This window comes from Corynebacterium sp. KPL4035 (genome assembly GCF_037908325.1).
Lineage (GTDB): Bacteria > Actinomycetota > Actinomycetes > Mycobacteriales > Mycobacteriaceae > Corynebacterium > Corynebacterium kefirresidentii.
Genome location: NZ_JBBMGF010000014.1, coordinates 1 through 51538, shown reverse-complemented (window position 1 = coordinate 51538; position 51538 = coordinate 1). Strand labels below are relative to the sequence as shown.

General features: G+C 59.6%; 52 protein-coding genes, 1 tRNA gene and 1 pseudogene. 28 read left to right on the top strand and 26 right to left on the bottom strand.

Annotated elements, in window-relative coordinates; genetic code table 11:
• Positions 1-147: 147 nt before the first annotated feature.
• Positions 148-321 (bottom strand): 50S ribosomal protein L32, encoded by a 174-nt coding sequence (gene rpmF, locus WMP96_RS10770; RefSeq protein ID WP_005279913.1) that lies wholly within the window; start codon positions 319-321, stop codon positions 148-150.
• A 15-nt stretch (positions 322-336) separates the two neighbouring features.
• Entirely contained in the window at positions 337-606 is a 270-nt protein-coding gene (locus WMP96_RS10765) for a type B 50S ribosomal protein L31 (protein WP_005323793.1), read from the bottom strand.
• A gap of 476 nt (positions 607-1082) precedes the next feature.
• Between WMP96_RS10765 and rpmB the strand changes: the two genes are divergently transcribed.
• The 6 genes from rpmB to WMP96_RS10735 all read left to right on the top strand — a co-directional run bounded on the left by rpmB (position 1083) and on the right by WMP96_RS10735 (position 3904).
• Complete coding sequence (gene rpmB / locus WMP96_RS10760; RefSeq protein ID WP_005279911.1) at positions 1083-1319, top strand: 50S ribosomal protein L28; 237 nt, start codon at positions 1083-1085, stop codon at positions 1317-1319.
• A 2-nt stretch (positions 1320-1321) separates the two neighbouring features.
• Positions 1322-1486 (top strand): 50S ribosomal protein L33, encoded by a 165-nt coding sequence (gene rpmG, locus WMP96_RS10755; protein ID WP_005279910.1) that lies wholly within the window; start codon positions 1322-1324, stop codon positions 1484-1486.
• Positions 1487-1489: 3 nt separating this feature from the next.
• Positions 1490-1795, top strand: coding sequence for a 30S ribosomal protein S14 (gene rpsN / locus WMP96_RS10750; RefSeq protein ID WP_005279906.1), 306 nt, complete (start codon positions 1490-1492; stop codon positions 1793-1795).
• A gap of 15 nt (positions 1796-1810) precedes the next feature.
• Positions 1811-2065 carry a 30S ribosomal protein S18 gene (gene rpsR, locus WMP96_RS10745; RefSeq protein ID WP_005279904.1) on the top strand — a complete coding sequence of 85 codons (255 nt, stop codon included), beginning with the start codon at positions 1811-1813 and terminating at the stop codon, positions 2063-2065.
• A 241-nt stretch (positions 2066-2306) separates the two neighbouring features.
• Complete coding sequence (locus tag WMP96_RS10740) at positions 2307-3086, top strand: putative nucleotidyltransferase substrate binding domain-containing protein (RefSeq protein ID WP_340433403.1); 780 nt, start codon at positions 2307-2309, stop codon at positions 3084-3086.
• Positions 3087-3187: 101 nt separating this feature from the next.
• Positions 3188-3904 carry a TetR/AcrR family transcriptional regulator gene (locus WMP96_RS10735; protein ID WP_301716281.1) on the top strand — a complete coding sequence of 239 codons (717 nt, stop codon included), beginning with the start codon at positions 3188-3190 and terminating at the stop codon, positions 3902-3904.
• A 7-nt stretch (positions 3905-3911) separates the two neighbouring features.
• Here the strand turns inward: WMP96_RS10735 and WMP96_RS10730 are convergent, their stop codons facing one another.
• The 5 genes from WMP96_RS10730 to WMP96_RS10710 are packed head-to-tail and all read right to left on the bottom strand — an operon-like array spanning position 3912 to position 9201.
• On the bottom strand, positions 3912-4544 hold the full coding sequence (locus WMP96_RS10730; RefSeq protein ID WP_340433400.1) for a hypothetical protein: 633 nt from the start codon (positions 4542-4544) through the stop codon (positions 3912-3914).
• Between the two features lie 24 nt (positions 4545-4568).
• Entirely contained in the window at positions 4569-5516 is a 948-nt protein-coding gene (locus tag WMP96_RS10725; protein ID WP_340433397.1) for a hypothetical protein, read from the bottom strand.
• Between the two features lie 15 nt (positions 5517-5531).
• Complete coding sequence (purH, locus tag WMP96_RS10720) at positions 5532-7064, bottom strand: bifunctional phosphoribosylaminoimidazolecarboxamide formyltransferase/IMP cyclohydrolase (protein ID WP_239205219.1); 1533 nt, start codon at positions 7062-7064, stop codon at positions 5532-5534.
• 27 nt (positions 7065-7091) lie between these two features.
• A complete protein-coding gene (gene purN / locus WMP96_RS10715; protein WP_301716749.1) occupies positions 7092-7700 on the bottom strand; it encodes a phosphoribosylglycinamide formyltransferase in 609 nt (202 codons plus the stop codon).
• A gap of 22 nt (positions 7701-7722) precedes the next feature.
• Positions 7723-9201 carry a cell division protein PerM gene (locus tag WMP96_RS10710; RefSeq protein WP_340433394.1) on the bottom strand — a complete coding sequence of 493 codons (1479 nt, stop codon included), beginning with the start codon at positions 9199-9201 and terminating at the stop codon, positions 7723-7725.
• A 646-nt stretch (positions 9202-9847) separates the two neighbouring features.
• Between WMP96_RS10710 and WMP96_RS10705 the strand changes: the two genes are divergently transcribed.
• Both WMP96_RS10705 and WMP96_RS10700 read left to right on the top strand, forming a co-directional pair.
• Positions 9848-10597: a M23 family metallopeptidase gene (locus WMP96_RS10705; RefSeq protein ID WP_301716733.1), complete on the top strand. Its 750-nt coding sequence runs from the start codon at positions 9848-9850 to the stop codon at positions 10595-10597.
• A 634-nt stretch (positions 10598-11231) separates the two neighbouring features.
• On the top strand, positions 11232-11990 hold the full coding sequence (locus WMP96_RS10700) for a M23 family metallopeptidase (RefSeq protein ID WP_239205213.1): 759 nt from the start codon (positions 11232-11234) through the stop codon (positions 11988-11990).
• Here the strand turns inward: WMP96_RS10700 and pcrA are convergent.
• A complete protein-coding gene (gene pcrA, locus WMP96_RS10695; RefSeq protein ID WP_301716734.1) occupies positions 11987-14500 on the bottom strand; it encodes a DNA helicase PcrA in 2514 nt (837 codons plus the stop codon). The genes WMP96_RS10700 and pcrA overlap by 4 nt on opposite strands.
• A gap of 97 nt (positions 14501-14597) precedes the next feature.
• On the opposite strand from pcrA, the gene WMP96_RS10690 reads away from it, so the two are divergent.
• The 3 genes from WMP96_RS10690 (at position 14598) to pgi (ending at position 18039) form a co-directional block, all read left to right on the top strand.
• Positions 14598-14921 carry a chorismate mutase gene (locus tag WMP96_RS10690; RefSeq protein ID WP_086588683.1) on the top strand — a complete coding sequence of 108 codons (324 nt, stop codon included), beginning with the start codon at positions 14598-14600 and terminating at the stop codon, positions 14919-14921.
• A 47-nt stretch (positions 14922-14968) separates the two neighbouring features.
• The gene (locus WMP96_RS10685) at positions 14969-16315 is read left to right on the top strand and encodes a Na+/H+ antiporter family protein (RefSeq protein WP_239205209.1); all 1347 of its coding nucleotides are present in this window, start codon (positions 14969-14971) and stop codon (positions 16313-16315) included.
• 86 nt (positions 16316-16401) lie between these two features.
• Positions 16402-18039, top strand: coding sequence for a glucose-6-phosphate isomerase (pgi, locus tag WMP96_RS10680; protein WP_239205207.1), 1638 nt, complete (start codon positions 16402-16404; stop codon positions 18037-18039).
• Between the two features lie 163 nt (positions 18040-18202).
• Here the strand turns inward: pgi and WMP96_RS10675 are convergent, their stop codons facing one another.
• The 3 genes from WMP96_RS10675 to WMP96_RS10665 are packed head-to-tail and all read right to left on the bottom strand — an operon-like array spanning position 18203 to position 24277.
• Positions 18203-18616 carry a YccF domain-containing protein gene (locus WMP96_RS10675; protein ID WP_023021991.1) on the bottom strand — a complete coding sequence of 138 codons (414 nt, stop codon included), beginning with the start codon at positions 18614-18616 and terminating at the stop codon, positions 18203-18205.
• A 24-nt stretch (positions 18617-18640) separates the two neighbouring features.
• Positions 18641-19459 carry a DNA-formamidopyrimidine glycosylase family protein gene (locus WMP96_RS10670; RefSeq protein WP_301716735.1) on the bottom strand — a complete coding sequence of 273 codons (819 nt, stop codon included), beginning with the start codon at positions 19457-19459 and terminating at the stop codon, positions 18641-18643.
• An 18-nt stretch (positions 19460-19477) separates the two neighbouring features.
• Positions 19478-24277 (bottom strand): ATP-dependent helicase, encoded by a 4800-nt coding sequence (locus WMP96_RS10665; RefSeq protein WP_301716736.1) that lies wholly within the window; start codon positions 24275-24277, stop codon positions 19478-19480.
• Between the two features lie 35 nt (positions 24278-24312).
• On the opposite strand from WMP96_RS10665, the gene WMP96_RS10660 reads away from it, so the two are divergent.
• From WMP96_RS10660 to WMP96_RS10635, 6 genes are all read left to right on the top strand, one after another.
• Positions 24313-25071: a 3'(2'),5'-bisphosphate nucleotidase CysQ gene (locus tag WMP96_RS10660; protein ID WP_239205201.1), complete on the top strand. Its 759-nt coding sequence runs from the start codon at positions 24313-24315 to the stop codon at positions 25069-25071.
• A 4-nt stretch (positions 25072-25075) separates the two neighbouring features.
• Positions 25076-25879: a thymidylate synthase gene (locus WMP96_RS10655; protein ID WP_239205199.1), complete on the top strand. Its 804-nt coding sequence runs from the start codon at positions 25076-25078 to the stop codon at positions 25877-25879.
• Entirely contained in the window at positions 25879-26409 is a 531-nt protein-coding gene (locus WMP96_RS10650; RefSeq protein ID WP_239205197.1) for a dihydrofolate reductase, read from the top strand. Before WMP96_RS10655 ends, WMP96_RS10650 begins: the two co-directional genes overlap by 1 nt.
• The gene (locus WMP96_RS10645; RefSeq protein WP_086588986.1) at positions 26409-26690 is read left to right on the top strand and encodes a glutaredoxin domain-containing protein; all 282 of its coding nucleotides are present in this window, start codon (positions 26409-26411) and stop codon (positions 26688-26690) included. Before WMP96_RS10650 ends, WMP96_RS10645 begins: the two co-directional genes overlap by 1 nt.
• Before the next feature lie 70 nt (positions 26691-26760).
• Positions 26761-26836: transfer RNA gene (locus WMP96_RS10640), tRNA-Arg, on the top strand.
• 109 nt (positions 26837-26945) lie between these two features.
• The gene (locus WMP96_RS10635; protein WP_239205195.1) at positions 26946-27539 is read left to right on the top strand and encodes a Type 1 glutamine amidotransferase-like domain-containing protein; all 594 of its coding nucleotides are present in this window, start codon (positions 26946-26948) and stop codon (positions 27537-27539) included.
• 165 nt (positions 27540-27704) lie between these two features.
• Here the strand turns inward: WMP96_RS10635 and WMP96_RS10630 are convergent, their stop codons facing one another.
• From WMP96_RS10630 to WMP96_RS10620, 3 genes and pseudogenes are all read right to left on the bottom strand, one after another.
• The gene (locus WMP96_RS10630; protein WP_239205193.1) at positions 27705-28061 is read right to left on the bottom strand and encodes a hypothetical protein; all 357 of its coding nucleotides are present in this window, start codon (positions 28059-28061) and stop codon (positions 27705-27707) included.
• A 211-nt stretch (positions 28062-28272) separates the two neighbouring features.
• A pseudogene (locus WMP96_RS10625) lies at positions 28273-28662 on the bottom strand (DUF2871 domain-containing protein); the annotation flags it as partial.
• Positions 28663-28948: 286 nt separating this feature from the next.
• Positions 28949-29578: a DJ-1/PfpI family protein gene (locus WMP96_RS10620; RefSeq protein WP_239205189.1), complete on the bottom strand. Its 630-nt coding sequence runs from the start codon at positions 29576-29578 to the stop codon at positions 28949-28951.
• 110 nt (positions 29579-29688) lie between these two features.
• Here WMP96_RS10620 and WMP96_RS10615 point away from each other — a divergent pair, with 110 nt between their 5' ends.
• Together WMP96_RS10615 and WMP96_RS10610 are read left to right on the top strand one after the other, a co-directional pair.
• The gene (locus WMP96_RS10615) at positions 29689-30117 is read left to right on the top strand and encodes an OsmC family protein (RefSeq protein WP_301716737.1); all 429 of its coding nucleotides are present in this window, start codon (positions 29689-29691) and stop codon (positions 30115-30117) included.
• A gap of 113 nt (positions 30118-30230) precedes the next feature.
• Positions 30231-31223, top strand: a complete 993-nt coding sequence (locus WMP96_RS10610) for a DUF1906 domain-containing protein (RefSeq protein ID WP_239205185.1) — start codon at positions 30231-30233, stop codon at positions 31221-31223.
• Positions 31224-31225: 2 nt separating this feature from the next.
• Here the strand turns inward: WMP96_RS10610 and WMP96_RS10605 are convergent, their stop codons facing one another.
• From WMP96_RS10605 to WMP96_RS10580, 6 genes are all read right to left on the bottom strand, one after another.
• A complete protein-coding gene (locus WMP96_RS10605; RefSeq protein ID WP_275436420.1) occupies positions 31226-32218 on the bottom strand; it encodes a hypothetical protein in 993 nt (330 codons plus the stop codon).
• A gap of 93 nt (positions 32219-32311) precedes the next feature.
• Positions 32312-33955, bottom strand: coding sequence for a solute symporter family protein (locus WMP96_RS10600; protein ID WP_301716738.1), 1644 nt, complete (start codon positions 33953-33955; stop codon positions 32312-32314).
• On the bottom strand, positions 33955-34302 hold the full coding sequence (locus WMP96_RS10595; RefSeq protein WP_340433372.1) for a DUF485 domain-containing protein: 348 nt from the start codon (positions 34300-34302) through the stop codon (positions 33955-33957). The genes WMP96_RS10600 and WMP96_RS10595 overlap by 1 nt, the downstream gene beginning before the upstream one ends.
• A 291-nt stretch (positions 34303-34593) precedes the next feature.
• Entirely contained in the window at positions 34594-35457 is an 864-nt protein-coding gene (locus tag WMP96_RS10590; protein ID WP_340433369.1) for an aldo/keto reductase, read from the bottom strand.
• 68 nt (positions 35458-35525) lie between these two features.
• Positions 35526-35885, bottom strand: a complete 360-nt coding sequence (locus WMP96_RS10585; RefSeq protein ID WP_005323855.1) for an FKBP-type peptidyl-prolyl cis-trans isomerase — start codon at positions 35883-35885, stop codon at positions 35526-35528.
• A gap of 123 nt (positions 35886-36008) precedes the next feature.
• Positions 36009-37301, bottom strand: coding sequence for a citrate synthase (locus tag WMP96_RS10580; RefSeq protein ID WP_023022010.1), 1293 nt, complete (start codon positions 37299-37301; stop codon positions 36009-36011).
• Between the two features lie 159 nt (positions 37302-37460).
• On the opposite strand from WMP96_RS10580, the gene serC reads away from it, so the two are divergent.
• The 3 genes from serC (at position 37461) to WMP96_RS10565 (ending at position 40401) form a co-directional block, all read left to right on the top strand.
• On the top strand, positions 37461-38579 hold the full coding sequence (gene serC / locus WMP96_RS10575) for a phosphoserine transaminase (protein ID WP_301716740.1): 1119 nt from the start codon (positions 37461-37463) through the stop codon (positions 38577-38579).
• A gap of 113 nt (positions 38580-38692) precedes the next feature.
• A complete protein-coding gene (gene sepH, locus WMP96_RS10570; RefSeq protein ID WP_023022012.1) occupies positions 38693-39568 on the top strand; it encodes a septation protein SepH in 876 nt (291 codons plus the stop codon).
• A gap of 2 nt (positions 39569-39570) precedes the next feature.
• Entirely contained in the window at positions 39571-40401 is an 831-nt protein-coding gene (locus tag WMP96_RS10565; protein ID WP_301716741.1) for a DUF6928 family protein, read from the top strand.
• Here WMP96_RS10565 and WMP96_RS10560 read toward each other — a convergent pair.
• The 3 genes from WMP96_RS10560 to WMP96_RS10550 are packed head-to-tail and all read right to left on the bottom strand — an operon-like array spanning position 40362 to position 43299.
• Complete coding sequence (locus WMP96_RS10560; RefSeq protein WP_301716742.1) at positions 40362-41168, bottom strand: TrmH family RNA methyltransferase; 807 nt, start codon at positions 41166-41168, stop codon at positions 40362-40364. The two genes, WMP96_RS10565 and WMP96_RS10560, sit on opposite strands and share 40 nt — an antisense overlap.
• Before the next feature lie 9 nt (positions 41169-41177).
• The gene (locus tag WMP96_RS10555) at positions 41178-42581 is read right to left on the bottom strand and encodes an NCS2 family permease (RefSeq protein ID WP_301716743.1); all 1404 of its coding nucleotides are present in this window, start codon (positions 42579-42581) and stop codon (positions 41178-41180) included.
• A 49-nt stretch (positions 42582-42630) separates the two neighbouring features.
• The gene (locus WMP96_RS10550) at positions 42631-43299 is read right to left on the bottom strand and encodes a DUF3027 domain-containing protein (protein WP_086588971.1); all 669 of its coding nucleotides are present in this window, start codon (positions 43297-43299) and stop codon (positions 42631-42633) included.
• A 38-nt stretch (positions 43300-43337) separates the two neighbouring features.
• On the opposite strand from WMP96_RS10550, the gene WMP96_RS10545 reads away from it, so the two are divergent.
• Both WMP96_RS10545 and WMP96_RS10540 read left to right on the top strand, forming a co-directional pair.
• Positions 43338-44102, top strand: a complete 765-nt coding sequence (locus WMP96_RS10545) for a glutaminyl-peptide cyclotransferase (protein ID WP_340433362.1) — start codon at positions 43338-43340, stop codon at positions 44100-44102.
• A 6-nt stretch (positions 44103-44108) separates the two neighbouring features.
• A complete protein-coding gene (locus WMP96_RS10540; RefSeq protein WP_301716745.1) occupies positions 44109-44687 on the top strand; it encodes a DUF2771 domain-containing protein in 579 nt (192 codons plus the stop codon).
• Here the strand turns inward: WMP96_RS10540 and WMP96_RS10535 are convergent.
• Positions 44684-45064, bottom strand: coding sequence for a cold-shock protein (locus tag WMP96_RS10535; protein ID WP_005323875.1), 381 nt, complete (start codon positions 45062-45064; stop codon positions 44684-44686). The genes WMP96_RS10540 and WMP96_RS10535 overlap by 4 nt on opposite strands.
• Before the next feature lie 321 nt (positions 45065-45385).
• On the opposite strand from WMP96_RS10535, the gene WMP96_RS10530 reads away from it, so the two are divergent.
• The gene (locus WMP96_RS10530) at positions 45386-46015 is read left to right on the top strand and encodes a resuscitation-promoting factor Rpf1 domain-containing protein (protein WP_340433359.1); all 630 of its coding nucleotides are present in this window, start codon (positions 45386-45388) and stop codon (positions 46013-46015) included.
• A gap of 99 nt (positions 46016-46114) precedes the next feature.
• Here the strand turns inward: WMP96_RS10530 and WMP96_RS10525 are convergent, their stop codons facing one another.
• Positions 46115-46300, bottom strand: a complete 186-nt coding sequence (locus tag WMP96_RS10525) for a hypothetical protein (protein ID WP_023022020.1) — start codon at positions 46298-46300, stop codon at positions 46115-46117.
• Between the two features lie 66 nt (positions 46301-46366).
• Between WMP96_RS10525 and WMP96_RS10520 the strand changes: the two genes are divergently transcribed.
• From WMP96_RS10520 to WMP96_RS10510, 3 genes are read left to right on the top strand one after another with little or no spacing between them, the layout of a single operon-like run.
• Positions 46367-48382 carry a helicase-associated domain-containing protein gene (locus tag WMP96_RS10520; RefSeq protein ID WP_301716746.1) on the top strand — a complete coding sequence of 672 codons (2016 nt, stop codon included), beginning with the start codon at positions 46367-46369 and terminating at the stop codon, positions 48380-48382.
• The gene (locus WMP96_RS10515; RefSeq protein WP_301716747.1) at positions 48379-50004 is read left to right on the top strand and encodes a DNA repair helicase XPB; all 1626 of its coding nucleotides are present in this window, start codon (positions 48379-48381) and stop codon (positions 50002-50004) included. The genes WMP96_RS10520 and WMP96_RS10515 overlap by 4 nt, the downstream gene beginning before the upstream one ends.
• Positions 50001-50624 (top strand): DUF3239 domain-containing protein, encoded by a 624-nt coding sequence (locus WMP96_RS10510; RefSeq protein ID WP_023022023.1) that lies wholly within the window; start codon positions 50001-50003, stop codon positions 50622-50624. The genes WMP96_RS10515 and WMP96_RS10510 overlap by 4 nt, the downstream gene beginning before the upstream one ends.
• Here the strand turns inward: WMP96_RS10510 and WMP96_RS10505 are convergent.
• Positions 50621-51304 (bottom strand): hypothetical protein, encoded by a 684-nt coding sequence (locus WMP96_RS10505; RefSeq protein WP_340433353.1) that lies wholly within the window; start codon positions 51302-51304, stop codon positions 50621-50623. The genes WMP96_RS10510 and WMP96_RS10505 overlap by 4 nt on opposite strands.
• Positions 51305-51538: the final 234 nt, after the last annotated feature.

Below are 51538 nucleotides of genomic sequence, written 5' to 3'. Positions count from 1 at the left end.
ACCAGCCGAGAAAATGGCCGCACTGATAAACTCAACCGAAACATAGGAAGTGTTTCCACGACCACTAGAATCTGCCCATGCTTAAGATAGCAAAAATCCCCGCTCAACCCTCCTACAGAGAGCGAACGGGGAAAGTGCGAAACGAGCTTAGAACTGCTCTACGTCAACCAGGCCCAGCTTGGCAGCCTTGACCAAGCGGCGCGGGATGCGGACGGTCTGTCCGTCGATGGTGACTTCTTGGAGGGCCACGTTGTCAGCCTTCCACTGGGAACGACGTGCGTGAGTGTTCGCACGGGACTTCTTAAACTTAGGAGTTGCCATTTTCTATTCTCCTCCTTACGCGTTCTTCTTCTTGCGGCGAGCCATGCCACCGAAGCGCTGGTTGAAGCGCTCGACGCGGCCGGCGGTATCCATAACGCGCTGTGCACCAGTCCAGAACGGGTGGGACTCAGCGGTAACGTCAACAACGATCAGTGGGTACTCGTTGCCATCTTCCCACTCCACGGTGCGGTCGGAGGAAGCGGTGGACTTAGTCAAAAAGGAGTGACCGGTACCAGCATCACGGAAGACTACCGGGTGGTAATCCGGGTGAATATCTTTCTTCATATATATTCCCTCAGGGTTGGACTACGGGTCGGTTCCACCCACTTATGGAGCGGATCGTGCCCGAGTTGGGACGTACAAATTTCACTCTGCTAACCGCGTGCCGTGCGGCACGGGTCAACAACCTGAATTATCCTACAGTCAACTACCCCAGATGCGAAATCCCCTCCCCGCTCCGACCACTCACTTCACACCAGTTTCTTGTATTACGCATGGCGGCACACCACAGCCAAATGCCACCCCACAACCACTAACAGCCCCACTAACCACAGCAAGGTAGCGATTAGGTAATTCGCGCCCAAGGCTGTAAGATTTTCCCTTGCTGTTGTCAAAATATACGTTTTACGCCCCGTCTACTGGCGTTCGACGATGGCGCCGCACCCGCTCACACCTCACTTTTGAGCACTGCCACCCTCACTCGGCAGTCGGCGTTTCATTGTCCATAGCCATGATGTGGGCGGCTAGGAGAAAGAAGACCCATGTCGGCTATTTGCCAGGTAACGGGCCGCAAGCCGGAATTCGGCAAGCAGGTCTCGCACTCGCACCGCCGCACTTCGCGCCGTTGGAACCCCAACGTGCAGCGTCGTCGCTACTACCTGCCCTCTGAGGGCCGTACCATCACCCTGAATGTTTCCACCAAGGGCATGAAGATCATCGACCGCGATGGCATCGAGTCCGTTGTGGCTAAGATTCGCGCACGTGGGGAGAAGATTTAAGTATGGCACGTAACGATATCCGCCCAATCATTAAGCTGAAGTCCACTGCGGGCACCGGTTACACCTACGTGACCCGTAAGAACAAGCGCAACAACCCGGATCGCATCACCCTGAAGAAGTTCGATCCGATTGCCCGCAAGCACGTCGAATTCCGCGAGGAGCGATAATCAATGGCTAAAAAGTCCAAGATCGCTAAGAACGAGCAGCGCAAGGAAATCGTCGCCCGCTATGCGGAGCGTCGCGCTGAGCTCAAGAAGATCATCAAGAACCCGAACACCCCGGATGAGGAGCGCTTGGAGGCTCAGTTCGAGCTGAACCGCCAGCCTCGTGACGCTTCCCCAGCCCGCGTACGTAACCGTGACGCTGCCGATGGCCGCCCACGCGGTTACCTCCGCAAGTTCGGCCTGTCCCGTGTCCGTATGCGCGGCATGGCTCACCGTGGTGAGCTGCCGGGCGTTCGTAAGTCCAGCTGGTAAAGGGGTAATTGCACAATGGCTAATAAGCGCAATAACCAAAAGAAGTTCCGTATGGAGCAGAGCCGTCGCCCGAAGAAGAACCCTTTGAAGGCTGAGGGCATCGAGAAGGTGGACTACAAGGACACCAAGACTCTGCGTCTGTTCATCTCGGATCGTCACAAGATCCGTTCCCGTCGCGTCACCGGTCTGACCCCGCAGCAGCAGCGTCAGGTTGCTACCGCAGTAAAGAACGCACGCGAAATGGCTCTCCTGCCGTTCACCACCCGCTAAACAGTAGCTGGGTATCAACAGCGCACTTTTGCCGCTGGCAAGTGTGACACGGTAAAAGATCCATAAGCTTTCGCCGCCTCCCTCCTCGAGGGCAGGCGGCGAAAGTCGTTTTCTCCCTCTTACTCCGCCTTTAGACCCACATATTCAGCCCACGCGGCCAAGGTGTTAGATTTATAGCATTCGTGCGCCCCGCAACCGCTGGGGGAAGCACCGGCTTCGCACTAGTGAAAGGCAGTGAGCAATGGCCCTACACCAATCCCTACTCGATCTCTCCGAGCTTGCCCCGCACTGCCAGTCCCGCGCTACAGCCCGCGGGCTGCTCGCAGAGGCCCAAGATATCTTGCGCAATGCGGTCGCTCACCAAGACAATGAGATTGAATTGGCTCACTGGTATTCCCACTTGTTGGTAGATATCGTTCGCTCCCCTGGGGTCAACTCACCGGTACGCCTTACCGGTGCTGCCGCTCGGGGCGACCAGCTGCCATCTATGCCCGTGGAGTGGATTGGCCAGGATTCCGATCTCCAGGAAGTCTTTTCTGATGTCGGCCTCCAGGCTCACGAGGCCGCCGATTCTTTTGCCGCGCGCGTCGATGCCGGCCTTCCCTTGGGAAACGGCGGAGAACAAGCACTCCTGGAAGAAGCTTTGACCAAGCGCCCGCCTACTCTGAAAATGGTGGACGGCCTGCCGGACCGAGATACTGCTGTGGACATCAAGGCGACACCGCTCTCCCCCATTGCAGCTATCGCTCGCTGGGCGGCGCCGGGGCCTCGCCCGACGGTAGATCGCCTGGCGATTGGCGTTGAGCGCGCTGTCCTCACCGCCACCGACGCAGAGTCTTTGGATCTAGCGTGGCGTACCGGCTATGCATTAGAGTTGCGCCGTTGGTACGAGCGCGTCAGCGACCGTCCAGCCACGCTGCGAGATCTTCCGCCGTTGGACCGCACTGCTTATGGCTCGGCATGCCGTATTGTCTCGGCCGTATTTGAGTCCATTACCCAGCAGACAGAAGAATATAAATAGTCCCTAAGGTGCGGATTCGGAAGCAGTACCTAGTCGGGCATAAGATTGTACAGTTGGTAATTAAAAGCAATTTCTTCTTGTGAAAGGAGGCGTCCCACCGCATGGCAGGCACTGTCGGTAGGCCGCGTAAACACAGCCCGCGGCGCAGGGGAAACAGCGCCCGAGAGGAGATCTTGGACGCCTCCTCCGAGCTTTTCACTACTCAAGGGTTTGCTACTACATCCACGCACCAGATTGCAGATGCGGTTGGCATCCGCCAGGCCTCGCTGTATTACCATTTCCCGTCCAAGACGGAGATTTTCCTTACGCTGCTCAATTCCACCATCGAACCATCCTTGGAGTTGGCCGATGAGTTGGCCGGCACTGATGCCGATCCGGCTCAACGCCTGTGGTCTTTGGTCGCCGCGGAATCACGTCTACTGCTCACCAGCGGCTGGAACGTGGGACGCCTATATCAGCTGCCGGTGGCTAATTCTCCGGAGTTTTCCGAATACCACGAATCGCGCGACCGCCTGCAGAATCATTTCCGCTCTACCGCCGCCGCCATTGTGGGCGAGGAGGATCCCCGCGTGGAGCTTCCCTTCCACATTGCGCTATCCGTCATCGAAATGCGGCCCAATAACGGCACCCCGCCGTTCGACGCTTCCCAATCGGTGCCGAAGACGGCCGCTATGCTTGCCGACGCCGCCTTAGCCGTCCTCGGCGCCTCCGTTCCCGATAACGCCGAGGAAACTACCCTCGAGCTATTAAAGAATCGCAACGACTCCATCTCCGCAGCCGCCGCCGCAGCGGCCGACCGCAAGAAGAAGTCGCGCTAACCCCTCATCAGCGCTGCCACGACTCCGTGAACTCTCCCGTGGCGGCCAATCCGCCTCCTTCGCGCACGCTGACGCCACTCGGGGTCACCACGATAATCGAGGGATCCGCATTGACGTAGTAGTTATTCCCGTCTTGGGTAACGTCGCTCGTTTGGAACTGTCCGTCAAACATCGACGAGCGATAGAATTTGACTCCACCGCCGGTTTCACAAAGGATGACCCTGCCGTCGGGACCAGAGCCGGCGAATAAGGCACGCTCAAAGCGCTCACAGTCGGCGTAGCCGCCATCCAGCCATCCGTACTCGTTGAAGTTGGAAATGTAGTTACCCACACCACTCTTCTGACCCCCGCCGGAAGAGGAAGGTAACTCCTGCTTTTCTGTCTGCGTGACCGTAACTACCGGTGGCTCCTCGGGGGTTTCCTCATCTTTCGTTGCGGTCTCTTGCGCAGCCGTGGTTTCCTCGCCACTCTTCTCTTCTTTATCGGCGTTGTCGACCGTGGTCATTCCACTACCCTGGCCTTTAAAGCTAGGGGCAGCTTCATCCTTGGCGTTGCTGCAGCCGCTGAGCGCGAGGCTGGCGGCCACGAGTGGGACGAACCCCGCGGCGATAAGCGGGCGGAGGCGAGAGCGAGAATTCATGAGTTTTCCTTCCTTATGACAGGCCTAGCAGGCGGGGCTGGGCCACTGCGTATCGGCTTGAGCAAGGTCTTCGGCAACGGATGTAAGAACCGCCTGAGCGGAGGCGTACTGCCCATCAGGGGACGAGGCAATTAATGCTACGGCGACGTCATGCCCGCCCAACCGGACGATACCCATCTGACGCACATCGTAGGAACCGGCAGGGTTCGGTCCCCAGCCGCCCTTCATCAAGGCGCCCGGCTGGGTGCGTAGGCCATAGTTTTGTGCGGGATCGGCGACTCCCATGGCGTCGATTGTCGGCTGAGCTCCGTCCACGCAGCGCAACCCAGCCATAAACTTAGCCTGGTTGCCCACGCTCCACATGGTTTGACCAACGGCAGTAAATTCCGGGCGGGTGACCTGGGCTTGGACTTGGGTGGCGGTATCGCCTGCCTCCGCAATAACGCTTTGGGCGGCGTGTGCGGCCACGGTCGGCTCCCCTAATGCTGCCCACGCGGCCTTGGCGGCCTCGTTATCGGAGTAAGTAATTGCAGAGGACACCAGCTGGCTATCGGCAACACCCGTACGATGCGCCGCAATAAGCACGGGCACCTTGGAGGTTGACCACGCGGCTTCGGGAGCGGTGCGCCCAGCCTCGACGGTAGAGGTGCCATCGGAGACCGCAATGCCCACATTTCCATGCTGCGCCACAATGCGATCAAGTACGGCTTGAACGTCATCGGCAGGGGCTGCGGCCGGAGGTTCCGCGGAGTCGGACGGGGCGCGCTCGGCAGCAGGGGCTGTGGATGAGGCCGCAGATGTTGCAGCCGTGGTCTCCCCGTAGAGGGGATCGGCTGTGCCGCGTGCCTCGGTATTGACAAAAGTAGGGGAATTATCCGCCGCATCCTCAGCGCCTGCGCACGCGCCCAAGGAGAGTGCGCAGGCGATGAGGGCAGCTGCCGGGCCCCAGGCCCGGCGGATAGGGAACGTCATGAAAACTAGCTTAGGCTAGTGCGCGAAGTGGCGGGTGCCAGTCAGGTACAGCGTAACGCCTGCTTCCTTGGCCGCTGCAATGACTTCCTCGTCACGGATGGAGCCGCCAGGCTGGACTACGGCCTTCACGCCGGCGTCGAGAAGCACCTGCAAGCCATCGGCGAATGGGAAGAAGGCATCGGAAGCAGCGAAAGAGCCCTCGGTGCGGTTGGCGCCATCCGCCAGGGTATTGGCGCGCTCGACGGCGAGCTTGGCAGAGTCAACGCGGTTGACCTGGCCCATGCCCACGCCCACGGTGGCATTGTCCTTAGCCAGCAAGATCGCATTGGATTTCACCGCGCGCACGGCGCGCCATGCGAACTCGAGCTCGGCCATATCGGACTCGTTGAGAGCATCACCTGCGGCCAGGGTCCAGTTTGCTGGGTCATCGCCCTCGGCCTGGTAGGTGTCTGGTTCCTGGGTGAGCACACCGCCAGAGATGTACTTGCGCTCTTCGTGCTGGTTCTCGTGTTCTGCTTGCAGCACGCGCAGGTTCTTCTTGGCCTTGAGGACCTCGATAGCCCCGTCCTCATAGGAAGGAGCGACGATGACCTCGGTAAAGATTTCCTTGACCTGCTCGGCCATCTCTACGGTGACCTCGCGGTTGACGGCGATGACGCCGCCGAAGGCGGACATCGGGTCACAGGCATGCGCCGCGCGGTGGGCGGCGGCGATGGACTCTTCAGAAACGGCAATGCCACAAGGATTGGTGTGCTTAATAATTGCAACGCAGGGGCGCTCGTGGTCCCACGCGGCGCGCCAGGCGGCATCCGCATCCTGGTAGTTGTTGTAGCTCATCTCCTTGCCATTGAACTGAGTGGCATTAGCAAGGCCTTTGGAGCCGATGCGGGTAACGGTGGCCGCCTGGTGAGAGTTCTCGCCGTAGCGCAGCGGGGTGGTTTGCCCCTCCTCGCTGAGCTGATCTACGAACCACGCGGAGACGGCCGCATCATAATCCGCGGTGTGCAGGAAAGCATCGCGGGCAAGGCCGCGGCGCTGCTCCAAGGTGAAGCCACCGTTCTTGACGGCCTCCACGGCCTCACCGTAGCGGGAAGGATCTACCACAACGGCAACAGACGGGTGGTTCTTGGCGGCCGCGCGCACCATGGATGGGCCGCCGATATCAATCTGTTCCACACAGCCATCGAAGTCCGTGCCCGAAGCCACGGTCTCGCGGAAGGGGTACAGGTTGACCACGACGAGCTGGAAAGGTTCTACCTTGAGCTCGGAGAGCTGGTTGAGGTGGTCGTCCTTGCGGGTATCGGCCAGGATGCCGGCGTGTACGCGCGGGTGCAGCGTCTTGACGCGGCCTTCCAAGCACTCTGGGAAGCCGGTGAGCTTTTCTACCGGAGTGACCTCGATACCTAGGTCCGCGATCTTCTTCGCGGTGGAGCCGGTGGAGACGATTTCCACGCCTGCCTTATCGAGGGCGCGGGCCAGATCCTCCAGCCCGGTCTTGTCGTACACGCTGATAAGAGCGCGCTTTACCTGCTTGCGGTCTTCGCTCATGAGGAGGATTAAGCCTTTCGAAAAGTCTTAGTCTGCGAGTTGAATAGTAAGTTCCTCATTGTGGACGTCTGCTGCGCGCAGCACCTCCACGATGAGATCGCGCTCTACTTGTTTGATGCGCTCGTGGAGAGTGGACTCATCATCGTCCGCTATGATGGCTACGGATCGCTGCGCGATGATGGGTCCGGTATCCACTCCCGAATCCACAAAATGGACGGTCGAGCCGGTGATCTTCACGCCATAGTCTAGGGCGTCGCGCACGGCGTGCGCTCCCTTGAAAGCTGGCAGCAGCGCCGGGTGGGTATTGATGGTGCGGCCTTCGAAGCGGTCAAGAAATTCCTTTCCCAGGATCTTCATAAAGCCCGCAGAAACAACAACGTCTGGCTGCGCAGCATCTACTGCGTCAACCAGACGTTGATTCCATTCGGCGCGATCGGCACCTAGCGCCACGACCTCGGTATCGATCCCGTGGTCCTGTGCGCGCGAAATACCGTGGCATTCCTTATCCGCCACCACCTTTACCACTTGGTAGTGCCCTGCTTGGGCATCCACGATGGCTTTAAGCAGTGATCCCGTTCCAGAAACGAGCACCACCACTCGGAGGCGTTCAGGGTCAGCGGTATAGCGCGGAGGCATCGGTGAAGTCACGCGCTATAGCCTAGTCTCTCTCCCCTTCCGCGGAGGAATTTTCGCTCGAGGAAGCCTGCTCGCTCTCCCCCGTTTGGTCCTTGAGCTGTTGGCTAACCGGCTTGGCGACGCCCCTTTTCTCCTCCTCAGCGTCCTCAGGTTCGTCCGATTCCTCGTGTTTCTCAGATTCCTCCGGTTCCTCCTGCTGCTTCGCCGCATCCTCAGCTGGGGTGCCTTCTTCCCCATCCGCGGCTGCGTCAGGGGCGGAGTCATCGGGCTCGTCCTCAACTACTTCGGCGTCAACGATCTCCGGATCGGTGATGGGCTCGCGCTCCGGTTCAACTGGGGTCTCGTCGGTTTCAGCGGCGGCCTCAGGGGCGTCGTCTTCAGCGGCATCCGAATCGGGAGTATCAGGGGCCGTGACACGTGCCGTGCGCGCCGCGCGCCATGCCACAAAGGCAAAACCTGCGGCAACGGCGCTGCCGAAAACGGCCATCCACAGGGCGGTTAGGCCTGCGGCGGTCCATAGATTCGGGCCGGCGGCGCCGTAGTAGCCAAGGTCGCCGCTGACAAGGTAGCAGGCAATAAACATGACTACCGCGGAGGCCACCGTGGCTACTAGTACGTCCTGGAAGCTTGGCCTCTTTTTATATAGGGCGTAGATTGCGGCGCCGAGCGGGACAAGTAGAAGCACTACGGCCCAGCTAGGCGCGGAGGCCGGGATTCCACCGGTAATCGGCAACGGTGGCAGCGGCACGAGGTGGGCACTAAAGAGGCTGACCGAACCTTCGCCGATGGAAAACTCTGAGCCCACCACCACCGCAGCGGTGCTGACGATGGCATTGGGAATGTATAGCAGGCTCACTAGCACTAGTCCGGCCACACCTAGACCGGAGACCGTGGGATATTCATCCATCATCTCGCCCTGGCGAGAAACATTGAGGAAGAAAACCACCGCAAAGACTACGGCGGCACCAATGGCTAGGTAGCCGAGGTAGCGAAGGGCGATCTGAGTGGCGTCGATAATCTGGCGCGGCACCCCATAACGCTTGGCCAATGCCCGCCACAAGCGCGAGCCCATGCCGGCTGCCATGGCCGCAAGATGTAGGACGATAACCCGCAGCAACGCCTGTGCCAGGTTTGGCGGGGAGACATCATAGACCTTGCCCGCGTCCCACAGCATCAGCCAGGCGATGATGGTAAATACCACTGGCACGCCAAGGACGCAGCAGAGAAGAATAAGCAAGTCTTTGACGCTGACCTTGTGCTTAACCGCGTTGCGCACGCGGACTGCCACCACCGCAGCCAAGATGAGCGCGGGTAACGCGGGCAAGAAAGACATGTGCACTTCGGCCGCCGAGACTGGCGCGAGGTTAAAGACCATCCATGACTCCGCCACGATGGTGTACCACCACGCCATGGGTGAGCCGGCCAGCATAAGACCACCGAGGGCAATGGCCATAATGATAAGGACAATGACCACGTTGGGCACTGCCGCCGTGATAAGCATGCGTCGGATGCGGCCGGCCCTAGTCAGCGGCGCGGGAGTACGGCGCGCTTTGGCTTTAGATCCGGCCTTTCGGGCGACACGTTGCGCCGATCCAGAGGGCTGGCGGGCCCCGCTGGGATGGGGCGCGCGTGGGGTACGCTCCGTGCGCACCGTCCTGCCCCGCGCCTGGCTACGCGGGCGGGGCGTTGACCGAGAATGGGGGCTGGTGTTTTTGTTCATCGGCGTCCACTTTGCCACTTTCCGGCAGCAGATCTGGGGTGGCGCGACGAGGTAGCCATAAAATCACCGGCGACACCCCGCACCTTGACCACACATATATATTAGGAGTATAAAATCTACCCTGGTTTCACACCTTTAACTCTGGCTGCAGTAACATGAATGAAAAGTCATCGGTTTTATATGACCCGCACGCAGCCCGAGTGGGATCTTGGTCGCAATAATAATATGCCATTCGGATTATGTTGCCTGCTCGTGGGCAATTCCCTCGAGCAACGTCTAAAAATTTCTTAATTTGGGTTGCTGTTATCTTTTCGAGACGCTACTGTTACATCTCGTTGGTAACAAGAAGGTCACAATCTCGTAACTAACTCGGTGGGGACGTAACACTCAGATTGCGCAGATTGTGAAAATGACGAAAGAAGACCTAATGCGAAGCAAAGTTCAGCGTGGCGCCGGTCGCCATCGCAAGATTGTCACCTCGCAGACCGCGAAGGGCCGCATCGCCGTCATGACGGTCGCGGCAGGTGCCGTATCCACCGCCGGCGTAGGTGGCGCAGCCGCTGCAAACATCCAGTCTGATGACACGGCCACTACCAAGACGCAGTCCGTTGACTTCGAGCTCGCTTCTGATTCCACCCAGGTTGAGGACGCTGCTGAGGCCCCCGTTGATACCACTCCGCAGATCCTCAATGTAGCTGAAGCAAAGCCGGTTTCAGATCTATCCGATCAGCTCAACAAGGCCATCCAGGCTTCCGAGGAGCGCGCCGCCGCTGACGAAGCCGCTCGCGCACCGTCCGTAGCCCGCCCAGCCGAGGGCGCATTCACATCCCCATTCGCTATGCGCTGGGGCACCTTCCACAAGGGCGTCGACATCGCCAACTCTCCCGGCACCCCAATCCTTGCCGTCATGGATGGTACGGTCATCGACTCCGGTCCAGCTTCCGGCTTTGGCCAGTGGATCCGCATCATGCACGACGACGGCACCATGACCGTTTATGGTCACATGCAAACTCTTGACGTGGCCGTTGGCGAGCACGTGCATGCCGGCCAGAAGATCGCCGGCATGGGCTCGATGGGCTTTTCCACCGGCTCCCACCTCCACTTCGAAGTTCACCCGAACGGTGGCGAGGCAATCGATCCGCAGCCTTGGCTGGCTGAGCGAGGCATCGACCTCTAAGGCCCCCACCCCAACACCTTCTTGTTAAGCGCCGCAGTGGCTTTCCTGCGGCGCTTTTTCATGTCCACAATTGCCCCTAAAGACACCAGCGCCGGCTCCCGACCACCGCGGCTGCAGCCAACCTTCCCCAAGACGACTCAAATGCGTCCCAGCCTTCCCATTGCGCCTCCAGCAAAAGGCAAGCCCCGTCAAGACAAGCGCTCCACCACCGGACCCTAGACACAAATTGCGCCGCACAGCCAAGTCCAGTACGCAGCCTTGTCGCAGGCAAATACACATTTACGCTAATCACTGGGCTTGAACGCAACACGCCATTTCCAGAGCGGCACACCCACCCCCAAAGTCTACCCCCAGACCCTAAACCAACACTTTACACACGCCACTCTAGCCACATTCGTAACACGCGCAACAAGCTGGCATGTTCGAATAATTTCGAACTATTTCCGCCGCTACCAGCGATTTTTAAGATTGCGCGGGCCGTTCGGGCGGGTTAACTTTTAACTCGTTGCCACGAGCGATTTCGGACGCAAGCATTTCAGCTTTCGGCGTGTCGCGGTTGGCAGTTGCAAGACGCCGCCTCCTCCAGGGTGCGGGCGTCCTAAGACCATGCACAGCCATGAAAAGGACTTTAACTATGAAGCGCATGAACCGCGCACGCAAGAACGTGGCGCTGAGCATCGTTACGCTCGGCACCGTACTTGCTACCGGCACCACCGCTTTTGCTGCAGAGCCAGTGGCTAGCGTGGACGTATCGGACGGCTCTTCCGAGCCCACCGCTACGAACGTAGATAACGCCGGTGTGGTCGACGCCCTCGTTGGCTTGGCCACCACTACCGTAGGCGTTCTCAACGGCGAGGCTACCCCGCAGGTAGATGGAAACGAATCCGGCGGAGTAAATATAGTCTTGGATCCGGGTTCTGTACCGGGATTGAAAGAAGCATTCGCTCCCCAGGGAAATCACTCCGGACTCACCACGAAGCGCGGCAAGGACTCCGCGGGCAATACAGTGGTCTTTCCTACCTCCGGCACCCTTACTTCTGGCTTCGGCCAGCGTTGGGGCACGATGCACAACGGCATCGATGTGGCCAACTCCGTGGGTACCCCGATTCACGCGGTCATGGATGGCACCGTCATCAACTCCGGGCCAGCACAGGGTTTTGGCAACTGGATCCGCATCCAGCACGATGACGGCACCATCTCCGTCTACGGCCACATGTCTGCAGACCAGCTCAAGGTAAATGTGGGCGACCACGTGACCGCAGGCCAAGAAATCGCCGGCATTGGCAACGACGGACACTCCACCGGCCCACACCTCCACTTTGAGATTCACCCAGGTGGAGGAGCACCCGTTGACCCAGTCTCCTGGTTCAACGAGCGCGGCATTTCGGTCTAGAGCTTTTCCATCGGCACTCCGCCGATGAGCATCAGCCGGACCTTACCGGAAGAGCCAAAGTCCACGGTGACCGTGGCACGCTTACCGGAGCCGGACGTCTCAATGACGGTACCGAGCCCGTACTTAGCGTGGTTGACACGGTCACCCACGGCCAGGTTGAGGTTATTGTTCTTAGGCATTGAGGTTGCCGCCGACTTGCTAGTGCGTTGCGATGGGGAAGACGCAGCGCGCTGGCTACCGCGGGATCCACCTCTGCCCCACCCAGACCAGTCGCGGCCGTAGGAACGACCATATTGGTAATCGTCCTCACCCCACGCACCGGTTAAGGAACTATCGGAGTCTTCGCGCTGCCAGTTGATGAGGTCTGCAGGGACCTCGCCGAGGAAGCGGCTGGCAGGATTAGTCACCGGGTTGCCCCAAGCCGAGCGCAAGATGGCACGGGTGAGATACAACTGTTCACGGGCACGAGTAATACCCACATAGGCTAAGCGGCGCTCCTCGCTCAACTCCTTCGGGTCACCGAGAGAGCGCATATGCGGGAATTGGCCATCCTCCCAGCCGGTCAAAAAGACCACGGGGAACTCGAGGCCCTTTGCGGTGTGCAGAGTCATCATAGTGACCACGCCGGTCTCAGAATCCGGAATTTGATCAGCATCAGCCACCAGCGACACCTTTTCCAAAAAGGCCTGCAGCGAGCCCGGCGCGGCCTCACCCTCCTCCACTAACTCGGAAGGATCCACTGCATCCGCGCCCGAAGCAGCCAGCTGGTTCGCGGCCTCTGAGGTAAATTCGCGTGCCACCGATACCAGCTCGTTTAAGTTGTCGAGGCGAGCGCCATCTTGCGGGTCGTTGGAGTTTTCCAATTCCGCCTTGTATCCCGTGGCATCCAAAATGGCGGTGAGCAGCTCACCCAAATCCGGCTGGCCAGTAACCTCATCGCGCATGGACGGGATCTGATTGCGGATGCCCTCCATCATCTCGTTGAATTTGGTGACCGCGTTAATGGCCCGGGTGGCTAGGCCAGGAACTTCGCCACGAGGGACATCGGCAAGCGCCTTGCCAAAGCTAAGGCCGTGGTTTTCTGCATGGAGGGCAATGTGCCCTTGTGCTTTATCCCCAATGGCGCGCTTGGGCACATTGATAATGCGGCGCAGGCTCACTGTATCGTCCGGGTTATCCAGGATGCGCAGGTAGGCCACCATATCGCGGATTTCGCGCCGCTCATAAAAGCGCGTTCCACCGACCACCTTGTAGGGAATTCCGGAGCGGATGAAGATATCTTCCAGCGCGCGGGAGGCGTTATTGGTGCGGTACATGACCGCAATATCGGAATAGCTGCGCCCCTTATCCGCCAAGGAATCAATCTCGGAGGCGATGAACCGTGCCTCATCGTGCTCATTATCGGCAACGTAGCCCACGATCTGCTCGCCCTCACCATGGGCGGTCCACAGGTTCTTCTCGCGTCGGTTCTCATTTTTAGCAATAACGGCGTTGGCCGCATTGAGAATGGTCTGGGTGGAGCGATAGTTCTGCTCCAGCAAGATGGTATGTGCTTGCGGGTAGTCGCGCTCGAATTCCTGGATATTGCGGATGGTCGCACCACGGAAGGCATAAATGGACTGGTCGGAATCGCCCACCACACACAGCTCGGGCGCGTCAGGGCCGAGCTCTCCCCTGCCCACGAGCGCAGCAACCAGCGCATACTGGGCGTGGTTGGTGTCCTGGTACTCGTCGATAAGCACGTGCTTGAAGCGCCGCCGATAAAACTCCACCACCTGCTGGTGCTGGGTGAAGATCCGCACCACCTCACCGATGAGGTCATCAAAGTCCACCGCATTGGCTGCGCGCAAGCGACGCTGATATTCGGCATAGACCTGGGCCACGGTGGTCTCAAACGGGTTCTTAGTCTGCTGCGCCTTCTCCAGCGCAGATTCAGGACCGATGAGTTCGTTTTTGTGGTTAGAAATCTGATTGGCCAGCACGCGCGGGGTGTATTTTTTCAGATCTAGCTGCATGTCCTTGGCAATCATGGACAAAAGCCGGCGCGCGTCATCGCCATCGTAGATGGTGAAGTTGGTATTAAGGCCTGGCACAAGCTGCGCGTTTTGGCGCAGGATGCGCACACAGATGGAGTGGAAGGTAGATACCCACATGCGCTCGGCCACAGGGCCCACTAGCCCGCCCACGCGCTCCTTCATTTCCGCGGCGGCCTTATTGGTAAAGGTAATGGCGAGGATCTCCCACGGATTCACCCCGCGGTGGCGCATGAGATAAGCAATACGCCGGGTAAGCACGGCGGTTTTTCCGGAACCGGCGCCGGCCACAATGAGCAGTGGGCTGCCAGAGTGGGTTACGGCCTCAAGCTGCTGTGGGTTAAGGCCCTCGGTCAAAGCATCAGAGGATTCGGGTTGCGGGCTCGCCCCGCGCGGTGCGCCGAAGCCACCGAAGGGGCTGGGGGCGGGTGCACCGCCGGTAGACGGGGATGGACTAAAAGGAGAGTTTTCGTTCATAATGCCTACCAACCTACTAGCCCCATCGGACACGCCCCGTATCCGCCGTGCGAGCTGCTATTTCCTTTTGCACGAGCGGGTGGCACAATATGGTTTTATGACCGCAGAAGATAAAAAGGACATCGTCAATAATGGCTTGGATATCCGCACGCCTTCAGGCACGGATGATCCCCTTTCTGATGCGGAGATCCAACAATATCGCGAAGAAATCAACCGCATGGACCGCATCATTTTGGACGCCGCCAAGCGCCGCACGGAAGTCTCCCAGGCCATCGGCCGCACCCGCATGAGCTCCGGCGGCACCCGCCTCGTCCACACGCGCGAGATCGCAATTTTGAATCAGTTCCGCGATGAACTCGGCGAGGAAGGCCCCACTATTGCCTCGGCGCTGCTGCGCATGGGCCGCGGGCGGTTGGGCTAGCCGAATAATTACTGGCCAGCCGATACTATGCAGTATCCTGGCTAAGCATGAATGCAGTTCTCATCGCCGTCATAGTCATGCTCGTGCTCGCCCTTTTGCGCGTGCACGTGGTGGTGGCTCTCTTCTTGGGTGCCATCGTCGGCGGGCTCATGTCCGGCATGGGACTCGATGCCACCATGGTTGCCTTCCAAGATGGCTTGGGCGGCGGCGCCAAGATTGCGCTGAGCTATGCCCTCTTGGGCGCTTTTGCGATGGGCGTGGCCTCAGCCGGGCTGCCGCAAATCCTGGCGAACTTCCTCATTCGCAAGCTCGGCGGCAGCGGCGAAGCGGATCCCAAGGCGGCCCTAGCCACAAAGTGGATGCTCATCCTCGGCCTCATCGCCATGTCCGTGATGAGCCAAAACCTCATCCCGGTTCACATTGCTTTCATTCCACTTATCGTTCCGCCGCTGCTTAAGGTGATGAATAAGCTGCGCCTAGACCGCCGGCTCATTACCACCTGCCTGACCTTTGGTCTTATTACCACCTACATGTTCATCCCGGTGGGCTTTGGCTCCATCTACTTAAACGACATCCTGTTATTTAATATCCAGCAGGCAGGGTTGGATACCTCGGATATCAATATCATGCAGGTTATGGGTGTGCCGGCGCTCGGTATGCTCGCAGGCCTGCTCATCGCTATTTTCTTTAGCTACCGCAAGCCGCGTAACTATAAGGACCTACCCATCGCCGCTGCGGAGCACCAAGAGACCCCTTCTACCTATAAGGTCTGGGTTTCCGTCGTGGCCATCATTGCCACCTTTGCGGTGCAGATTGTCATGCAGGCGCTCGACTTCGAATCCGATGGCCTCATGGTCGGCGCACTGACCGGCCTGGGTATTTTGCTGCTGACCGGCGCGGTGGATTGGAAGCATGCCGATGACGTTTTCACCAATGGCATGAAGATGATGGCGCTCATCGGCTTCATCATGATCACCGCCCAGGGCTTTGCCTCGGTCATGACGGCCACCAATGAGGTCGGCCCACTGGTGGATGCCACCGCTAACCTCTTTGGCACCAATAAGGTCCTTTCCGCCGGTGCCATGCTGGTGGTGGGCTTGGTAGTCACCATGGGCATCGGCTCGTCGTTTTCCACGCTGCCCATTATTTCCGTTATCTACGTGCCGCTGTGCATGTCGCTGGGTTTTAGTCCCGCGGCCACCGTTGCGCTCATTGGCACTGCAGGCGCGCTTGGCGACGCCGGCTCTCCCGCCTCCGATTCCACCCTCGGCCCCACCGCGGGCCTCGGCGCGGACGGCCAGCACGACCACATCCGCGACTCGGTCATTCCCACCTTTATCCACTTCAATATTCCGCTGCTCATCGCCGGCTGGGCAGGCGCGCTCATCCTCTAGAAGGGCCCGACGCGGCTGCCCTTTCTGGACTACGGTGGGAGAGGTAAATGTTGCCAATGCGCTAGTTGCCAGAAAGGCCAAACATCATGGATATCACCGCATCTGCCCAGTGGAGCGAGCTCGCGAAAGTATATGAGGATAAAAAGGACCTCAACCTCCGCGAGCTTTTCTCCGCCGATGCAGACCGCGCCCGCAACTTCACCTTCGACGCCGCCGGCCTGCACGTCGATCTATCGAAGAATCTGATCGACGGGGACGTCGTCAAGCAGCTGGTGGAAGTAGCCAAGGCCGCCGACCTAGAGTCCCGCCGCGATGCCATGTTCGCCGGCGAGCACATCAATAACACCGAGGATCGCGCTGTATTGCACACCGCGCTGCGCATCCCGGTCGAAGATGACTTAAGTGTCGATGGCCAAGACGTCGCCGCCGATGTCCACGAGGTCCTAGGCCGCATGCGCGACTTCGCCACTGCACTGCGCTCCGGCTCGTGGCTGGGGCACACCGGTCACACCATCAAAAAGGTGGTCAACATCGGCATCGGTGGCTCCGACCTTGGTCCGGCCATGGCAGCTAAGGCATTGCGCTCCTACGAGGTCGCTGGCATCTCCGCAGAGTTCGTTTCCAACGTGGACCCCGCCGATATGGCCGCCACCCTCGATGGCCTGGATGCAGAATCCACCCTATTTATCATCGCCTCCAAGACCTTCACTACCCAAGAGACGCTGACCAACGCACACGCCGCGCGCCGCTGGCTCATCGAGCAATTCGATGGCGATGAATCCGCCGTAGCAAAGCACTTTGTCGCCGTATCCACCAATGCGGAAAAGGTAGCCGAATTCGGCATCGATACCGAGAATATGTTCCCGTTTTGGAATTGGGTTGGCGGCCGCTACTCCGTGGATTGCGCCATTGGCCTATCCCTTATGTGCACCATTGGTCCGATGGACTTCATGCGCTTCCTCGAGGGCTTCCACGCCATGGACGAGCACTTCCGCACCGCTCCGCTGGAAGAAAACGTCCCCGCGCTCATGGGGCTCCTTGGTGTCTGGTACACCAACTTCTTCGGCGCCCAGACTCACGCCGTGCTGCCCTATTCGCAGGACCTCGGCCGTTTCCCGGCCTACCTGCAGCAGCTGACCATGGAATCCAACGGTAAGTCCGTGCGCCGCGACGGCACCGCGGTCACCGTCCCGTCCACCGGAGAAATCTACTGGGGAGAGCCAGGAACCAATGGCCAGCACGCCTTCTTCCAGCTCATGCACCAAGGCACCCGCCTCATCCCAGCGGACTTTATTGGGTTTGCCCGCCCGAAGCAGGACTTCCCCACCGCCGATGGCTCCGGCTCCATGCATGATCTGCTCATGGGCAATTTCTTTGCCCAGACCAAGGTACTAGCCTTTGGCAAGACCGCGGAAGAAATCGCGGCAGAGGGCGTCGATGAGGCCGTCGTGCCGCACAAGGTCATGCCAGGCAACCGCCCAACCACCACCATCCTGGCTGAGGAGCTCACCCCGCAAACCCTCGGCGCGCTCATCGCACTCTACGAGCACATCGTGTTCACCCAGGGCGTTATCTGGGATATCAACTCCTTCGACCAGTGGGGCGTGGAGCTGGGCAAGCAGCAAGCTAATGACCTGGCACTGGCAGTCTCCGGCAAGGAAGAAGCCGCATCCGGCGACCAATCCACCGATGAGCTCATCGGTTGGTACCGCTCCAACCGCTAAACGCCCACTTTTAGCCGCGTTAACCCGCTTTCGAACCTTCCGCGGGCGGATAGCGCGGCTGCTTTATGGTCTTTCTCCCCAAGGCGTTATAAAACAAGCACGTTCTGCCCATAATCAGCACGAAATTAGGCAGAACGTGCTTGTTTTGTCTGCGGTCCGGCGCTTAAAGTTTGACCATCGGCTCCCAGCCGAAGGGGATCTCCTCCGAGTTCACAATTCGGCGGCCAAATGGGAAGCAGGTCACCGGGATCATCTTCAGGTTGGCCAGCGCGGCCGGAATGCCCACGATGGTCACTACCTGTGCCGCCGCGGTGGTTACGTGACCAATGGCCAGCCACAGGCCGGCGACGACGAACCAGACGACATTGGAGAAGGTGGACATGGAGCCGCTGCCCTTGACTGGCTGCACTACCGAACGGCCAAATGGCCACAGGGCGAAATTAGCCATGCGGAACGACGCCACGCCCGCGGGGATGGTGACGATGAAGATGCAGGCAATGATGCCAAAGAGGAAATAGGCAAGGGCTAGGAGGAACCCGCCGGTGATAAACCAAACGATGTTAAGAAAGGTACGCATGTCCCCCACACTAGCGCGGGAGTCTTAGTGCGCGGGGTGAAGTGGCTGACAATGTGGGCACCACCAGATGATGCGCTCGAGTTCGCCTTCATCGCCGCCGGCATCCACACCGCCGAGTGCGCCCTTGGTAATGAAGGTGCCGCAGCGGCGGCAGCGCTTGCGATTGCGCCCGAAGACATAGGTCGTCTCCCCGGCGCGGCGCACGCCGGTGGTCACGCGCACCGGGGAGGTGCGATTAGCCCACATGATGCGCCGAGAGATGTCGAGGATGCGGGCGGTATCCACCTCGGATACTGGTGTGGCCGGGTGCACCCCTGCTAGGAAACAGGCCTCGGCGCGGTATTCATTGCCGATGCCAGCGACGACCTTTTGGTCGAGCAGCGCCGCGCCAATGGCGCGTTGGGGACGGTTATTTAGCCGCCGCAGGGCTTCTTCGCGGTCCCAGTCGGGGTCGAGAATATCCGGTCCGAGGTGGGCGATGCGTTGGTGGTATTGGTCGGCGGGATAGATATCCACGAGGCCTAGCTGGTGACCAACGACCTCAATATCGCGCGGGGCGTTGGCTAGATGCAGGACGATGCGCGCGGTATGTCCGGGCTTGCGCCAGCGGTCGCCTGCGTAATGGATGGCCCAGGTACCTTCCATCTTGAGGTGAGTGTGCACGATAGTCTGGTCGAATTGCATGAAGAGGTGCTTGCCATAGGGCCAGACGCGCTCGCACACCATGCCGTCTAGGTGCACGGTGGCATAGCGCGGCACGCGCACGGAACAGCCAGTGACCTCGCGTCCGGCCATGAACTGCAGGCGGTTGGATAGCTGCAGGACGGAATCGCCTTCGGGCATAACACCTCCAGTGGATCTTTAGCGACGGTACCCGCCGCGCGGGCGGAAGCCACCATTATTGCGCGGTGCAGGTGGCGGATCATCAAAGCTGAGTTCTTCGATGGCCTCGCTCGCGCGGCGTCCGGCGCGTGGGGTGCGCGGAGCGGCGGCACGAGCGGAGATGCGCACGCCCTTGGGAGTAATTCCGGCACCAGCTTCGCGCAGGTGGGCGGCGGCATCGGTCTTATGAATGGGATTGCCATTGCACTTTTCGATAACCAACGGCGACAGCGCTCCCCTTGCCACCATGTCTGTAAGCGCGCTTACCAGGCGGGGATATACCTCCGCCGGGTCGATGCCACCCGGCAGCGATTCCAGGAAGGTGGTGAGGGTTTTCCCGCCGCGCGTGAGGTGGGCGATGGGTAGGCCGTCGATAAGCACTACCAAAGCGCCGGCCGAGCGGGGGGGCCCGCCGGTGGCTTTGCCGTCAGCGTCGTCGCGCTGCGGCCAGGGCAGGGCCGCACCGTAGGGATTGGCCGGGTCGCAGGCGGCGAGGACAAAGGTCTCGGGCTCGGTGGTACCAGACGGCCATCCGGTGACATCCGGGGAATCGGCCAGGCCGCGCAGGCGGTCGATGATGGCAGGCGTAGAAAACTGGGCAGCACCCAGCCCGTCGATCACGTAGCCGCGCATGGCCTCGCCGGATTCCTCAAAACCGGAGAGCACCTTATAGGCCAGCGCAAAACCACCGAGCACGTCTTCGGCCACGACGGAACCGCGGGTGAGCACGCCATAACGGTCGAGCCAGGCCTCGCCGTGTGCCACGGAGCGGGAGGTGGCATCGGTGGCGGCGGGCACGGCAAGGGACCACCTGCCCATCACATCGGGTGGGGTCTGCGCGGCCGCGGCGTTCTGAGCTTGGGCGAAGGAGGTGCGCCCCATTCGCAGGCGAGAGCGGGTGGGTCGCCGCTTCGAACGATGCGCGGTGCGACCTGAGCGCGAGCCGCCGGAAGAAAGCCGGGTGCGGATCGGTGCGAAGGAATCGGGGCTTACCAGGCCCATCTCCACCAGTCCCCACAGGGCCTCGCGGGTTTCCTCGGTGGTGCCGGGGACCTCGGCGGCGATATCGGCAAAGAGGAAACCGCCGCCGCGGCCCAGGACTTCGAGGATGGCACGTTGCAGCATGCTCACGCCCTCGGCACCGGTTTCCGGGGCTAGCTGGGCCGCGTAATCCGAGGGCAGCAGCATGATCCAGGGGTCTGCCGCGCCGGCCTTGCCGGCGCCGAGGATGAGCACCTCGCCATTAGAGGTAAGTTCATCGAGCATGGTGGGCGAATAATCTCCCACCCGCGCGGGCAGGATGAGCGATTCCCACGCGGAGGCCGGCAGGCGCACCCCGGCTAGCTGCTCGATGACGGAAAAGACACCATCGGCCCCGCGCAGGGCCGGACGCTTTCCAGCTGGTGCGATGCTATGCCACTCCGGCAAAAAGCGGGCAAAAGTGGCACCCGAAACCGGCTCGGTAGCGGCACGCGCAGCGGCGAGCGAACGCGAGCGGATGGTCTTGAGCACCGCTGCGGCGCAGTATTCCTGCTCGTCGACGCCCTGGCGGTAGCGGCCTTCTACTACCCCATCAAGCGCGCCGAGGACGGTATGCGCGGCAGAGACGGAAATGCCGAAAGCCGCGGTGAGATCGCGCAACACGAAGGGGCCGCGGGTGCGCGCCCAGCGCGAGACCAGCTGCGGCAAGGCATCAGAAATGGTGGCCACTTGGGCGGGGATGCCGGGAGGAATGGGGATGCCGAGGGCGTCGCGAAGCAGGGGTGCATCCGGGGCCTGGGCTAGGTGCTCGCGCCCGCCAATGCGCACGCGCATAATCCGCGTGCCCAGCTGGTCCAGGGCGGAAAGCGGCACGTCGGTGTGCTCGCCCAGCTCGTCTACGGGAATCGGCCCGAGCACGCGCAGCAGATCCGCTACCTCTTCGGTGGTGCGGGCCCGGCGCGAGGGCTCGGTGCGTTGGAGCTGTGCGTGGACCTCAGCGATAATCTCTGGATCGAGCAGCTCGCGCAGCTCCACCGTGCCGAGCAATTTGGCTAAAAGCGCGGGGTCAAGGGCCAGGGCAGCCGCGCGCTTTTCTGCCAACGGGGAATCTCCCTCGTACATAAACGCGCCGGTGTAGTTAAACAGCAGCGAAGAGGCAAAAGGCGAGGGCTGTTCGGTGGTGACCTCCGCAATGCGAATGCGGCGGTGGCCTAACTCTCGCATGACCTCCGTAAGCGCGGGAACATCGTAGACGTCCTGCACGCACTCGCGCACCGTCTCCAAGATGATGGGAAAGGACGGGTACTTGCGAGCGACGTCCAAAAGCTGCTCGGCGCGCTGGCGCTGTTGCCACAGCGGCGCGCGCTTGCCTGGGTTGCGCCGAGGCAAGAGCAGCGCACGCGCCGCGCACTCGCGGAAGCGGGAGGCAAAGAGCGCGGAATTGCCCACTTGCTCGGCCACGATATCGGCAATCTCATCGGCGTCGAAGGCGAAGATGGACCCATCAGGTTCGGATTCTGCTTCCGGCAGGCGCAGCACGATGCCGTCATCGCCGGCTACTGCCTGCGGATCCATGCCGGTGCGCTCGCCTACCCTGGCCCCCACCGCCAACGCCCATGCGGAGTTGACCGGCCGGCCAAACGGGGTATGCAGCACCACCCGCCAATCGCCTAGCTCATCGCGGAAGCGTTCCAGCACCAACGTCTTTTCATCCGGGATGACACCCGTGGCCTCGTTCTGTTCCTGCAGGTAAGCCACGATATTGGAGCGCGCATTATCGTCGGCGTCCGCGATTGTCTCCGGCGAGGAAAAGACCTCGCGGCGATACTCACCTAGCGCCTTGCCCAACTCATAGGGGCGGCCCGCGCCATCGCCATTCCAAAACGGCAGGCGGCCGGTATGCCCCGGCGCGGGTGTGACCAACACCTGGTCGCGCGTGATGTCCTCGATGCGCCAACTGGTAGCGCCCAAGGTGAATACATCGCCCACCCGGGACTCATAAACCATCTCCTCATCCAGCTCGCCCACCCGGCGCGGAGGGCCACCGGAGCCCTCGCCCGAGCCGGTATAAAGGAATACTCCAAACATGCCCCGATCCGGAATCGTGCCACCGCTGGTGACAGCTACCCGCTGGGCACCAGGCCGCGCGGTCATCACTCCCGCCACACGGTCATAGACCACGCGGGGTTTAAGCTCTGCAAAGTCCGTGGACGGGTAGACGCCGCTTACCAGGTCCAGCACGGAGTCATAGACCTCGCGCGCCAGATCGCGGTAGGGCCAGGCCCGGCGGACCATCTCGTACCACTCATCGGCATCAAGCCCGTCCTCACCAGCCGCGGACACCGCCGCCACCGTCTGCTGCGCCAGCACATCCAACGGGTTGCGCGGGGTATGCATCTCTTCAATGAGCCCGGCGCGCATGCGCGATACCGTCAGCGTGGACTGCACTAGATCCGCGCGGTGCTTGGGGTAAAAGGAGCCATGCGAGACCGCGCCCACAAAGTGGCCGGCGCGGCCCACGCGCTGCAGGCCGGAGGCCACGGAGGGCGGCGATTCCACCTGTACGACTAGCTCCACTGCACCCATGTCGATGCCCAGCTCCAACGAGCTTGTGGCCACCACGGCCTTGAGCGTTCCTTCTTTCAGCATGGTTTCAGTCATCGCGCGCTCATCCTTAGACACCGAGCCGTGGTGGGCGCGGGCGATAACCGCCGGGGCCTTGCCGGCGACGTCGACCTGCTTCATCAGCTGGGCTGGGTCCCGGCGGGTTTCGGGCGACAGCGAATCCGGATCATGCTCTTGCGCATAGAGCTCATTGAGCCGGCTGGTCAGCCGCTCGGCCGTGCGCCGAGAGTTGACAAATACCAGTGTGGAGCGATGCGCCATGATTTCCGCATAGAGGTCATCTTCAATAAACGGCCAGATGGACTTGGCCGTGGGCAGCGCGGACTCATCCACGGAAGGAGAGCTGATGCCAATCGCATCATCCACCGTCATCTCCCCGATGGTGGAGCCTTGCTCCGGTGTGGGCAAATCGGACATATCCTCTACCGGCACATGCACGTCCAGCTGCCACTTCTTCTCCGCGGCCGGCGCGACAATTTCTACTGGGCGGTTGCCGCCTAAGAAATTCGATACCGCAGACAGCGGACGCACGGTGGCGGAAAGTCCAATGCGCTGGAAGTCCCCTGCCACCTGCTGTAGGCGCTCCAAGGTCAGCGCCAGGTGCACGCCGCGCTTGGTGCCAGCCAGGGCATGAATCTCATCGATAATGACGGTATCCACCGTCTTTAAAATCCCCGCCGCCTTAGAGGTAAGCATCAAATAGGCTGACTCCGGGGTGGTAATCAAGATATCCGGCGGCTTGCGCACCTGCCGCGCACGCTCCGCCGAGGGCGTATCTCCCGAGCGCACGCCTACCGAGATATCCGGTACATCCAGCCCAAGGTTCTCCGCGGTGCGCGCGATACCGGTCAGCGGGGCGCGCAGGTTATTTTCCACGTCCACGCCGAGTGCCTTCAGCGGGGAGATATACAGCACCTTCACCCCAGCAGCGGAACCCGAGGCGCCAGAGCCTACCGGCAGCGCCAGCTGGCCTTCGCGTTCAACCAAATTATTCAGCGCCCACAAGAACGCGGCGAGGGTCTTACCGGAGCCGGTAGGAGCCACTACAAGGGCATGCTCACCGCGGGAAATCTTCTCCCAGGCCTGCGCCTGCACTGCGGTGGGGGCGGCAAATACATCCCGAAACCACTGCGCTACTTGGGGCCGGAAGCGGTCGAGGATGTTTTCTGGCATGCCCACACTCTAGTCCGCGTTGTAATGTGGGCACCATGACCGTCGAAATTTCTGATTCCCGCCTGACCAATTCCCTCGCCCAGGGCTGCGGCGAGATCCTGAAAGGCGTGCGCAACGGGGGCCTGCTACGGGGCCTTTCGCTTGGCGACGCCGGCGATGAAGCCGCCCAAGAATGGATCGCTCGCGTGCTTGAACAGCACCGCCCCCAGGACGGCATGCTCTCTGAGGAAGCCTCCGATGACCTGGCCCGTTTGAAGAAGGACCGCGTGTGGATCGTGGATCCGCTCGACGGCACCAAGGAATTTGCCACCGGCCGCCAAGACTGGGCCGTACACATCGCCCTGGTAGAAAACGGTATCCCCATCCACGCGGCGGTGGGCCTGCCGGATCTCGGCGTTACCTTCAAGTCCTCGGACGTTCGGGCGGTCACCGGCCCGCTGTCTAAGAAGTTCGTCGTCTCCCGCAATCGCCCGCCCAAGGTAGCCGACTATATTGCGGAGAAAATGGGCTATGAAATCGTGGGCGTCGGCTCCGCGGGTGCCAAGGCCATGCACGTGCTGCTCGGCGATTATGACGGTTATATCCACGCCGGTGGCCAGTACGAGTGGGATCAGGCCGCCCCGGTGGGCGTCGCACAAGCTTCCGGTCTGCACTGCTGCCGCCTCGACGGCTCCGAAATCCGGTTCAATAATGAGGACACCTTCATCCCGGATATCCTCATCTGCCGCCCCGAGCTCAAAGATGAAATCTTGGAGCACGCCCAGGCCTTTGCCGAGGAGAACGGCGGCTTCTAAACTAATGCCCATGATTGAGACCCCGTACGAGGATCTGCTGAAAAAGGTCCTAGAGACCGGCACGCCCAAAGGCGACCGCACCGGCACCGGCACGCGCTCCATTTTTGGTGCGCAGCTGCGCTATAACCTGGCCGAGTCCTTCCCGCTGCTGACCACCAAGAAGGTCTATTTCCACGCGGTATTGGGCGAGCTTTTGTGGTTCCTCAAAGGCGAGTCCAATATCAAGTTCCTGCAGGACAACAAGGTCCGCATCTGGAATGAGTGGGCGGATGACAATGGCGAGCTAGGGCCGGTCTACGGCGTGCAGTGGCGCTCCTGGCCTACCCCGGATGGCCAGCACATTGACCAGATCCAGCAGGCGCTCGACACCCTGAAGAAGAACCCGGACTCTCGCCGCAATCTGGTCTCCGCATGGAACGTCGCGGAGCTAGACCAAATGGCGCTGATGCCCTGCCACCTGCTCTTCCAGCTCTACGTGGCCGATGGCACCCTGTCCATGCAGGTCTATCAACGCTCGGCCGATATGTTCCTGGGCGTGCCCTTCAATATCGCCTCTTACGCGGCGCTGACCCACATGTTTGCCCAGCAAGCCGGGCTCAAGGTGGGCGAGCTTATCTGGACCGGCGGCGATTGCCATATCTATAACGACCACGTAGAGCAGGTCAAAGAGCAGCTCTCCCGCGAGCCACGCCCGTACCCGCAGCTCAACCTGCACAAGGCGAAAGACATGTTCTCCTATGACTTCGCCGACTTTGAGATTGAGGGCTACGACCCCCACCCCACCATCAAGGCGCAGGTATCCGTCTAATGTTGGGCGCAATCTGGGCACAGTCCCTCGATGGAATCATTGGCGATGGCGAGCAAATGCCCTGGCACGTGCCGGAAGACCTCAAGCACTTTAAGGACGTGACCATGGGCGCGCCGGTCATCATGGGCCGAAAAACCTGGGAGTCACTCAATCCTAAATTCCGTCCACTTCCCGGCCGGGAGAATTACGTGCTCTCCTCCCGCACACCCGGCCAGTGGTCCGCCGGCGCCCAGGTCATCACCGCTATGCCCCCGCTTTCCGACGCCTGGGTCATCGGCGGCGGCCAAATCTACTCCGCCACCTTGGATCAGGTTGACCGCATTGAGGTCACCCTCATGGGCGTCAATATCGGGGATACATACGGCGATAAATCCATCTATGCCCCCGAAATCCCCGAGGAATTCGGCCTCGCCCACAGCACCGACTGGCTCACCTCCGCCAAGGGCCATCTCGCTCTGCCAGACCAAGAGGCCAGCGATCTTCCCATCAAGTACCGCTTTTTAACCTACGACCGAAAGGATGCAGCCTAATGTCTGTTGCTACCCCAGAAACCAACTCCGACGTCACCATCTTCTACGCCGACTGGTGCCCCTTCTGCGCCAAGCTCATCAAAAACCTAGACCGCACCGAAACCCCGTACGAGCTTGTCGACGTCGAGGCCGACAACACCGAGGACATCAACGCCTGGATTGAATCCGTCAACGACGGCAACCGCATCATTCCCACCGTCCTTTACTCCGACGGCACCCACGAAACCAACCCACCAGCTTCCTCCGTGCGCAATAAGCAGAAGGAATTGGCCGAGAGCTAAGCCAAGCCCCAGCCATTTCGGGGCACCCCTGCCCCACTGCTATGATTAGCCAAGTTGCACACGCAACCCCGCCCCAGTAGCTCAGGGGATAGAGCACGGCTCTCCTAAAGCCGGTGTCGGTGGTTCGAATCCACTCTGGGGCACCATGTGAAGTCTCGAGACATCGTTCCGATCGGCGTCTCGAGACTTTTCCGATTATTCAATACTCCGATATTGCTGCCCCAAGCATATAAGGCGCTCACGTAGACTAAACCTATGCACTTACTCCTCGCCTCATACCTACACCCAGAAATCAGCAAATACATTTCGGGTCGAGTGCTGTACATCGATGATGCTGCCGCGGGAATGAGCCAAGCCCCGTTCGCCCAAACAGAGTTGACAACCATTCGCAATGCGGCAGAGGAACTAATCCCCTTAACCGTGGCGCAGGCGCAACCGAGCGACATACGCAATGAAATCAACTTAGCCGACTGCATCTATGTTGCGAGCGGCGAGGCATTCCGTCTCCTTGATGCGCTGAGACTCACTGGTACCGACCACCTGCTAGTTGAAGCGGTCCAGAACGGCACGCTTTACGCTGGAAGTTCTGCCGGCGCAATGGTTGCAGGACCTTCAATCGAACCGGCATCAATCATGGACGATCCGCGGACGGCACCGCAGCTCACCGACCACACAGGACTAAATCTCACTCCGTATGTCATTATTCCCCACGCCCAAGGAACAACTGGTCCTTATTCTATAAACGTCATCAGTGAAACTGTTGCGCAGTACGGACAAGATTGGAATCTCCTACTGCTGAGGGATGGGCAAGCCCTCGTAGTTGAAGGTGGAAAAACTATGCTCATCTAATCCGCCCAGGAAAACAACAGACTTACACTAACTTTCTGGCAATAAATCAGTTCGATTGCTCCATGGAACTGCTTTCGTTCGCAGCACGGCGAACCCGCATCGCACTAATAAAGCCCAGCACCAGGAATGCCGTTGCAGCAAGAATCGAGTATCGAACGGCTTCGGTCATGCCATCGCTAAGCGCCTGCACCACAACGCTGGTCTGCTCGCCAAAGGGGGACTATGCCCACCTTGAGCGCGCAGTACTGCAATAGCGAAACCGGCTGATTGGCGCGTTGCTTCTGCTATGCCATCGGCCCCCAGCCCCATGATGCCGGCCGCCTCCAGCGTCTTGGGCAGCGTTAGCCGAAGTGCCATGGAAAATACCGACCCAGAAACCGCGGTGCCCAGCGCGGAACCGACCTGGCGGACCGTACTCTGGGTGGTCGAAGCCTGACCGGAGCTATTCACCGGAATCTCGCTGAGCAGTATGCCTACCAACCGCACAGGCACAAAGCCCAAGCCGTAGAGCGTCAATGGCAAGGCAATGATCCGACCGCAGCCACGCCAGAAATGAACGCTTGCGACCCCAACTATCAGCAATCATTCCTGCGGCCTACAACTGCGCTGCAGGCAGGACGATAAACGAACTCCTGCCCCATCGCGCCTTAGCTAGATCCAGTCTCGCCGTGGAGACACTGCGCCTATTTAGTAACCATCTCGCTCATCATTAGTCACCTGCTACGGGTTGGGCCTAAGCCTCTTGAGCCTCGCTGATGGCGTTGCCTAGTGCTGCAATGAATGCAATCAGGCCAATAGTAGTGAGGATATGACCAAGACCAGCGATCCCGGAGATCATTGCAGTGGACTCCTCCCCCAATACGGTCAAGCACCCGTGCCAGATCATGACGCCGACGGTGACGACCACGCCGACGTTATACAGCCAAAAGAACGCATTGAACTGACCACGATTTCGTGACAGACCAAAGACCTTCTCCAATACCAAGAAGATAAGGCTCATCATGAAACCGAGCGCCAGCAAGTGAGTATGCGCCACGCTTAGCTGAGTGAACTCCCCCGCGGGGAAATCATTGGCACGCGTGAATTCTCGGTAGAACACACCAGCGCCCAATCCCAATACGAGGTAGAAATTGGATGCTCAATACAGAGCTTTCATGGTCATTCTCCTTCCCAACCGCTGCCACGGCCGGATTAGCGATGAATCAAATACTCTAAGGACTTATACTTCTACATTCGTCATCGTTTTGAATCACAGGGCTGGTTGAAGTTGCGGTCAACTAGTTGGTTGACTATTAGGTCCGGTAGCTTAATATTCAAAGGCCTGCGCCGAGAAATACAAGCGCTGAATGCCAGGCCGCTTTTGTTTCAACAAGAACCCGAATCGTTGAAGTGGTCTTCGGTAACTCCAGCTAGTTTGAACAGGCCCACGCCTGAACCATATTCATATGTTCAACGAAGGCCGCTTCTGTTCTTTGCTCATGCAATTGAATCCAAGCGTCCACGACATCATCTGGGTAAACGCCCGCCGCGCGCAATACCGCCGCGGTGAAAGACGCTGGAGCCAAGCCTGATGCTGTTATCACTCCACCATCAAAAACTGCATCTTCTTCTTTATAGCCATCGATATTGGCGTAGTTCACTGAGGCAAGAAAGCCTTGCGCATTTGAAGTGTGTTCGCAGTGGTCCAGCACCCCAGCACGAGCAAAAGCCAAAGTTCCACCACAGATTGCTGCCAAGAGCACATGGTTCTCATTTAAGACCTTAATCGTCTCCAACAGCTGTTCGTGCCCGTCAAAGTATGTATCTGCTCCTGGCACCACGAACGCCGCAATATCAGTCCTATTCTGGATGTCCTGCAAGGTCAGGACTGGAACTATCTCGATTCCGCCCTTGGAGCGAACGGCTTCTAGCGATTCGCCAACAAACAAGACCTTGAAGCGATCCGGTACTTGGGCCTCAGCTTCAGCTACCTGCGTTGTGAGGTAGGCATACTCCCAATCAGACATGGTTTCCGTCGCGTAAATAGCAATGACCTTCATGGAATTCACAATACGCAGACTTTCTAAATCACTACTAAACACGCGGATATTCCGATAAGTGTGTCCTTGGACCACTCGAATGACCTAATCCCTCGCCTTAAACTGGCCACATGTCTGAAGTAGTAAAGCAGTACACCGTAGACCTCACCCGCCTCGACACCGCCGTATACCGCGCTACCAATTCCGCCGGAGCCAGCATTGAGTTTGGCAGTGGTGAGGGACTCCTCTCCCCCGTTGAACTTTTGCTTGCAGCCGTTGCGGGGTGCTCCGCGGTAGACGTGGATGTGGTGACGTCCCGGCGCGCGGAGCCGGAATCTTTTGATGTGCATGTGGAAGGCGACCGCGTAAATGAGGACGGGGCATCGCGCCTGTCAGAGGTTCGTGTGGGGTTCGATCTATCGTTCCCGGATACGCCAGAGGGTAACCAAGCTCGCAGGCTCGTGGACAACCTGATTCGCATCTCCTATGAGAAGGACTGCACGGTATCGCGCACGGTTGAGAATCCCACACGAGTGTTGTTTAGCAACGACTCAAAATAGTTTCCCAAAGTAAAAGCGCGACATGCGATTTCGTTCCGGCTGGGACCCTAGACCTCCTGCTATGGTGCAATTGTTAACTACTGTGACAAATGTGATTACTGCAGGAGCTCAACATGTCACCATCTTTCTCCCGTCGCGGCCTCTTTAAGGTCGGCGCTCTCGCACTGACTGCAGGCGCCATCGGTGCTGCCGCTCCCCATGCGGCGGCGCTCGGACCGGTGCGCGGCACCATCATCGATTACTCTGCCGGTGTCCCTTCCCCGCAGGCGATTAAAAAGGCCGGCCATATGGGTGCGATTCGGTACGTCTCCGACAAACGCCCAGACGCAGCGTGGATGGCCGGCAAGCCGGTAACCCTGAAAGAGACCAAGGCCAATGCGGCAGCAGGCCTGCCTACCGCTTCCGTTTACCAGTTTGGCCGCGCGGAGACCGCGGATTGGAAACAGGGCGCAGCAGGTGCAGCAGTCCATGCACCGAAGGCGATTGCGCTGCACAAGAAGGCAGGCGGCCCAACCAACCGCCCTATCTACATTGCTATCGACGATAACCCCACCCGCGAGCAGTACACCCGCCAAATCCGCCCATACCTGCAGGCGTTTTCCAAGACGCTGGAGCTGGCCGGCTACCAGACAGGTGTCTACGGCAATTACAACACCATCGAGTGGGCAATCCAGGATGGCATCGGCAAGTATTTCTGGATGCATGACTGGGGCTCTAACGGCAAGATTCACCCGCGCACCACTATTCACCAGCTGCCGCACGGCAAACAGCAGACCATTGGTGGCGTCATCGTAGACGTTAACGAGGTCTACGCCGATGACTGGGGCCAGTGGACACCGGGCAAGTCCGCAGCACCTGCACCGGCGAAGAAGCCAACCACTAAGAAAACACAGCCAAAGACTCAGCCGCAGGCCACGGCGCCGAGCAATGGCTCGTCCGACCTGGTAAATCAGCTGAGCTCGCAGCTACAGAGCAAACATCCAGAGCTGCCAGACCTACCGCAGGTAACTGCGGATGGCGTCACTTTCAATGGTAAAACGTTGAGCAACGATCAAATTCGCCAGCTAGCGAAGATCGTCGCAGAAACGGTTGCTAAGGCGCGGTAGTACTACTTTTTAGAGGGCTCGGAGGTTTTCTCTGAGCCTTTCTTTTTATCTGTGGACTTCTTATCGGAGCTGCCTTTATCCTTCTTTTCGGACGTAGTGGATTCGCTGGTAGGTTCCTTCGACGCGGATTTATCCTTCTTCCCTGTGCCGGGTTTTTCGTCCTTATCCTTCTTGCTAGACGACGTCGTGGAGGTCTCCGAGGTAGTGGTTTCAATCGGCGGCACGTCCTCGCCGTCTTTGTACTTGAGGAAACGCTCGGTAGCCTTGCCCAAGCTCTTTCCGGTGACCTCATCTTTTACGTAATCAGTAAGCTCATCGGATGAGCCATTGATGGAGGCAGCGGCTACGAAGTTCTCACCAAAGGAGACGGAAGAGTTGATGGACTTATCATTGGACCAGCCCCACTTGCTGCCCACCACGTTAGAGAGCTTGGCGGTGCCATAGTCCTGGCGGTAGCCATCCTCAGAGATGGGATCGGCATGTGCCATAGCTACGAGCACTGGGTGGGTTTCATCGCGCTCGATGAGCTGCGAAATGAAGCTGGCGACGTCATACGTAGAGGTCTGCGAGTAACCCCATTTCTCGCCGGCTTTGGTGGATTCCAACTTGAATTCATCGGCAATGGTGTCGATGGATTCTGGGTATTTTTCAAAGAGGTCTTCGGCGGACTTATCGGAGGAGCTAGCGATCATATCCAGCGCCTCATACTTATCTTCGTACTCGCCCTTTTCCATGACGTAGGTGGCGATATAGAGTTTGATGAGGCTGAGCGCCGGGCGAGCCTCGTGCTCCGAGGCAGAACCCATATGCATGCCATCATGCAGCCGAATATAGGTAACAGAGCGCCCCTCATCGCCTTCTAGAAACTCATTGACTTCTGGTGGGACGTCGCGGTTGGTGTCTGTTGCGCCCGAGGGGGCATCGGCAAGCGCGCCGCTTTCGCGTTCATCGTTGCTGCATGCAGTAGTGGTCAGGGCGAGCATGCATACGGCCAAAGCGGCACCAGCCTTGGCTGATGCCGCCTTGCGAGTCAACGACGTTTTAAACACGTCGATACATGTTACCGGTTGAGTGCACTATCTAGGCAATTAATGCTGGACGGGTGCCTCCACGCCCACGCCGGTAAGCGAGCGGACTTCCATTTCTGCAGAAAGCTCCTCCAAGTCGTCTGGCTTGGTCATGATGGAGACCAACCAGCCGACGAAGAAGGACAGCGGAATGGATACCAGCCCCGGCGAGGAGAGCGGGAAGACAGCCCAGTCCGCACCGGGGAACATGGAGGTCTCAGAACCGGAGACTGCTGGGGAGAAGAAGATGAGCACCAGGCAGGACACCACACCGGTGTACATGGAGGCCACCGCGCCTGCGGTATTGAAGCGGCGCCAGTACAGGGAGTACAGGATCGTCGGCAGGTTGGCAGAAGCCGCAACCGCGAAGGCCAAGGAGACCAAAAATGCCACGTTCTGGGTCATGGCCAGGATGCCCAGGATGATGGAGACGATGCCGAGGACCACCACGGTGGCCTGGGAAATGCGAACCTGCTCGGCCTCGGTGGACTTACCGTTGCGGATGACCGCATGGTAAATATCGTGGGCGATGGATGCCGAGGCGGTAATGGCCAGGCCAGCAACCACGGCAAGCACGGTGGCGAAGGCCACTGCGGAAATAACCGCCATGAAGATAGAGCCGCCAATCTCCAGCGCAAGCAGTGGTGCCGCGGCATTAGCCCCGCCCGGCGCGGCGACGATGCGGTCCGGACCGACCAAGGCGGCGGCGCCGTACCCCAGGACCAAGGTCATGAGATAGAAGGCGCCGATGATAACGATCGCCCAGGTAACAGAACGGCGGGCTTCAGTAGCGGTAGGCACGGTGTAGAAGCGCATCAACACGTGCGGCAGACCGCCCACACCAAGCACCAGCGAAATGCCTAGGGAGATGAAATCCAGCTTGGTGGCGGTGGTGGCGCCGTATTTCAGGCCAGGGGCCATGATGTCTTTAGCTTCATAGCCCTTCTCCTTAATCTGTTCAGAGGCGGCGTGCATATCAATGGCGTTATTGAACAGGGTGCTAAAACCGCCGCGCAGTGCAATGAATACCAAGAAGCACATGATGACCACACCGGCTACCAGCAGTACGGCCTTGATCATCTGCACGTAGGTGGTGCCCTTCATGCCGCCGACCAGAACATAGACAATCATGAGCACACCAACGACGCCCACGACGACCGCCTGCCACTTAAAATCGTGGATATCCAGCAGCACGGCCACTAGAGATCCTGCGCCTGCCATCTGTGCGATGAGGTAGAAGAGCGTGACAAAGAGGGTGGCGATGGACGCTGCTACGCGCACGGGCTTCTGCTTCAAACGGAAAGACAAGACATCCGCCATGGTGAAGCGTCCAACGTTACGCATAGGCTCGGCAACGAGCATGAGTGCTACCAGCCAGGCAACAAAGAAGCCGACTGAGTACAAAAAGCCGTCGTAGCCATTGAGCGCCACAGCGCCAACGATGCCCAGGAACGATGCAGCGGAGAGGTAGTCACCAGAGATGGCGAGGCCGTTTTGTCGGCCGGAGAAGGTGCCGCCACCGGTATAAAAGTCCGAGGCTTTCTTCGTGGTCTTTCCGGCGCGCAGCACCACCGCCATGGTGATGAAAAGGAAGATGCCGAAAATGGAGATGTTCAAGATGGGATTGCCAGCGGAAGATTCGGCGGCGAGGGTGGTGGTAATCATTACATGCCCTCCAACTTTTCACGGATGACGGCCGACTTAGGCTCGATATTCTTATTGGCGTACTTCACATAGATCCACGTGATAATGAAGGTGGTGAGGAACTGGGCTAGGCCGAAAACCAGTCCGATATTCCAGCCGCCACCAAGCTCGATTGCCATAAAGCTAGGGGCAAACACGGCAGCTAAAACGTAGACCACGTACCACACAAAGAAGGCCACGGTCATGGGAAAAGTAAAACTCCGGTAAGTACGGCGCAGCTCGCCGAATTCGGCGGAGTCGCGCATCGCGATGAACTCGCTACCGGTGGGTTCGCGGCGCGAGACAGGAGTTGCAGCTACGTCACTCATAGAGCTTCGTCTCCTTGGGTGAGAGGAACTTAGGTCACACGAGATAATGTGTCATTAATCACTATCCGCGTTGACATGTAAGTTACCGAACATTTTCTGCAAGGTTGTGAACTCTGCCAAGAAAACACCTCACCTCTCCACCCTTTCAAGCTCATAGGTTCCGCCGAGCTGGATCAACGTCTTTAGCCAACTACCCCCATCGGTGGAAACAACCCCCTTTTTGCGAAGATTGTTAACAGTCGCTTGACAAAAGAAAAGCCCCCGGTGAGGGGGCTTAAACTGCGGGTGAGACTATTCCTCGTCGCCAGGGAACTCGCGCGGGTCGTTAAACATGCGACCAAAGCCCTCCTGGCCTTCCAGGGCATCGATGGCGGATACTTCCTCCGCCGTAAGCTCCAGCTCGGTGGCGGCGAGGTTTTCCTTTAGCCGCTCGGTGCGCGCGGACTTCGGAATCACGGACATACCCTTGGACATGAGGTAGGACAGAACTACCTGGCCCTCGGTGGCCTCGTGGTCAGCGGCAGCTTGCTCAATCACTGGGTTATTGAGCACTACCCCGCGTGCCAACGGGGCCCATGCCTCGGTGACGATGTCGTTATCGTGATGGAAGGCGCGCAAGCCGGACTGAGTAAAACCCGGGTGAATCTCCACCTGGTTAAGCACCGGAGAAATACCGGTGGTGGAAATCAAGTCCTTGAGCACGTCCTCGTAGAAGCTGGCCACGCCGATAGACGCAATCTGGCCCATACCTTGCAAGCGAGCGATAGCCTCAAAGGTCTCGTTGTATAGGCCACCCTGCGGCCACGGCCAGTGGATGAGATACAGGTCAAGATAGTCCAGCTGCAGATCCTTCAGCGACTGCTGGAAAGCTTCTTCTACCTTGTGCGCGCCCTGGTGAGAATGCCAGACCTTGGAAGTAACAAAGAGCTCATCGCGGGTGACATCGCCGGCATCCATTGCCTGCTTGAGGGCGGTGCCTACCGCCTCTTCGTTCTTGTACAGCGTAGCGGTATCGAAGTGGCGGTAGCCCAAGTCGATGGCCTCACGAATAATGCGGATACATTCCTCGTCATAGAGCTTGTACGTACCTAGGCCCAGTTGGGGCATTTCGCGGTCATCATTAAAAGTTACGGTTGGCACAGTCATGCCCTCCATTGTGCCGCAGTTTTTAAAGCCGCGCCGAAAACGACGAAACCCCAGGGCGAACCTGGGGTTAAGCGCTTCTAGTCGGCGCGGATGAGGTCAATGATAAAGACCAAGGTGCGGCCGGATAGCGGGTGCGCACCGCCGGCAGGACCATAGGCCTTTTCCGGCGGAATGATGAGCTTGCGACGGCCGCCCACCTTCATTCCCGGAATGCCCTCCTGCCAGCCGGCAATGAGACCGGTCAGTGGGAACTCGATGGACTGGCCACGGTCCCACGAGGAATCGAACTCTTGGTTGGTCTCGTATTCAGCGCCGACGTAGTGGACCTCCACTACGGCACCAGGCTGTGCCTCAGCACCGTCGCCGACGACGATGTCTTCTACGACAAGGTCCGTCGGCGCTGGGCCAGACTGGGCTTCAATAACAGGCTTATCCATGGGGATTATTCTCCTTGGGAAATCTAGTTTGTTCGTGCGGTCGCATTAAAAACCGAACCGAGCTGCACCTATTATAGGTGCTACCACCCGATTCGGCTTAATTCGGCGAACCCGCGGGGCGCTTTAGCGCTCGTTACGTGGGGTAACCTTACGCAGGGACTCGCCGGTGTAGATCTGGCGCGGACGGTTGATCTTGGTGTTGATCTCCAGCTGCTCGCGGTACTGAGCAATCCAGCCCGGCAGGCGGCCGATAGCAAAGAGGACGGTGAAGAAGTCCGTCGGGAAGCCCATGGCGCGGTAGATCAGGCCGGTGTAGAAGTCCACGTTCGGGTAGAGCTTGCGGGAGACAAAGTAGTCATCGTTCAGCGCAATCTCTTCCAGCTTCATGGCCAGATCCAGCATCGGGTCGCCACCCAAGTGATCGATGATCTCGTGTGCGGTCTCCTTGACGATGGCAGCGCGTGGGTCGTAGTTCTTGTACACGCGGTGGCCGAAGCCCATGAGGCGAACGCCCTTTTCCTTATTCTTCACGCGGTTCATGAAGTCGGTAGCGTCACCATCGTGGTTGTTCTGGATATCTTCCAACATCTCCAGAACGGCTTGGTTTGCACCACCGTGCAGTGGGCCGGACAGAGCGTTAATGCCGCCAGCAATAGAGACGAACATGTTCGCCTGCGCGGAACCAATCATGCGCACGGTGGAAGTAGAGCAGTTCTGCTCGTGGTCAGCGTGCAGAATGAGTAGCTTATCCAGGGCCTTAGCTACGACCGGGTCAACCTCGTATTCCTCGGTTGGGTAGCCAAACATCATGCGCAAGAAGTTCTCGCGGGCGTTCAGGCTATTATCCGGGTACATATAAGGCTTACCCTGGGAAGCTCGGTAGGCATAGGCGGCCAGCATTGGCACCTTAGCCAGCAGGCGAACGGTTGCCTTATCCAGCTGCTCTGGGTCCAGCGGGTTGAGCTGGTCCTGGTAGTAAGCGGAGAGAATGTTAAGGGAGGAAGCTAGCACCGCCATCGGGTGTGCGTTGCGCGGGAAGATGTTGAACGCGGCCTTGAAATCCTCATCCAGCAGGGTGTGGTGGCGAATTTCCTTATTAAAGTGGCTGAGCTCTTCCTCGTTGGGCAGGTGACCCTTGATCAGGAGGTAAGAAACTTCGTTGAAGGAAGCATTTTCTGCAAGGTCTGCAATGTCGTAGCCACGGTGGCGCAGGATGCCCTCTTCACCATTAATGAAGGTGATCTTGGACTCGGTGGAACCGGTGGAGGTGTAACCAGGGTCGAAGGTAACAAGTCCGGTTTCGTTACGGAGCTTGGAGATGTCAAAGCCGGAGTCACCCTCGGTGGACTGCTTGATGTCCATCTCGTACTCGCCGCCTGGGTACTGGAGCACTACTTTGTTGTCTTCAGAAGCCACGGAAGTTCCTTTCTCTTTGTGAGAGTCATTATTAGGCACTAACTTAAAGAAGCTAGTTGGATAGCTCTTCACAGTCTAGCAAACTTTGTGACGCCGCCTACAAGTTTCGGTCGACTAAAATAACTGCCGTTCGACCGGAACTGTCCTACACTGACACTCATGAGCACTCCAGAACTTTCGCTGCCCGCCCATCTCCTGCCTGCCGACGGCCGCTTTGGTTGCGGCCCCTCCAAGATTCGTCCCGACCAACTTGCGGCCATAGACCCCGAGGTTATGGGCACCTCCCATCGCAAGCCTGCGGTCAAAAACCTCGTAGGTTCGGTACGGGAAGGATTAAGCACTCTCTTCTCGTTGCCAGAAGGCTACGAAATTGTCCTCTCTGTGGGCGGCGCCACCGCTTTCTGGGATGCCGCCACTTTCGGACTCATTGAACGCCACTCCGCGCACCTTACCTTTGGCGAGTTTTCCACTAAGTTTGCAAAGTCTGCCGCGGGTGCCCCTTGGCTTGATGCCCCGTCCATCGTGGAGGCTCCCGCGGGCACCGTGCCCGACGTAGGCGATCTCTCCGCGGAGGCGGACGTGGTTGCTTGGGCGCATAATGAAACCTCCACCGGTGCGATGGCAGAGGTCACCCGCCCACACCCGCGCAACGACCAACAATTAGTGGTTGTAGACGCCACCTCTGGTGCAGGCGGCCTGCCCGTAAATATCGCCGACACGGACGTCTACTACTTCTCGCCGCAGAAATGCTTTGCCTCTGACGGCGGCCTGTGGCTAGCCGCCATGTCCCCCGCCGCCCTAGAGCGGATTGAAAGGATCAACGCCTCTGAGCGCTATATCCCTAACTTCCTCAACCTTCAAACAGCAGTGGATAACTCGCGCAAGAACCAGACTTATAACACCCCGGCGATTGCCACCCTGCTCATGCTGGATAACCAAATCCAGTGGATGAATGAGAACGGAGGCTTGGACGACATGGTAAAGCGCACCACGCAATCCTCTACCACCCTGTATCGCTGGGCCGAATCTCGCCCGGAGGCCACTCCATTCGTCGCACATCCTGCTTCTCGTTCGCTCGTGGTGGGCACTATCGACTTTGCAGCCTCCGTCGATGCCGCAGCGCTCGCCGCCACCCTGCGCGCCAACGGCATCGTGGACGTGGAACCGTACCGCAAGCTGGGCCGCAACCAACTGCGCATCGGCATGTTCCCCGCCATTGATCCGGAGGATATCGCTAAGCTCACCCAGTGCATTGACTACGTCTTGGATGCAAAGTAACGCATCACTCACTCAACATGCCCCGCCGCCTCGCAGGCCGTGGGGCTTTTCACGTTATAGTTGAATGCATCACAGAATTGTCCGCCGTCGATAGGCAAAAGGAGCGCCCTATTATGCGCGAGCTGTTCCCAGTTGACAGCGAATCGACTGAAACCTCTTTGGTGCTGCGCACCGAAGACGGCGAAGAGTTTTTCCTCTCCATCACCGATGAACTGCGCGAGGTCCTGCAGGGTGAGCAGCAGGAAACCCCGGAAGAAGAGCCGGCGGCTCCCGCCATCAGCCTTGCCAAGCCCGCCAAACCGGAGCCGGTTGAAGAGGCAAAGATTCGCCCGGCGGAGATTCAAAACCGTATCCGCGCCGGTGCCTCCGCGGCGGAAGTGGCGGAAGAAATGGGCGTGCCCGAGTCCCGCATTGAACCCTTCGCCTACCCGGTCATGCTGGAGCGCAACCGCATCGCGGAGATTGCCAAGCAGGCTCACCCGGTACGCGAGGACGGCCCAGCCAAGCTCACCCTGTGGGAGGTTCTTGCTACCGCCTTTGCCGCTCGCGGACACTCACTGTCCGAGTCCACCTGGGACGCCTACCGCCACCAGGGCGAGGCCTGGATCGTGCGCGTGACGTGGAAGGCCGGCCTGTCCGAGAACGAAGCCGAGTGGTACTTCAAGCAGTCCATGTCCTCGCCCGCCACGGTGGAGGCCCGCAACTCGGTGGCCGCAGACCTAACGGACCCGGACTTCGTACAGCCGGTGCGCTCGCTGACCTCGTTGGGCAGTGGCCGCTACGACGAAGCTATCGACGGCGATCAGCCCAGCAACGTCACTGACCTCACTGCGCCAACCACCCCGCCGGAAGAGCCCGAGGAAGAGGAGTTCCTACAGAACCCCTCCCCGGAAGAAAAGCCCGCCAAGCGCCGCCGCAAGGCCGTCACTCCGCATTGGGAGGACGTACTCCTCGGCGTTCGCTCCAATACCAAGCGCCCTAGGGACTAATCGTGGACATCTCTCACGCAGTACTCACTCTCTGGTACATCTCTAAGCCCAACGCAGAAGAGGTGCTAAAGACCGAGCCCAAGGCGGATCGCGGCTTTGGGCGAAAATTCCTCGCCCAATTAGACCCAACCTTCCCGGTCACCCCGATTGGGCAATTCCCGCTTAACCGCTCCGCGCAGACGGATCCACATGAGTACTACATCGGCGGCTACCCCGGCATCACCGTGGTACAGACGGTGTGCCAAGGTGACTCCGTCCTCCTCTCTCAGCTGCCGGAAACCCTACTCAATGCGGTCCCCGCCCAGCGCGTCATTGCGCTGGCGAGTAATGAAAAGGAAGGCTATGCCGGCTTCGCCCTGTGGGAAGGCGGCCAGCTCAAGCGCTGCCTGTGCGCTACGCGCGAGCACCTTTATGAAGACACCGGCCTGCCAGAGCCTTTCGAGGCGCCCTACTGGGCAGGAGAAAAGTACGAACCGATCGGTGGCATTTCCCTGCCCTTCGAGCCGCAGGGCATCATGGAGGCGGCCCAGGAGTACTGGCTCGGCATCGAGGTAGGACACGATGGCCCGGATCTGGACGTCGTAGGCTACGCGGTTGACGGCCGCCCAGAGCCGAAGATCGACCCGCCGAAGCCGAAGCGGACCGTGGGCGAGCTAGCTGCGCAGTCGGCCAATAAGCTGGGTCTGAACGATTATGACGATTACGAGGACCACAGCGCCGAGCCGGAATCCACTGGCGAGGAGATCATCTCCACTGCGAAGCATCTGGGCTCCCTCATCGGCAATTGGGGCGCTCAGACGTTTAGGTCGCTCAAGGAGCGCTGGCGTTCATAAAAGGAAATGGCGGCGGCCGTCGCCACATTGAGGGAATCCGTACCAGGGGCCATCGGTATGCGTGCGCGCACGTCGGTGGCCTTCATTGCGTGTTCGGTAAGGCCAGGGCCTTCCGCACCGACGAGCATGGCCACCTTATCCAAGCCATGCATGGCCTCGGCCAAATGCACCGCGTGGGGGTTGGGGGTTAAGGAAATGAGGGTGAAGGAGGCGTCGGCAAGCGCCTGCAAGGAACGCTGCCACGTGGTGAACCCGCCTTCCAAATGGGCAAAGGGCAAGCGCAGCACGTGCCCCATGGATACGCGCACCGAGCGTCGATAGAGCGGATCTGCGGCCCCTGAGCCGAGCAGCACCGCTTCCACCCCCATGCCGGCGGCGTGGCGGAAGATTGCGCCAATATTCTCGTGATCGCCCACGCCCTCCAGCACTGCGATGGTTTTCGCGGTCTTCAAAATCTCTCCCAGATCCGGCTCTGGGGCGCGGTCCGCGGCGGCGACAAGCCCGCGGTGCATATCAAAGCCCGCTACCTCTGCGAGGGTCTCGCGGGAGACCTCGTAGATGGGGCACTCAGGCTCGCCATACTCGGAAACGTATGCTTCCAGCTTCTTAGGAAAGCCCACCAAGCAACGCATGGGGAACCGGGATTCGGCCAGCCGGGAGACCACCAGCGGGCCCTCTGCAATGACGAGACCCTCGCCGGATTTATCGGATTTGTTGAGGTTCCGAATATCGTCCAGGCGAGGGTCTGCGGGGTCAGTAATCAGCATGCCTTTAGGCTAGCCGATAGCATTGGAAATCGGATCCATGCCAAAGAAAATCACGAAGAGGCCGGCCAAGAGCCACATGATCCAGTGCACCTCCTTGGCTTTACCGGCAAAGGTGGACATGAGCGCGAAGGAGATAAAGCCCACGCCAATACCGTTGGCAATGGAATAGGTAAAGGGCATGGTCACGATGGTCAGGAAGGCCGGAATGGCGATTTCCATCTTGGTCCAGCGGATCTCGGTCAGCTGCGCGGCCATCATCACGCCGACGATGACCAGCACTGGGGAGGCGGCCTCGATAGGCACGATCTCATAAAGCGGGGTCAAAAACATCGCGGCGAGGAACAACAGGCCGGTCATCAGGTTGGCCAGGCCGGTGCGGGCACCATCGGCAATGCCGGCGGAGGAATCCGCGAAGACGGTATTGGAAGAAGCAGAGCCTAAGCCACCGGCCACTGCGCCAAAGCCCTCTACGACGAGGGCCTTTTTCATATCGGGGAGGTTGCCGTCGGCGTCGACAAGCTTGCCTTGCTTGCCTAGGCCGGTCATGGTGCCCATCGCATCAAAGAAGTTGGTAAGCAGCAGGGTAAAAATGAGCAAGACGGTGGAAACCACGCCGATCTTGGTAAAGGCGCCTACCAGGTTCACATCGCCCACAATGGATAGGTCCGGAATCCCACCGAGCGCTTCTGGTTTGACGGGCGCGGCCATGCCCCAATCCTCGGAGCCGGTAAATGCCTGCACGATAAAAGCGATGATGGTGGTGAGCACGATGGCGATAAAAAGCCCGCCCGGCACGTTCCGGATGACCATGAAGGAACAGATAATAAGGCCGATGACAAAGACCAGCGCCGGCCAAGTGGAAATCGATCCATTAATGCCCAAGCCCACCGGCACGGTGGTATGCGCAGCGTCCGGCACGCGGGTAACAAAACCACCGTCCACAAGGCCGATCATGGCGATGAACATGCCGATGCCTACGCCCATCGCCGCCTTCATGGACTGCGGGATGGCGTCGAAGACGGCGGTGCGGAAACCGGAATTGGCCAGCAGAACGATGATGATGCCCTCGATAACCACCAGGCCCATCGATTCTTGCCAGGTCAGCCCGCTGGTGGCGACCATGCTCACGCCCACGAAGGTATTCATGCCCAGGCCGGCGGCCATGGCGAAGGGGTATTTGGCAATCGCGCCGAAGAGGATAGACATTACGCCCGCGACCAGCGCGGTGGCGGCAGCAACCTGCGGCACGCCCAGCGCGTAGCCATCTGCGTCCTCGGTGGTGCCGAGGATCAGCGGATTCAAGAGAATGATATAGGCCATGGCGAAGAACGAGACCGTTCCCGCGCGTAGCTCGGTTCCAATGGAGGAACCACGTTCAGAGATATGGAAGTAGCGATCGAGAGTGGCTTTCAACGCCTGCGCCTTTCACGTACAGCGAGTCTTACGCCATAAGTGTGCTGCCTTAATCCTCGAAATCAAAATCCTGGAAGATGGGTTTTTCATCATCGAAGGCAACTTCGGGGTTCTTTTCTTCCCGCACCCGTGTCTGCGAATGCGCGCCACAACCATAACGCGAGTGCACTACCCGTCCGTCCGCGGAATACTCATTGGCACAGACGCCGTAGTTTTCCATCAGCTCTACATAAAACGCACAGGTGCGGCATTGCAGGCGCGCCTTGGCCGCCATATCCGTATTCGGGCCACGCTCGGTGCGCCAGCGCTTCTTGGCGTCGTCCAAGCCGGACTTGGAAAGTTTGTCGCCGTCCAGGCGGGAATCATCTACGGCCGGTGGCATCAAATCACCCGGCCCAAGGTCGCCCGGCCGCACGCGATCCTCATAGGGCACCCATTCCGGCGGCTGCAGAGCCTCCCCGCCCGGCACCAGCGCCACTTCATTGACGGTGACGTAGCGCGATCCCTCCGCACAGGCGAGCACCGCCTGCCATTCCCAGCCGGGGTAGCCAGGCATCTCTGCTTCAAATCGGTGGGTAGCAACGTTTCGGCCCATCCCAGCGACGCCGATATGCTTGCCGACGCCCCCTTCCCCCACCTCATCCAGCGCCTCGCGCGCAATGCGCACGGCGCGGGAATCGATCAACGGATTTGCTTTTCGCTTACTCACGCCCCTCATTATTCATTATGGGGCGTACACGGTGGTACATATGGTGCATGTCGTTTCTTTCCCGCGCCGCCTGCATTCTCTTGCCCTGCACCCTCGTTGCCTGTTCATCTACCCCTGCAGAACCCGAAGTTGAGCACCTCTCCGTGGAGGTCTTAGGCACCGCTTCCCTGCCGGCCAATTCCTTTACTCAAGGCCTCGAAACCGATCCGGACGGCAATCTGCTCCTTGGCACCGGCCAATGGGGCGAATCCCGCCTGGAACGCTTCTCCCCCGAAACCGGCGAAACCGTATCCGAAACGCGCCTGGATAGCCGTTACTTTGGCGAGGGCATCACCCAGGCCGGGGATTCCATCTGGCAGCTAACCTGGAAGTCCGGCCAGGCCCTGAAATACGACCAGGACCTGCGCCAGGTCGATACCGCCGCCTACACCGGTGAAGGGTGGGGGCTGTGTAATAACGGCGAGGATCTTCTCATGTCCGATGGCTCCGCTACCCTGCGGCATATGGATCCGGAAACTTTTGCGGAGCGCTCGACCACCGACGTCAGCCTGGAAGGAAAACCCCTCGAGGACATTAATGAGCTGGAGTGCGTGGGCGATTCCGTCTATGCCAATGTGTGGATGGATGACAATATCTACCGCATCGATCCTTCCACCGGCCGCGTGACCGCCGTCATTTCCACCGACGCCATAGATAAATCCCGCTATACCGACCCCGATGACGTTCTCAACGGCATCGCGCACATCAAAGACGATGAGTTCTGGCTTACCGGCAAGCGGTGGAAAGAACTCTTCCACGTTCGAGTAAGGTAAAGGCCCATGGCAACCCGTAAGGAAGCAAGGAAAAAGTCGCTGCTGCAGATCTTGGCCCTCATCGTGGTCGTGGCAGTCATCGTCGCCGCCGTAGTGATCTTCCAGAACTGGTGGAACCAACGTCCGGGCCCAGATCCGCGCGACATCAAGGTGACCGCCACCGTGGGCGATAATTCCCTCGAGGTCAGCCCCTATATCGCGTGCGAGCCCGGCGCCGATTGCCCGGAGGGCGAGGTCCCGAACCTCACCGTGGGAGAAGACGACACCCTCAAGTTGGATATCCCCGAAGAGATTTCTGATCACGAGTGGAAGATTCTTTCCATCTACGATGACCCCGCCGCCAATGATGAAACCGCACACGGCGCGAACGAGACTACTGAGGTATCAATCCCCGGCTCCGTAGAGCCCATCAAGGCCTCCACCGGCAAGCGCCCCCGCCTCAAGGTGGTAGAGATTTCCTCCATGATGATCGGCACCGATGACAATGGTGACGAAACCCCCTTGGCCACCGTGTGGTCGCTCACCACGATGACCGATAAAGAACGAGAAGCCTCCGCGGAGGAATCCACGAAGGCTTCTAACTAGCTATCCAAATCCTTCGCAATTGCGCGAAGGATTTCTGCTACCTGGCGGCCGGTCTTGCGCTCCGGGTAGCGGCCGGAATTGAGCACCGGCTGAATCTGTGACTCCAGCAAAGTCATCACATCAGAGACCATGCTGCCGAGTTCCTCGGGCTTGCGGGCCGGCGTGCGACGACGCGGCTTATCCAGTACCTTGACGCGCAGCGCCTGCGGGCCGCGGCGCCCAGCCGCGAAATCGAAATCGATGCGCTGGCCTGGGAACAGTTCCTCTACTCCCTTAGGCAACACGTTGCGGCCGACATAGACGTCTTCATCGCCCGGGTTGCTGACGAAACCGAAACCTTTCTCGGCGTCATACCACTTCACTTTGCCAATAGGCATAGGTACCCACCTCTTCTCTAGGGGAAAATCTTTATTTTAGCTGCCTGGTCAAAACAACAGAAGTCGCGCACGCTAACGCGACACACCTCTGCCATGTGCCACAGATCACATATTGCCATTCACCTGCACAAATGTCCTCGCACGCGCCACATTCGCCCCATTCCTTTCCCATTTAGTGTCCATAACGTGACACTTTCGTTATAAACCGCTACGCTGTCCCCCAGACATTTAAGAGCCGTTAAGAAAGTTGCCCTCGCCCGCCCTTTCTTTTTGGTACATATTCTTTGCACTTAATGCGGGCACACAGAGAGGACTAACTACATGGGACGCCACTCCGCTAAGAACCGTATGGCCGCTAAGTTCACCGCCGGCACCGTCGCCTTCGGCGCCGCTGCTGCCATCATGGCACCAACCGCATCTGCTGCCCCAGATTCCGACTGGGACCGCCTGGCACAGTGCGAGGCCGGCGGCAACTGGCACATCAACACCGGCAACGGCTTCTACGGCGGACTGCAGTTCAACCAGCAGACCTGGCAGGCTAATGGCGGCGGCGAGTTCGCAGCTACCGCTGACCAGGCTTCCCGCGAGCAGCAGATCGTTGTTGCTGAGCGCGTACTTGCTTCCCAGGGCTGGGGCGCATGGCCGGTTTGCTCCGCTTCCCTTGGCCTGAACTCCGCTCCTACCCAGCGCACCGCTCCGTCCGCTGCACCTAAGGCTCCGACCCAGGCACCGGCTCCGGTTAAGCAGGCTGCTGCCCAGAAGTCCGACGAACTGGCCGTTGATGCCCTGTACAACACCATCAAGAACGCCGCTAACTCCTACGGCCTGGCTCTGCCTCCGCAGTTCACCGAGCTGTACAAAGCTAACCGCCACGACTTCAACAACTTCTACTCTGCCAACCGCAACGTCATCGACCCGATTGCGCAGATGATTGAGAACATCACCCGCTAAGACACAGCGAAGAAAGGCCCCTTGCTCATGCAAGGGGCCTTTTCTGCGTGAGGGAACGCTAGATACAAAACTTCCCCCGCACCGAGGCGGGGGAGTGCTTTAGCGGTTGATGCGAGTATAAGGGTGAACGTAGTTCAGCTTCTCTGCCGGCATCGGCAAAATCAGATCATCGCCGTAGGGGCTGGATGCACCGGCAAAAGGCGCAGAGATTTCCGTGATTGCGTGCTCGCGATTTTCGTTCTTCGGCCAAGCCGGGGAAACGTGACCCTTCTTTTCATTCGACATAGTCCCTATTATTTCAAACCTTGCGCAAAAACGTAACTCAATCGATAGCTAAACTGGGAAGTCATCATGACTCAGTCTTCCCATCTTCCGCATTTCCGCACGTGGCTTGCCTCCCTTGACGAAGAAGAGCTGGCAACAGTCCTCCGCAACCGACCGGATGTGCTCAATCCACTACCCCCAAGTATCGCCGCTCTTGCCACTCGGCTACTTTTGCGCACCTCTATCGCGCGAGCCCTTATGGACTGTTCTGCGGAGCTGCTCGCGGAAATCGAGGACATCGCGCGCCGTGGTGGAGAGCTCGAGGAGGTAGAAGACCTGCATCCAGAGATCACCCGCCAGCTCAAGGAGCGCGGACTAGCGTACGGCAACGTCCTCATTCCGCCTGAGGTCATGCCTGCCTTACCTACGGGCTGGTCCCTCCTCGAACAAATCCGAGTAAGCCCGGAAGACATCGCCGAACTGCCAGCTGAAGAGCGCAAGGTCCTCGAGACCCTGTCCCGGTCCAATGGCCTCGGCACCACGCGGGACGCAGCCGTTGATGCGGATCCGACGCGGCCTATCCCGCGGCTCATCGCCAAGCAGCTGCTCCACCGCGTTGACTCAACCACCGTCCGCCTGCCACGCGCCGTGCACCTTGCGCTGAACGGCAAAGCCACCGCGCCTATCCCAGTGGAGGGAATCACCGAATCCCCCGCTCCTGATTCCAAGGCCGATGATGCTGGCACTGCAGCCGGGTTATCCGTCGTGCGCGGAATGCAGCGTGTCATTGACTCCCTAGGCGCACGGCCGATAGAACTCCTCAAAGACAAGACCGTCGGCGTTCGCCAGCTCACCAATTTGAGCAAGTCCCTTAACATTGGCGAGGAGGAGCTGCGCCGCCTCATCGGCCTGGGCATGAGCGCCCGCCTACTAAGCCGCGGCGAGCCGAAAAACATGGAGGGCAATTTCCTCGCCCCGACAGAACTCGCCCAAACCTGGCTCGATGCGAACCTCGCCGAAAAATGGCAGCTCCTACTCGAGTCATGGACGACCTCCACGTGGACCAGCGAAGGCCGCACACTGGCGCACACCAATGACCGCCTGCCAAGTTTTAGGGAAAAAGTCCTGCAGGTCTATCTGCGCGGGGCGAAACCCACCTTCGAAGAAGCCCTCCGCTTCCACTTCCCACTCTTTGCCACGCATACCGCGGACGAGACCATCGCCGATCTCCGCGCGGAAGCCGAGTGGATCGGCGCAATCGCCCTCGAGCGCCCCACCAGCGTGCTTATCGAGGGCCCCGAGGCCGCCGCCCGCCTGACCCCAGATACGGTTGACTATTTCTTAATCCAGGCAGATATGACCGTATTGGTTCCTGGCCCGCTCGATCCAGAAACACACCAACGGCTCGAATCCGTCGCGGACCTTGAATCCCCCGGCTTGGCCAGTGTCTACCGCATCTCGGACGCTTCTTTGCGCCGCGGCCTTGATCGCGGGATGACCGGGGAGGAAATCCACGCCTTTTTCGCGGCACATGGAGAGGTGCCGCAGACGCTGGAGTTCCATATCGGGGACGTCGCCAAGCGCCATGGCACCCTGCGCTCCGGCCCGGCACTGTCCTACCTGCGCAGCGAGGACCCAGCTCTCCTCCAGATCGCGCTCAAGGCCGCGCCTTTGCGACTGCTCGCGCCCACCGTCGCTATTTCTCAACTGCCGGTACACGACCTGCTGGAGCGGCTGCGCGATCACGGTCTTTCTCCCGCGGCCGAGGACCACAACGGCGCGAGCCTCACCGTCGCACCCGAACCTGCAACGCTACCGACCCCCACCGCCCGTCGAGCCACCGCTTCCCCGGACATTGCGAAAGCTATGCGCAACCTGCGCGATGACTCCGCGCCTTCCGCTCCCAGCCTCGATATAGTCCACGCAGCCGCACGCACTGCCCGGCCGATCACCATTGGCTATGCGGATAAGAACGGCAACGAAAAGCACCGCACCGTTACCCCGCTGACGGTCGCGGGTGGGCAAATCGACGCCCGCGCATCCGACGGCTCCACTATCCGATTTCCCTTGCACCGGATCACCTCCGTTACGCTGGAGCCATGAATGGACCATTAATTGTGCAGTCGGATAAGACCGTCTTGCTCGAGGTGGATCACGCCCAAGCCGCCGAGGCCCGCGCCGCGCTCGCTCCCTTTGCGGAGCTGGAGCGCGCCCCCGAGCACGTGCACACCTACCGCATCACGCCGCTCGCGCTGTGGAATGCCCGCGCTGCCGGCCACGACGCCGAGCAGGTCGTCGACGTCCTAGAAAACTACTCGCGTTTTCCGGTCCCCCAAGCCCTGCTTATCGACGTCGCCGAGACCATGTCCCGCTACGGCCGCGTCCGCCTGCACGCCCACCCGGCGCACGGCCTCATTCTCGAGTCCGAAGAGCCACCTATCCTGGAAGAACTCTCCCGTGGCGCAACCGGAAAGCTCCTTGGTGCTCGCATCGACGAGCATTCCATCGCCGTCCCGCCCTCTGAGCGCGGCCGCCTCAAGCAAGCCCTCCTCAAGGCAGGCTGGCCGGCAGCAGATCTCGCAGGTTATGTCGATGGCGAGTCCCACCCCATCGCCCTCAATCATGACGGCTGGCAGCTGCGCGATTATCAGCAGTACGCCACCGAGGCCTTCTGGTCCGGCGGCTCCGGCGTCGTAGTACTTCCCTGCGGTGCTGGCAAAACCATCGTCGGTGCGGCGGCCATGGCCAAAGCAGAATCCACCACGCTCATCTTGGTCACCAATACCGTCGCCGGCCGCCAATGGCGCGACGAGCTCCTGCGCCGCACCACGTTGACGGAAAATGAAATCGGCGAATACTCCGGCGAAAAGAAGGAAATCAAGCCGATCACCATTGCCACCTACCAGGTAGTCACGCGCAAAACCAAAGGCGAATACCGCGCCCTCGAGCTCTTCGACTCCCGCGATTGGGGCCTCATCATCTATGACGAGGTCCACCTGCTTCCCGCGCCGGTATTTCGCATGACTTCGGACCTCCAATCGCGGCGTCGACTAGGGCTCACCGCCACCCTCGTGCGCGAGGACGGCCGCGAGGGCGACGTCTTTTCCCTCATCGGACCTAAGCGCTACGACGCCCCATGGAAAGAGCTCGAGATGGCCGGCTATATCGCCACCGCCGAGTGCATCGAGGTCCGCGTAGACATGGACGCCGAGGAGCGCATGCTCTATGCCACCGCCCAACCTCGCGACCGCTACCGCATCGCTGCCCAGGCTGCCGCCAAGCTACGCGCGGTCGACAAAATCCTGGCCCGCCACCCGCAGCAGGCGCTTATCATCGGCGGCTACGTCGACCAGCTCAAAGAACTTGGCGCGCATCTCGACGCCCCCGTAATCGATGGCTCCACCTCCACTGCTAAGCGCGAACGCCTCTTCCAGCAATTCCGGGATGGCAGCCTTCCCGTTCTGGTGGTGTCCAAGGTCGCCAATTTCTCCATCGATCTCCCCGAAGCCGCCCTAGCCATCCAGGTCTCCGGCACCTTCGGTTCCCGCCAGGAAGAGGCTCAGCGCCTTGGCCGGCTACTCCGCCCCAAGGAAGAAGAGGCGCTCTTTTATTCGCTGGTCACCCGCGATAGCCTCGATGCTGACTACGCCGTGCACCGCCAGCGTTTCCTCGCCGAGCAGGGATATGCCTACCGGCTTATCGACGCACTAGACTTAGAACAATGAAAATCTTCAAGTTCGACGTAGACGAGTCCTTTGCCAAGGCCAATAATGAGCTCTTGCGTGATTCCAACCGCCTTCGCCTCTCCGGCCTCGTGCTGGGCATCCTGCTCATCATCGGCGGCGCGGCCATCTGGTGGGGATTTTCCTGGGGCATCACTATCGGCCTGGGCATGATTCTATTCGGAATCATGGTGGCCATCGTCGGCTTTGCCGCCGCTCGTAAAGTTGGCACCGCCCAGCAACTCTATGACTCCTATCCCCTTGCTCCGGCCGTCATCGCCGAAGTAAATGAGCGCGATATGGTCTTGCTCGCATTGGTTAATACCAACGTGGATCCCTCCTTGCCTCCCCGCTGGGCTGCGTGCCTGCGCACTGTGACCGCCATCCCCGGCACCCAACGGACCGTAGGCACCAAGGTTCCCGTTGCGGCTGTTTCTGGCCGCGCGGACAACAACCACTGGCAGCAAATCACCCCGATGCCCATCGCTTGGGGCACCCCCGACGCCGAGACCGTCACCATCGCTCGCAAATCCATCCCCCAAGACCAGTGGCAGCGCCTCGAGCGCGCCCGCAAGCGCCTTTCCGACGTGAAGGCTACTAAGTTCGACCTGCTGGTTCTCTAGAGCTCCAAAAGCCTTTCTGGATACAGCACTGCTTCAAGGAATGGCCACGTACTAAGCACCTGCTTTGCGACGTCCTCCTCGCGCTCGGGATACCATTTCCTCGCTAAATCCACCCAGTATTGTCCGCAGGACCGCGCTTGCCAGTCTGAACCAGATTCGGTTCCACGCTTCGCGTACTCCCACGCGGCATCATACTCACCGATTTCTTCCAAGGCTCTAGCTAACCCTTCGAAAAAGACCACGTAGCCGTCCTCAGCCAAGTGTGTACGGACGATTGCTTCGACGTTCTGATCTAAAACCGCAAAACGCTTCTCCATATACTTGCGTCGGAAAGCATCTGCGTTTTCCGCCCAAGCTCGGACACGAGCCAGTCCATCTTCTCCGAGGACCTTTGAATAAGCAACGGGGTCGAGCTCGAAATAATCAACCTCAGTGGTCTCATGGAAAGCGATAAACCATTCCGCCAGCACGAGCGGATCAGGCTTCGCTCGCTGTGCGCTCTTTGCGTGCAGCTCAATGAGCTCTTCAACCACCTCACTCAGCATGCCAAGTGAGTCATCCGCGTTAGCGATCACACCGACGGCAATCTCCAGCGCCTCTTGCACAATCGAGAATACTTCGGCTGAGTCCTCCGATGAGTCCTCTACGGCAAAATCGAGCACGCAAATTCCATCTTGCATCTTCAGCGCGCGCCTAGCTGCCCGATCCTCATCGAGAAAGGATCGGGTCCGACTCCGAAAAGATGGCAAGACGATATCAGCCAATGAGCTCATGTGTGCAGCCTCCTCGCTACGCTATTAGTCCACTTTAACGAGACTCTCTGCCCTCCGGCACTCTTCTTTTTGTTCTTTGTTGTTGTAGTGCGAGGTATTGTGCCCAGGTGTGGTTCCAGTGTGTTTGGTGTGTGGCTAGGG

Bases quoted from the DNA above. Each gene is read 5' to 3' on its own strand.
- WMP96_RS10670 (WP_301716735.1), bottom strand. From the start codon at position 19,459: ATGCCCGAAGGCGATTCCGTCCTGCAGCTATCCAACCGCCTGCAGTTC.
- WMP96_RS10540 (WP_301716745.1), top strand. From the start codon at position 44,109: ATGGCAACCCGTAAGGAAGCAAGGAAAAAGTCGCTGCTGCAGATCTTG.
- WMP96_RS10655 (WP_239205199.1), top strand. From the start codon at position 25,076: ATGCCCATGATTGAGACCCCGTACGAGGATCTGCTGAAAAAGGTCCTA.
- WMP96_RS10665 (WP_301716736.1), bottom strand. From the start codon at position 24,277: ATGCCAGAAAACATCCTCGACCGCTTCCGGCCCCAAGTAGCGCAGTGG.
- WMP96_RS10535 (WP_005323875.1), bottom strand. From the start codon at position 45,064: ATGCCTATTGGCAAAGTGAAGTGGTATGACGCCGAGAAAGGTTTCGGT.
- sepH (WP_023022012.1), top strand. From the start codon at position 38,693: ATGCGCGAGCTGTTCCCAGTTGACAGCGAATCGACTGAAACCTCTTTG.
- WMP96_RS10560 (WP_301716742.1), bottom strand. From the start codon at position 41,168: ATGCTGATTACTGACCCCGCAGACCCTCGCCTGGACGATATTCGGAAC.
- purN (WP_301716749.1), bottom strand. From the start codon at position 7,700: ATGCCTCCGCGCTATACCGCTGACCCTGAACGCCTCCGAGTGGTGGTG.
- rpmG (WP_005279910.1), top strand. From the start codon at position 1,322: ATGGCACGTAACGATATCCGCCCAATCATTAAGCTGAAGTCCACTGCG.
- pgi (WP_239205207.1), top strand. From the start codon at position 16,402: ATGGATATCACCGCATCTGCCCAGTGGAGCGAGCTCGCGAAAGTATAT.
- purH (WP_239205219.1), bottom strand. From the start codon at position 7,064: ATGAGCGAAGACCGCAAGCAGGTAAAGCGCGCTCTTATCAGCGTGTAC.
- WMP96_RS10725 (WP_340433397.1), bottom strand. From the start codon at position 5,516: ATGACGTTCCCTATCCGCCGGGCCTGGGGCCCGGCAGCTGCCCTCATC.
- WMP96_RS10705 (WP_301716733.1), top strand. From the start codon at position 9,848: ATGCGAAGCAAAGTTCAGCGTGGCGCCGGTCGCCATCGCAAGATTGTC.
- serC (WP_301716740.1), top strand. From the start codon at position 37,461: ATGAGCACTCCAGAACTTTCGCTGCCCGCCCATCTCCTGCCTGCCGAC.
- WMP96_RS10620 (WP_239205189.1), bottom strand. From the start codon at position 29,578: ATGAAGGTCATTGCTATTTACGCGACGGAAACCATGTCTGATTGGGAG.
- WMP96_RS10675 (WP_023021991.1), bottom strand. From the start codon at position 18,616: ATGCGTACCTTTCTTAACATCGTTTGGTTTATCACCGGCGGGTTCCTC.
- WMP96_RS10690 (WP_086588683.1), top strand. From the start codon at position 14,598: ATGACCGCAGAAGATAAAAAGGACATCGTCAATAATGGCTTGGATATC.
- WMP96_RS10635 (WP_239205195.1), top strand. From the start codon at position 26,946: ATGCACTTACTCCTCGCCTCATACCTACACCCAGAAATCAGCAAATAC.
- WMP96_RS10765 (WP_005323793.1), bottom strand. From the start codon at position 606: ATGAAGAAAGATATTCACCCGGATTACCACCCGGTAGTCTTCCGTGAT.
- WMP96_RS10510 (WP_023022023.1), top strand. From the start codon at position 50,001: ATGAAAATCTTCAAGTTCGACGTAGACGAGTCCTTTGCCAAGGCCAAT.
- WMP96_RS10645 (WP_086588986.1), top strand. From the start codon at position 26,409: ATGTCTGTTGCTACCCCAGAAACCAACTCCGACGTCACCATCTTCTAC.
- WMP96_RS10610 (WP_239205185.1), top strand. From the start codon at position 30,231: ATGTCACCATCTTTCTCCCGTCGCGGCCTCTTTAAGGTCGGCGCTCTC.
- WMP96_RS10585 (WP_005323855.1), bottom strand. From the start codon at position 35,885: ATGGATAAGCCTGTTATTGAAGCCCAGTCTGGCCCAGCGCCGACGGAC.
- WMP96_RS10740 (WP_340433403.1), top strand. From the start codon at position 2,307: ATGGCCCTACACCAATCCCTACTCGATCTCTCCGAGCTTGCCCCGCAC.
- WMP96_RS10515 (WP_301716747.1), top strand. From the start codon at position 48,379: ATGAATGGACCATTAATTGTGCAGTCGGATAAGACCGTCTTGCTCGAG.
- WMP96_RS10615 (WP_301716737.1), top strand. From the start codon at position 29,689: ATGTCTGAAGTAGTAAAGCAGTACACCGTAGACCTCACCCGCCTCGAC.
- WMP96_RS10730 (WP_340433400.1), bottom strand. From the start codon at position 4,544: ATGAATTCTCGCTCTCGCCTCCGCCCGCTTATCGCCGCGGGGTTCGTC.
- WMP96_RS10660 (WP_239205201.1), top strand. From the start codon at position 24,313: ATGACCGTCGAAATTTCTGATTCCCGCCTGACCAATTCCCTCGCCCAG.
- WMP96_RS10600 (WP_301716738.1), bottom strand. From the start codon at position 33,955: ATGATTACCACCACCCTCGCCGCCGAATCTTCCGCTGGCAATCCCATC.
- WMP96_RS10590 (WP_340433369.1), bottom strand. From the start codon at position 35,457: ATGGAGGGCATGACTGTGCCAACCGTAACTTTTAATGATGACCGCGAA.
- rpsR (WP_005279904.1), top strand. From the start codon at position 1,811: ATGGCTAATAAGCGCAATAACCAAAAGAAGTTCCGTATGGAGCAGAGC.
- WMP96_RS10595 (WP_340433372.1), bottom strand. From the start codon at position 34,302: ATGAGTGACGTAGCTGCAACTCCTGTCTCGCGCCGCGAACCCACCGGT.
- rpmF (WP_005279913.1), bottom strand. From the start codon at position 321: ATGGCAACTCCTAAGTTTAAGAAGTCCCGTGCGAACACTCACGCACGT.
- rpmB (WP_005279911.1), top strand. From the start codon at position 1,083: ATGTCGGCTATTTGCCAGGTAACGGGCCGCAAGCCGGAATTCGGCAAG.
- WMP96_RS10520 (WP_301716746.1), top strand. From the start codon at position 46,367: ATGACTCAGTCTTCCCATCTTCCGCATTTCCGCACGTGGCTTGCCTCC.
- WMP96_RS10650 (WP_239205197.1), top strand. From the start codon at position 25,879: ATGTTGGGCGCAATCTGGGCACAGTCCCTCGATGGAATCATTGGCGAT.
- WMP96_RS10505 (WP_340433353.1), bottom strand. From the start codon at position 51,304: ATGCAAGATGGAATTTGCGTGCTCGATTTTGCCGTAGAGGACTCATCG.
- pcrA (WP_301716734.1), bottom strand. From the start codon at position 14,500: ATGAACGAAAACTCTCCTTTTAGTCCATCCCCGTCTACCGGCGGTGCA.
- rpsN (WP_005279906.1), top strand. From the start codon at position 1,490: ATGGCTAAAAAGTCCAAGATCGCTAAGAACGAGCAGCGCAAGGAAATC.
- WMP96_RS10710 (WP_340433394.1), bottom strand. From the start codon at position 9,201: ATGCTTATCACGGCGGCAGTGCCCAACGTGGTCATTGTCCTTATCATT.
- WMP96_RS10525 (WP_023022020.1), bottom strand. From the start codon at position 46,300: ATGTCGAATGAAAAGAAGGGTCACGTTTCCCCGGCTTGGCCGAAGAAC.
- WMP96_RS10550 (WP_086588971.1), bottom strand. From the start codon at position 43,299: ATGAGGGGCGTGAGTAAGCGAAAAGCAAATCCGTTGATCGATTCCCGC.
- WMP96_RS10700 (WP_239205213.1), top strand. From the start codon at position 11,232: ATGAAGCGCATGAACCGCGCACGCAAGAACGTGGCGCTGAGCATCGTT.
- WMP96_RS10685 (WP_239205209.1), top strand. From the start codon at position 14,969: ATGAATGCAGTTCTCATCGCCGTCATAGTCATGCTCGTGCTCGCCCTT.
- WMP96_RS10530 (WP_340433359.1), top strand. From the start codon at position 45,386: ATGGGACGCCACTCCGCTAAGAACCGTATGGCCGCTAAGTTCACCGCC.
- WMP96_RS10545 (WP_340433362.1), top strand. From the start codon at position 43,338: ATGTCGTTTCTTTCCCGCGCCGCCTGCATTCTCTTGCCCTGCACCCTC.
- WMP96_RS10735 (WP_301716281.1), top strand. From the start codon at position 3,188: ATGGCAGGCACTGTCGGTAGGCCGCGTAAACACAGCCCGCGGCGCAGG.